Here is a 57,671-nt window from a genome sequence, read left to right as displayed (position 1 = left end):
GGAAGCTGATGAGTTAACCACTTTACTGACGGAAAGTAGTTTTGGCTTACCGAAAAGTGAACTCGGTCAATTTTCTATAGAAGAGATTTATTTGCGAGGACGGATTGACCGAATTGATCAACTCTCTTCTGAGCGACTAGGCGCTGTAGACTATAAATCGAGTGCACACAGCTTTAAGTTACAGGATGCTTATGATGGCTTGAGCCTACAGTTTTTAACTTATCTTGATGTTTTGAAAAAAGCTTTTCCGCAGCAAAAAATCTGGGGCGCACTCTATTTACAATTTAAAAACCAACCTCTTAATCTGAATGAGGTCAATCATTTATCAGAAATTGCGTTGCTTTTAAATCAAGCGATGCGCTATGAAGGGCTGTTGTTGACTGATGCTGTTGCTGATGTACAGAAAGTTGATAGTATTGCAATCAAGAAGAATAATCTGTATAGCCCTGAGGTTTTTGATGAACTTTTGCAGATGAATGAGCAGCATTATAAGAATGCGGGCAAGCGTCTAAAATCAGGTAAAATTGCCATTAATCCTACCATGAAACGATCTGAAGGAATAGATAAATCAGGGAATATTCAGGGATGTCGGTATTGTCCTCTTAAGTCAATCTGTCGTTTTGAAGCAAATGTGCATATGCAACAGCATACACGGGAAATAGGACAAAAATCAGCCGCCGAGATTTTAGCAGAACTGAAAGGGGAAGCCACAAAAGATGAGTGAAATACAGTTAACACCAGAGCAGTTTGAAGCTATCCATAGCTCTGGTAAAAATATTTTAGTTTCAGCAAGTGCTGGTTCAGGGAAGACTTTCGTGATGGCTCAGCGCATTGTTGAGAAAGTCAAACAAGGGGTTGAAATCGACCATCTTTTTATCTCGACCTTCACAAAAAAAGCTGCGAGCGAATTACGCATGCGTCTAGAAAAGGATTTGAAAAAAGCGCGAGCAGAAAGTAAGGATGTGCACTATCAAAGGTTGACAGGAGCTTTACAAAATCTTGCGAATGCAGATATTGGAACAATGGATAGTTTCACCCAAAAACTTGTAAAGACTCATTTTAATCGAGTAAACATTGATCCTAATTTTCGTATTCTTGCTGATCAAACGGAGAGCGATTTAATCAAACAGGAAGTTTTTGAGCGTCTGGTAGAAGAGTACCTTGCAGCAGATCACGAACAAAACATTCCCAAAGAAAAATTTGAGCGTTTGATCAAAAATTTTTCCAAAGATCGAAATATTTCGGGATTTCAAGAAGTCGTTTACAAGGTTTACAGGTTTATAACCGCCACAGAAAACCCCACAAAATGGTTAGAAGATCAGTTTTTAAAAGGTTTTGAGACATATCAGCAGCTGACAGATCTATCAGTAGATACTCATGGACTCATAAAAGAAAAGTTATTATCTTTTTTTGAACTTTTAGAAGCAGCATTGGATAATGGAGTGATAGCCAAAAAAGGGGTTGGTCGTGATAAAGCGAACATTATCTTAGATAATAAAAACGAACTCTTAGAAGCTTTAATCAATCAGGAGTTTACGACTTTTTCTGAGCTTTTTCTGACCTTGGATACTGACATTCGAGTTGGTACTTCAAAAGATGAAAATATTTCCGTCTTAAAAAAAGAGTTTTCTGCACTTAAACAAGAGTTGGTAGGTTCAAATAGTAAACCGGGGCTGATTAGAGAGTTCGTCAATAAAATCAAACATGCGGAACTTATACAAAGGTATCAACCTGAAGCTTTTGATGTAGCGAAAGATTTACAGCGCTTCATGCTTCATTTTTATCAAGCATATCTTGAACGTAAAAAGATTGAAAATGCTTTTGAATACTCTGATATTGCGCATTTTGCTATAGAAATACTGGAAAATAATCCGGATATTCGTGAGGAACTGCGTCTTTATTATGAGGAAATCATGATTGATGAGTACCAAGATACCAGTCATACGCAAGAGCGAATGTTGGAGCTTCTCTCAAACGGACACAATCTTTTTATGGTGGGTGATATTAAGCAATCCATTTATGGATTCCGCTTAGCTGATCCAAGCTTATTTTTAGAGAAGTATCAAAGTTATGATCAGGAAAACGACCCTAATCAACTGATTCGCTTGAAAGAGAATTTTCGTTCTCGTGGTGAGGTGCTCAACTTTACAAATGTTATTTTTGAGCATTTGATGGATCAGGATATTGGTGAAATGACCTATGGTCAAGCTGAAAAGCTAATCCAAGGAAATACCACAGATTACCCTACTCAAGCAGAGCAAGAATTTTATCCAGAGCTCTTGTTATACAATGAGACTAAAGAAGAGGAGTCTACTGAGGAGAATGGGGAAAATCTTTCTGATGGAGAAATCAGAGGAGCAGCTCAAAAAATACAGCATTTGATTCAAAAAGGGGTTCAACCCAAAGATATTGCGATATTGGTACGCTCAAAATCAAATAATAATAAAATTGAGGATATACTTTTAAGTTATGACATCCCCGTAGTTTTAGACGAAGGTCGTGTGGATTTTCTAAAATCAATTGAGGTTTTAGTCATGCTAGATGTTTTACGCGCCATTGACAATCCTCTATATGATTTATCTCTTGTGGCCACCCTGCGTTCTCCTCTTTTTAATTTCAATGAAGATGAATTGACAAAGATTAGCCTGCAGGGGGGAAGAGAAGTTCGCTTTTGGGATAAGTTAAAGCAAGCACTTACTCTAACAGGGCAAAATCCTGAATTAATCGACGGAGCCTTCTCCAAAAAGCTGAAGTCCTTCTATGATAAGTTTACAGAATGGCGTAAACTTGTCAACCAAATTTCAATTCACGAACTCCTTTGGCGAATATATACAGAAACCTACTATTTCGACTATGTGGGAGCCTTAAAAAATGGTGAAATGCGACAGGCAAACCTTCAAGCTCTATCAATAAGAGCTGAATCTTACGAAAGCAGTGGCTATAAAGGACTCTTTAAATTCATCAGATTGATTGATAAGTTTATGGAACAAAATAATGACTTGGCTTCTGTAAATATAAAATTACCTCAAAATGCGGTACGTGTGATGACTTTTCATAAGTCCAAAGGATTAGAGTTTGACTATGTTTTTCTGATGAATCTTCAGTCGCGCTTTAATAGTCGTTCGCTGCAAGAAAATGTAATTTTAAGTCGAAAAAATGGGTTGGGCATGAAATACGTGGCAGATTTGAAAAAAGAGCCAGAAGTCGTCACTGATTTCCCATATGCTCTCGTTCGGATGGAGACTTTCCCTTACATGGTAAATCAAGAGCTTGAACAGAAGGCGACACTTTCTGAGGAAATGCGCGTGCTTTATGTTGCCTTCACAAGAGCAAAGAAGAAATTGTATTTAGTCGGAAAAATAAAATCTACGGATAAAAAATCAGGGCTTGATCTTTATGATACAGCTGTACTAGAACAGAATATTCTCTCAGATAAATTCCGCAAGTCAACACGGGGTTTCCAACACTGGATACTTGCTCTGCAAGCAGCAACAAACCTCCCATTGAAGATGAATATTTATACAAAAGATGATATTGCCTCGCCATCTTCAAATCTTTTAGGCCATCCTGATTTTAAAAAATTGGTAGAAGAAGCAACGAATTTTGATCAAATCATGGCATTTTCGGAAGAGATAAAAGCGGCCCAAAAAATTATGACTTACCAGTATCCACATCAGGCAGCGACAGAGTTGTCTAGTATACAGACTCCTAGTCAAGTCAAAAAAAGGAGTTATGAAAAGCAGCTAGCAGTTGGAGAGGTACAACCGAGTAGTGAATTTATCCGATCTAAGCGTCTCGACTTCAGCGCCTTTGATGAGCATCAAGTGACAGCTGCTCAGATTGGTTCGGCAATACATACTTTCATGCAATATGTTGACTTTTCACATCCCGATTTATTTAGTTTTCAAAGCACTTTAGACGAGATGGGATTTGTTGAGGAGATAAAAAATCAGATTGATTTAGTCAAAATTTTGACGTTATTTGATACTGAACTTGGGAAATTTTTAACTGAGAATGTCGCAAATACAAAAAAGGAAGCACCATTTTCGATGTTAAGGACAGATGAATACGCTGAAGAACAATATATTGTTCGAGGAATTTGTGATGGTTTTGTGCAGCTGGAGAATCGGATTGTTCTTTTTGATTATAAAACAGATCGCTTTACAACTGCTCAGGCTATCCCAGAAATAAAAAATCGTTACCAAGGTCAAATGGAACTTTATGGAGAAGCTCTGCAAAAAGCTTACCAAGTCAAGGAAGTTGACAAATATTTAATATTATTAGGCGGACCAAAGCAAGTATTTGTGGAAAAATTGGACTGAAAAATTACTGACCAGAAGGTCAAAAACATCAAGGAGAAAATATGGTAGATTATCAGCTGCATTCCATTGTGGAAATGAAAAAGCCTCATGCTTGTACCATAAAGGCAACAGGTAAAAAGGCTAATGCTTGGGAAATTACTCGTCTTGGTGCGGACATTCGCATTCAGTGTACTAACTGCCATCACGAGGTAATGATGAGTCGTTACGACTTTAATCAGAAAATTAAAAAAGTGCTCAATTGAGCACTTTTTAGTTATAGAGAGATTTAAGATTAAATTTGAGGTATTGAATAAGTCCATTGTAAAGGACTTTAGTAAAGCGCCAAATATAGCGTCCCAAAACTATGACAAGCATACAACAGAAAATTGCCATGAGCCATTGCCACCAAGCGTACCCAGCAACACCTGTATTACTGATAAAAGTGATATTCGGATTGTGTGTGAAGGTCCCAATGATCATTAAAAGGGGTGAAATCAGCAGGGCAGCAAGCAAGCTATACAGCGCAGCAAGTAATAGTGCCACGGCAACGATAAGCCATACTCCAATAACAAAATTAAAGGCAAGTACGCCTATGCCTGCTAAAATATTGAGATGCTTCTTACGTTTTCTGGGGTTAATCCCTGCACATAGTGCTGCTAAATCTGTTTGATAAAGCGCTGCTAAAGCAATCAGAGTTTCCAGATTTGGCTCTGTTTTGCCCGCTTCCCAACGTGATATAGCTTGGCGGCTAAAATAAAGTTCTTTAGCAACTTGTTCTTGGGTTAAATTTTGTGCAAGTCGTGCAGCTTGTAAGTTTTCTCCGAGCATTTTGCTACCTCCTGAGTTTCTGTCTACATTATTAACTAAAATCCTAAGAATAGCAAGGCTTGTAGAGCAAAATAAGAGCAACATTTTGTAGCACATTGGATTTTAGAGAAAAAAGTGGGAAAAAGGTGTAAACTTGTAAAGTTCTAGTTTTAACAGGAGCGACTAGCCGTTTATTGTCTTTTTTGACGATTTACAGTATAATTAGAACTAATTAATCTTAATTTTGGAGAATATAAAACATGGCTTTAACAGCAGGTATCGTTGGTTTACCTAACGTAGGTAAATCAACTCTTTTTAATGCAATTACAAAAGCAGGCGCAGAAGCTGCAAACTATCCTTTTGCAACAATTGACCCAAATGTTGGGATGGTAGAAGTACCAGATGAACGTTTAAACAAGTTAACAGAGTTGATTAAACCTAAGAAAACTGTTCCGACAACTTTTGAATTCACAGATATTGCTGGGATTGTTAAAGGGGCCTCACGCGGAGAAGGTCTAGGAAATAAATTTCTTGCCAATATTCGGGAAGTAGATGCCATCATTCATGTGGTCCGTGCTTTCGATGATGAAAATGTAATGCGTGAAAATAATCGTGAAGGTGAATTTATTGATCCCATGGCAGATATTGAGACCATTAATTTGGAATTAATTTTAGCAGACTTGGAGTCAGTCAATAAACGTTATGCGCGCGTTGAAAAGATTGCCCGCACTAAAGATAAAGATGCAGTGGCGGAATTCAATGTTTTGCAAAAAATCAAACCTGTCCTTGAAGATGGAAAATCAGCTCGTACGATTGAATTTGACGAAGATGAAGCAAAGGTAGTCAAAAGTTTGTTCTTGTTGACCACGAAACCTGTGTTGTATGTGGCGAATGTTTCTGAAGATGAGGTGGGTGAACCAGACAATATCGAATATGTCAAACAAATTCGTGAATTTGCAGCTACTGAAAACGCTGAGGTTGCTATAATTTCTGCGCGTGTTGAAGAAGAAATCTCCGAGTTGGAAGATGACGAAAAAGCTGAATTTTTAGAAGCCATTGGGTTACAGGAGTCTGGTGTTGATATGTTGACGCGTGCTGCCTATCATTTACTAGGTCTTGCTACTTACTTCACAGCAGGAGAAAAAGAAGTTCGTGCTTGGACTTTTAAACGCGGCATGAAAGCGCCACAAATGGCTGGGATTATCCACTCGGACTTCGAAAAAGGCTTTATCCGCGCAGTGACCATGTCTTATGAGGATTTGATTAAATACGGCTCAGAAAAAGCCGTTCGTGAAGCTGGTCGCCTGCGTGAAGAGGGGAAAGATTATGTCGGCCAAGACGGAGACATCATGGAGTTTCGCTTTAACGTGTAAACCATTGTAAATTTAAATATTGCGCCATTTTGGTGCTTTTTTTAAATTCTAAAGTTGCTGACAGCTTCGTCAGTAAGAAAGTGCCAGTTTGCAAGGTAAGATATGTTATAATAAATGCAGTCGCTGATTTCTAGAAATCAGCCTTTTGGCATTTTGTCAGCTACTGCCCCTCCCCGTTTTTCATTTTGACAATGTGGTGCATGATGGCGATCGGAAACGGTCTGAGTAGGATAATTTCATCATTGAGGACACTTTGTGTGTTCGCTTTACAAGCTTGTTGACAGTTTGATTTTCCTGGATTTATCGGAAATTTTCTTGAAATATCGACTCATCAAGCGGTATATTAGACAAAAATTGGGACTGGAAAACGCCAATTATCAACCAAGTTTACAGATGCTCAGGCAAATGTTCATCTGGCAAAAAATTGACCATAGGGATCTGATTGAGGTTCAACCGCATCTTATCGTGCTACGGAGTAAAAGCCAAATCAAGAAATTTATAGAAGGATTTAAAAATGACAAAAATGATTGTAGGCCTGGGAAATCCAGGTGATAAGTACGACAAAACCAGACACAACATGGGTTTTATGGCGCTGGATTTGCTGGCCAAAGAGCTAAATGTTGAATTTCGTGAAGAAAAAACGTTTATGTCCTTGGTCGCATCGACTTTTATTAATGGTGAGAAAATGTTTCTCGTGAAACCTTTGACTTTTATGAATGAGTCAGGTCGAGCAGTAGCACCTCTTTTGAAATATTATAATCTTGACCCAGCAGATTTGACGGTGATTCATGATGATTTGGATTCGCCAGTCGGGCGTGTACGTTTACGGCAAAAAGGTTCGTCTGGTGGTCAAAATGGTATCAAATCGGTCATCACTCATGTCGGGACGCAAGCATTTAACCGAGTTAAAATCGGTATTGGGCGTCCGAAAAATGGGATGACGGTCGTTAATCATGTTCTCTCACGTTTTGACAATGCAGACAAAGAAATCGCTCAAGACGGTATTTTCAAGGCGGTAGACGCCATGAAATTCTATATTGAAAACGGTGATTTCCAACAAACGATGAATAAATTTAACTAGATGAATATTATTGAATTTTTTGACCAAAATTGGCAGTTACAAAAATGGCAGCAAGGCTTTTCCAAACGAGAGCGTACGCTACTGACAGGGTTGTCAGGAACCGCTAAAAGTTTGGTTATGGCCAATGCTTATGAAAATGTCCCTGACAAGTACATCATTATTACGGATAGTCAATTTCATGCCAATGAGCTGTATGATGAGTTATCAACGCTCCTTGGTGAGGAAAAAGTTTATCAATTTTTCTCAGATGATAATGTTTATGCGGAATTTGCCTTGGCTTCCAAAGATCGTGTGGCTTATCGCTTAGAAGCACTGAATTTCCTGTTGGATGAAGCGGCAACTGGCTTTTTAGTGGTACCGTTTTTGGCAACACGTAGTCTCTTGCCCCATCCAGATAATTTTTTGGAAAACTATCTTTTACTGACAACTGGTGACGAATATGACCTGAAAAATTTACTGACCATGCTGTCAGCAGCTGGTTACGAAAAAACGCAGCGCGTGATGACGCCGGGGGAATTCTCTATTAGAGGGGACATCGTGGACCTCTATCCTTTAGATGCCGCAAATCCTGTGCGCTTAGAATTTTTTGGTGACGAAGTAGATACTATTCGCACTTTTGATGTCGATAGCCAACGCTCACTTGACAGCTTAGAAACGCTTGAAATTTATCCTGCTAGCGATTTTATTTTATCGGATAAAGAGTTTGACAAGGGTGTAAAAGCTTTGCGCACACAATTAGATTTACTGACAGAGCCGTCAGCAAAATCCTACATGGAAGAAGTCATCTCAGCAGCAGAAAATCATTATTATCACAAGGATTTACGAAAATTTGCTGCTTATTTTTACGATAAGAACAATTCACTCTTAGATTATTTTCCAAAAAATGTTCAGATTTTCATTGATGATTTCCAAAAAGTCAATGATGCCAATAATAAATTAGAAATGGAATTGGCGGATTTTATCTTGTCTGAAAAGACTATGGGACGTGGTCTTGATGGACAAGTTTATCTTGTAGATACGATGGCTAAGGTACGTAATTACAAACCTGCCACTTTCTTTTCAAATTTTCAAAAGGGACTAGGGAACCTGCGCTTTGATCAGCTTTATAACTTCAAGCAGCATTCCATGCAGCAGTTTTTTGGACAGTTAGAACTCTTTTACACTGAAGTCGAGCGTTTTGTTAAGCAAGATTTCACAGTTGTCTTAGCCGTTTCTTCTGAAAAATTAAGAAAATCTCTTCTTGAACTGGATCTTAAGTTCTATGAAGTTGACAATGAAAATTTACAGGTTGGAAAGATCAATCTGATTGATTTACAGTTGGCTAACGGTTTTAATTTTCTTGATGAAAAACTTGTCGTCATGACCGAGCAGGAAATTTTTGGGAAGATGCGCAAGAAAAAAGCGCGCAGACTCAATATTACCAACGCAGAGCGACTAAAAGACTACAATGAATTGGCAGTCGGCGACTTTGTGGTCCATAAAAACCATGGGATTGGGAAATATCTTGGTTTACAGACCCTTGAAGTGGGTGGCATGCACCGTGATTATCTGACCATTCAATATCAAAATGGTGATACAATTTCTGTACCAGTCGATCACCTGGATTTGCTCAGCAAGTATTCCGCAGGTGAAGGCAAGACCCCAAAGATTAATAAGCTGAATGATGGACGCTGGCGTAAAACCATGTCAAGTGTTTCCAAGCAAGTGGAAGATATTTCCGATGATCTTATCAAACTTTACGCTGCTAGACAGGCTCAAAAAGGCTTTGCATTTTCGCCAGATGATAGCAACCAAGAGGAATTTGATAGTGCTTTTGCTTATGTGGAAACCGAGGATCAGTTGCGATCGGTCAATGAAATCAAACAGGATATGGAACAAGAGCGTCCAATGGACCGATTGTTAGTAGGTGATGTCGGATTTGGTAAAACTGAAGTGGCTATGCGTGCGGCTTTCAAAGCCATCAATGACGGTAAACAAGTCGCTATTCTTGTGCCAACGACCGTGCTTGCAGAACAACACTTTAACAACTTTTCTGAGCGCTTTATTAATTTTGGTGTCAATGTTGAGGTGCTCAGTCGTTTTCAAACGAAGGCGCAACAAGCGGAAATTTTAGCCAAGTTGAAAAAAGGTCGGGTAGATCTCATCATCGGCACACACCGCTTATTGTCAAAAGATGTTGAATTTTTTGACTTAGGTTTGATGATTATTGACGAAGAACAACGTTTTGGTGTCAAACATAAAGAGCGACTAAAGGAGTTGAAAACGCAGGTTGATGTATTAACACTCACTGCAACACCTATTCCTCGGACCTTACATATGTCCATGCTGGGAATTCGTGATTTGTCAGTCATTGAAACGCCACCTACTAACCGTTACCCCGTTCAGACTTACGTTATGGAAACGAACTATGGTGTGGTTCGAGATGCAGTTTTGCGAGAGATTTCACGCGGTGGACAGGTTTACTATGTTTACAATAGAGTTGACACTATTGAACAGAAAGTTTCCCAGTTGGAAGAGCTGATTCCAGAGGCTCGGATTGCTTCTATTCATGGGCAAATGACTGAAATTCAGCTGGAAAATACCTTGCTTTCGTTCATTGCTGGTGATTATGATGTACTCGTAGCTACTACCATTATTGAAACTGGAGTTGATATTCCAAATGCTAATACGCTTTTTATTGAAAATGCGGACATGATGGGCCTATCACAACTTTACCAATTGCGTGGGCGTGTGGGTCGTTCTAATCGAGTTGCCTATGCTTATTTCATGTATCGGCCTGAAAAAATATTATCTGAGGTATCCGAAAAGCGTTTGGAAGCGATAAAAGGTTTTACAGAGCTGGGTTCTGGTTTCAAAATAGCCATGCGTGACCTCTCGATTCGTGGGGCAGGAAATCTCTTGGGTGCTGAGCAATCTGGCTTTATCGATTCCGTCGGTTTTGACCTTTACTCACAACTGCTTGAAGAAGCTATTCATAGTAAATTAGGCACCCAAAAACAAAAAAGGACGACAAATGTAGAGATAAGTTTGGGATTGGATGCCTTTATTCCAGGTTACTATATCGCAGATGAACGGCAAAAAATCGAAATTTATAAACGTATTCGCCAGATTGATAGCCGTAGTATTTATGAAGAACTGCAAGATGAGTTGGTGGATCGCTTTGGTGAATATCCCGATGAGGTTGCCTATCTTCTCGAAATTGGTCTTTTGAAGCACTTTGCAGATAACGCGCTAGTGGAAAAAATTGAGAAAACGCGTTTTGAGGCAATTGTTACTATGGATCGTTCAGCACATACCATGTACGATCCACAAGAATATTTCCAAGCTTTAGCAAGCACTACAATGAAAGCTTCTGTGGGAGAAAAATATGGGAAAATGACCTTTCGCTTTAAGATTGACCAGCGTAGTACGGTCGTCCTAATGCGAGAGTTGATGAACTTTATTGAAAGTTTGTCGGCTCTGCGAGATACGCATGAAAAAAGTTAAAAACTTACTGACGGCTTGGTCAGTAAAAATTTAAAGCTCTGTCAGTGCTGACAGAGCTTTAATTATTATAAGTAAAGCCATTTTCAAACAAAATGAAATATGTTATAATCAAGCCATGAGATTAGATAAGTTTTTAAAAGTTTCGCGCCTGATTAAACGTCGTCCGGTCGCGAAAGAAGTTGCTGATAAAGGTCGTATTAAAGTGAATGGAAAATTGGCCAAGTCCTCTACGGATGTCAAATTTAATGACCTTATTGAGATTCGCTTTGGTAATAAGATAGTTGAGGTCCGAGTTGCAGAACTTAAAGAGTTCACACGCAAAGAGGATGCGGACAAGATGTATGAAATGATTAGCGAAACACGCATTCAGGCAGAAGAAGAATAAGACAGCGCCTTGGGAGGTTTTAATGGCTAAACACGTGATTCAATTGAATAATGAGTTTATTCAAAATAAAAATAGAAAAGCTGTAGCACCAGTACCTAAACGTAAACATTTAGGGCTGATTTTAGTCGTTGCTATTCTATTGTTTAGCTTGGCAAGCATGAGTTTGATCAAATCTTATGAAAATTTGCAAAAACAAGTTGTTTTAGAGCAAAGTGCCAAAAAACAATATGATACTCTGTCAAAAGAAGTCGCAACGAAAAAAGAAGAGATAAAAAAACTTCAAGATGCAAATTACTTGCAAAAATATGCTCGTAGTCAAGACTATTCTCAGAGTGACGAGAAAGTTTTTAACACAAACAATCCTCTAGTCGATGGAGACGGGACAAGCCAATGATTGGAAAAGTTGAGCATATCACAAGATTTGGACTGTTTGTGACTTTTTCTACTGACGACACTGTCAGTAAAAAAACAGGACTGATGCGCTGGTCAGCATTACCCAAAGGGCATCCCAAATACCAGATTGGGGACTTGGTTTCGTTTGAGATTTCTAAGGAGCATACTGACGGAAAAATTGACTTAACATACCTAGACGAGGATTTCAAAAGTATTTTTGGACAGTTTTTAGAAGAAACTGAACACCGATTAGAAAGCCTAAAAGCAGTAAATAAGGATTTAAGATGAGCCTGAAAGAGGACCTTCTTAAGTACAGGCGGTTAGTTAATCGTTATGAAAAAAGGGAAAGACATGGCTTAAGAGCCTGTCTTTTCACGTATTAAAAAAAACAGACAGCGCTTTGAAGGTTTCAAAAAGAGAAATAGTTATAAAATAAATTTTTCGATGGAGTTGAGCCAGCTAGGAGTATACACTCCTAGCCACTGTCTGCAGATTTACAGTCTGCTTATTAAGAGTTGAACAAGGTTTTAAAACATGCAAAAAATGAAAGATAAATTTAATATTGCAGTGATCTTAGTGATGGTGTTCATGCTAATTCCTAGCTTTTTTGTGTCCCTTCATTCGCAAAAATCAACCAATCATTCACTCAGTAAAACAAGTAATACGGTTGTTGCAGATAAAGTGACCCCTGAGGATTATTGGACAACAGTGCCCCAACGACCAGTTGCACTTAAAACTATCAAAGTCTATAGTGATGAGAACTTGTCGAAAACCGTTGGCGAGATCAGTGCCCGTACTCAATTAAACTTAACTGAGCTTAAAAATCAAGCCTTCAAAATGAAGGATGGAAGATATATTGCTGCTTCGAAGGCGCAGATTGTTTCGGATGTCCCACTTTCTCGGAAAAAGGTAACAACTCCTTTATATACCACCAAGCGTGTCAACGTATTTTACAGTCCGGTGACCACTTATGACCAAGAAGTTTTAACAACTATCTCAGGAAATCACCAGTTCGTTGCTGATAAGATTGCACAAACTTACTGGGGAAGTTATTATGAGATTGCTCTAAGTAATGGTCAAAAAGGTTGGGTCTCCTCAGACGATATTTCTTTAGTAAATCCCAAATTACAGGAGGTTCAAACCTTACTGCAAAAGAAATACAAGGATAAAAAGTACTCGATTTATGTAAAGGAACTCAATGACAATAGTTATACAGCTGGTGTAAATGAGGATGAGAAGATGTATTCGGCAAGTCTTTCTAAACTTCCGATTTTATACTGGACTCAAAAAAGATTAAACGAAGGATCAGCTTCTCTAGAGGATCAGTTGCTTTATCGCACTGCTGTCAATACTTTTTACGGGAGTTATAAGCCGGCTGGAACTGGAAACTTGCCTAAAACTGCGGACAATAAGAATTACAGTTTACAAGATGTGATTAATCGTACCGCAAAACTCTCTGACAATGTTGGGAGTAACTTACTGGCTTATTATGAAACAGATCAGTTCAGTACTAGTTTCCAGGATGCTATTACACAGATAGCGGGTACACCATGGAATCCTAAAGAAAGAGAAGCATCAGCGAAGATGGTAGGTAAAGTACTGGAAGCTCTCTATAATGAAGGAGGGGCATCATTTAATGCACTCTTTAACACCGCTTTTGATGATGTAAAGATTCGCGCAGGGGTTCCTAAAAACATTCCTGTTGCGCATAAGATAGGAGGGGCAGGTAGTGATAATCATGATGCGGCGATTATATTTACTGAGCAGCCTTACCTCTTGGTCATTGAAACAGATGGGGCTACGGATGAACAAATTCAAACAATTTCCCAAGAGATTTATGAGGTCATGAAATGACACCAGCAGAAAAGAAATTTTTGAAAATCGTTACTGAAGAACATTATTTTGATCAGCATCATAAAGTTCTGATAGCCTTATCTGGCGGTCAGGACTCAATGACGTTATTCAATTGGTTATATGCCTTTAGAGAAACCCTAGGTATTACCTTAGGAATTGCGCATATTAATCATGGTTTACGTGCAGAATCAATAAAAGAAGAGCGTGCGATTAGAGAATTAGGAAATGATAAACAAGTTCCTGTCTATGTTGACAAGTTTACAGGAGAGTTTACTGAAAAAAAAGCACGAGAATTTCGGTATCATTTCTTCGAAAAAATAATGAGTACAGATGGCTACACTGCTCTAGTAACAGCTCATCACCGGGGAGACATCGTAGAAACGGTATTAATGCGGCAAATAAGTGGAAGAGGACTACGAAGTTTACAAGGCATAGAGCCACGTCAACCTTTTGGCTTAGGAGAATTAATCCGACCGCTTCTTCGGTTTGAAAAAAAGGAACTTGACGCCCCCATTTTCTTTGAGGATGCAACAAACAAAGGGACGGATTATTTACGGAATCGGATTAGAAATCAACTCATTCCCGGCTTGACCCAAGAAAATCCTCAATTCTCTGAAGCAATACTCTCGATGACCGACGAAATTAGGATGTCTTTCTCCATTATCCATGATAAAATTGATGAATTAGATATTTTAAAGGATAAAATTTCTCTCTCTAAGTTTTTAGCTCAAACTGAGGCTTTGCAACACTTCATTTTACAGGAATATTTTACTCAATATCCAAGTATCCAAATAAACAAAAAGCAATTCCAGCTTCTCCTTCACATTATTAGAAGGCCCCAACAGTATAAAGGAGAGCTTAATAAGTCTTTCGAGTTCATTAAAACTAAGACGGTCTTTTATCTCCGACCCAAACTACAAACTCAACTAGAAAATCTCCTTGTGTTGTCAGAAAATCCTAAAGATTCCAGTTTCATGGAAGTCGCCCTCCCAATAGAGGGCGAAATTGAGATTCGAAAAAGAAGGCCAGGTGATGTGATTTTGATTAATGGCCATCATAAAAAATTGAGGAAATTTTTTATAGAATATCAGGTTCCACTAGAAAAACGTGAGATGCCTTTAATCTTTGTAGATAAGATGCTTTATGCAATAGTCGATGTGGCATGCTCTGATTTGAGTAAAGCTGCTAAAAATGATAAAATTAAAAGAATATTATGGGTTAAACCCAGTGTAAGAGAGGAAACACACCATGCTCGAAAAAAATCTTGATAAGACAATAGAAAAAGTACTGGTTTCAGAAAAAGAAATTATTGAAAAATCCAAAGAACTTGGTGCAATATTAACAAAGGAATACGAAGGAAAAAATCCTTTAGTATTAGGAATTCTACGAGGCTCAGTTCCTTTCTTAGCGGAACTTATCAAGCATATTGACTGTCACCTTGAAACAGATTTCATGACCGTGTCAAGTTACCATGGTGGGACAAAATCTTCTGGAGAAGTGAAGTTGATTTTAGATGTCGATACGGCTGTCAAAGATCGAGAAATTCTTATCGTTGAAGACATTATTGATACGGGCCGTACCCTTAAATATCTGAAAGAACTTTTGGAGCATCGTGGAGCAAATGTAAAAATTGTGACGCTTTTAGATAAACCTGAGGGGCGTATTGTAGAAATCAAACCAGATTATTCTGGCTTTACTATTCCTAATGAATTTGTGGTCGGCTTTGGTTTAGACTATGACGAAAATTATCGTAATCTCCCTTATGTCGGTGTTCTCAAACCAGAAGTTTACAAAAAATAAAGGAACAATAAATAGAGTAATAGAGTTTTTCTCAGACTAAAGTATGAAAAGGACTCTGACCAATACTTACTATTAGCATTCCACTAGGAAATGTGCTATAACTAGTTATGGACTGTTATTGATTTTTAAATAAGACAAAATTGATGACAAATAAATAAAAGATAAGGTAAATATGAATAACAACAAACAACCAAGACAAGGAAATTTTGTAAAAAATATCTTGATGTGGGTGATATTGGCAATTGTTGTTGTCGTCGGTTTTAATTTCTTCTTCGGTACAAATCATGCCAATGTGGATAAAATTAGCTATTCACAATTGATGACTAAACTTAGTGATGATGATATTAAAACAGTCACAATGCAGCCTTCAGATAGTCTGATCACTGTTACAGGTGAATATAAAAAACCTGTAAAGGTCGATAATGCGGCCAGTTTTCCCCTTTTAGGAAATTCTACAACAGAAGTTAAGCAATTCCAAGCTTACATTATCCCAACAGATAGTATCATCAAAGACTTGCAAGATACTGCCAAAAGCAATGACATTAAAGTCAATGTCATTCAAGCTTCTTCTAGCGGCATGTGGGTTCAAATTCTCTCTTATATCGTCCCAATGCTCCTATTTGTGGGTATTTTCTGGTTGATGATGGGTGGAATGAATCGTGGCGGAGGCGGCGGTGGAAATCCGATGTCCTTCGGTAAATCTCGTGCTAAACAACAAGATGGTAAAACATCAAAAGTTCGTTTTGCTGACGTTGCTGGTTCTGAAGAGGAAAAACAAGAGCTTGTAGAAGTTGTTGATTTCCTTAAAAATCCGAAAAAATATCATGATTTAGGAGCTCGTATCCCAGCAGGTGTTCTACTTGAAGGCCCTCCAGGTACAGGTAAAACATTGCTTGCTAAGGCTGTTGCCGGTGAAGCAGGAGTTCCTTTCTATAGTATCTCAGGTTCTGATTTCGTTGAAATGTTTGTCGGTGTCGGTGCCTCACGTGTCCGTGACTTATTTGAAAATGCGAAGAAAACTGCACCATCAATTATCTTCATCGATGAAATTGATGCCGTTGGTCGTCAACGTGGCGCAGGTCTTGGTGGTGGTAACGATGAACGTGAACAAACCCTTAACCAATTGCTCGTTGAAATGGATGGTTTCCAAGATGATGGGAACTCAGTAATCGTTATTGCTGCAACTAACCGTTCAGATGTACTTGACCCTGCGCTTTTACGTCCAGGTCGTTTTGACCGTAAAGTTTTGGTCGGAGCTCCAGATGTTAAAGGTCGTGAAGCAGTTCTTAAAGTTCATGCTAAAAACAAACCTTTAGCAAGTGATGTTGATTTGCACAATGTTGCTACACAAACTCCAGGCTATGTCGGAGCTGATTTGGAAAATGTTTTGAATGAAGCTGCACTTGTTGCCGCCCGTCAGAATAAGACCGAAATTAACGCTGCTGACATTGATGAAGGAATGGACCGTGCAATGGCTGGTCCAGCTAAGAAAGATCGTATTCAATCCATGCGCGAACGTGAAATCGTGGCTTACCACGAAGCAGGTCACGCTATTGTTGGACTCGTTCTTGAAAATGGTTCTACTGTCCGTAAAGTTACCGTTGTGCCACGTGGACGTATCGGTGGTTACATGCTTGCTCTTCCAGATGAAGAAATCATGCAACCAACAAACTTCCACCTCAAAGATCAACTTGCCAGCCTTATGGGTGGACGACTTGGTGAAGAAATTGTCTTTGGTGTAGCTACACCAGGGGCATCAAATGATATTGAAAAAGCTACTCAAATTGCTCGTTCAATGGTTACCGAATATGGGATGTCTAAGAAACTTGGTATGGTATCTTATGAAGGAGATCATCAAGTATTTATTGGCCGCGACTATGGTCAAACTAAGACTTACTCAGAAGCAACTGCTGTTATGATCGATGATGAAGTGCGTCGTATTCTTGGTGAAGCTTATGACCGTGCTAAAGAAGCAATTGAAACACATCGTGAGCAACATAAAGCAATTGCGGAAGCTTTGCTTAAATATGAAACACTTGATGCGAAACAAATCATGTCACTCTTTAAAACAGGTAAAATGCCTGATGAAGCAGCGGCAGCAGAAGTTCCAGAACCAAAAACATTTGAAGAATCTCTCAAAGATGCAAATGCGAATGTTGAAGATTTCTCAAATATTAACATCTATAATGGTGAAGAAGAAAAAACAGACTCTAAACCAGCGGAAGATGCGGAAGATAAGGAATAAACATAAAAACAGCCCAATAAGGCTGTTTTTTTATGTTTTAGAGTAAATGGTCTAGTTTATTCTTGACAAAAACTATTAATTTGATATAATTAAATAGTTGTCGTTTGAAACAACACTTTCCCTAGGATACACAAAAGTAGTTGCAAAAGTAAACATAGTTTATTCTTGACAAATGCTAAAAATAGTGTATAATAGAAAAGTACTGTTTGAGACAGCACAAAATATATGGTCCGTTGGTCAAGGGGTTAAGACACCGCCTTTTCACGGCGGTAACACGGGTTCGAATCCCGTACGGACTATATCTGGAGGATTACCCAAGTCCGGCTGAAGGGAACGGTCTTGAAAACCGTCAGGCGTGTAAAAGCGTGCGTGGGTTCGAATCCCACATCCTCCTTTATAATTATCGCGGGATGGAGCAGCTAGGTAGCTCGTCGGGCTCATAACCCGAAGGTCATAGGTTCAAATCCTATTCCCGCAATTTGTTTGGCTCGGTAGCTCAGTTGGTAGAGCAATGGATTGAAGCTCCATGTGTCGGCGGTTCGATTCCGTCTCGCGCCATTACATTTTACTACGCGGATGTAGTTTAATGGTAGAACCCCAGCCTTCCAAGCTGGCTACGCGAGTTCGATTCTCGTCATCCGCTTAACTTAATAATTTGGGAGTTTAGCTCAGTTGGTTAGAGCACTGTGTTGATAACGCAGGGGTCCCAGGTTCGAATCCTGGAATTCCCATATTTGGTATTTATTGCATAGGAGATATACCTGTTCTCATGTCGAACACAGAAGTCAAGCCCTATCGCGCCGGAAGTACTTGGGGGTTGCCCCCTGGGAGATAAGGTCGATGCCAAGTTGTATTGCGGATTAGCTCAGTTGGTAGTAGCGCATGACTGTTAATCATGATGTCGTCAGTTCGAGTCTGACATCCGCAGTTAGTAAGATCACCTAAGGGTGATTTTTTTATTGGCTTAACTTATTTCTATGAAATCTTGACACAGAAGAACGTGTCAAGATTTTTATTTACTTCAAAGTTGTTAGCGGTTACAATGTATTTATAGTAAGTATAATATAAGGAGCTTAAAATGACTGAAACCGTAAGCTTAAAAGTACGAGTGCAAAAACTTGGTACTGCATTATCTAACATGGTAATGCCCAATATTCCTATTTTAATTGCCTGGGGGGTGTTGACAATGTTCTTCATTCCTGATGGCTTTACCCCTAATAAAACATTTGCCGCTATGGTAAGTCCAATGCTAGCGTTTTTGATACCTCTCATGATAGGCTACACTGGGGGTAAAAATATATATGAACATCGTGGTGGAGTGGTTGGCGCAATAGCAACTTTTGGTTCAATTATAGCCACAGCGACTGTCTCTGTAGGAGGTCTCAATACTAAAGGAAACGTTCCAATGATTTTGGGAGCGATGATTTTAGGTCCTTTTGGTGCTTGGTTAATTAAGAAGTTTGATGAATATGTTCAACCCCATATTAAAGCGGGTCTGGAAATGTTAATTAATAATTTCTCAGCTGGATTAGTTGGTTTTGGACTTGCCCTTTTTGCTGTAAAAGTGGTTGGTCCACTTGTAGCGTGGCTAACCGATGTGATGGGACATGGGGTTGATTTTTTAATTGCTAATCACTTGATTCCTCTTGCTAATCTTTTTATTGAACCAGCCAAAATATTATTTTTAAATAACGCAATCAATCAAGGAATCTTATCACCTTTAGGCCTTCAACAGGTTTCTGAAAGTGGTAAATCGCTTCTATTTTTACTAGAAGCCAATCCTGGACCAGGGCTTGGAATTCTCATTGCTTTTATGCTTTTTGGGAAGGGTTCGGCTAAAGCAACGGCACCTGGAGCGATTTTAATTCAATTTGTCGGTGGGATTCATGAAATTTATTTTCCTTATGTCATGATGAAACCTGCACTCTTCTTTGCTGTGATGGCTGGTGGGGTATCGGGTACCTTGACAAATAACTTACTAGGTTCGGGTCTTGCTGCTCCTGCTTCACCTGGTTCAATTATTGCGATCACAGGGATGGCGTCTGGTAAATCAGCAGGTGGTTTTGGAAATGTAGTTTGTGTTTGGGCAGGAATCATTGTGGCTGCCTTGGTATCATTTGCAGTTGCTGCAGTCATCTTGAAGCGTGACAAGTCGTTGGTGGATGATTCTACTTTCGCTCAGGCGCAAGCAGAGGTTGCTGCTGACAAAGCGGTCAGCAAAGGTCAAGCGCAAGCAGCAGCTACAAAGAAAACGCCAGAAGACTTCTCGTCTGTAAAACATATCATCTTTGCTTGTGATGCAGGGATGGGTTCTAGTGCTATGGGGGCTTCAATCTTACGTAATAAGGCTAAGAAAGCAGGACTGTCCCAAGACGTTACGAATGTAGCGATTGCTAATCTAAAAGCTGGTCCCGACACCATTGTCGTAACTCAGGACGAACTAGCTCCTAGAGCTGCGACAATGGCTCCTGAGGCGATACGTTATTCCGTAGCTAATTTCTTGAACTCACCACGGTATGATGAGATTATCAGTAATCTTTCTGGCATTGATGAACGGCTCTCGGCACCAGAAGTTGCTGACCAAGCTGTCAGTGACGAAGAGATAGATTTAAATCAGATTGATGAAGTTGTTTTTGCTCATGACGGCGCACATGTGGGCTCAAGTACAATGGGCAAAGAAACACTTCAAGCAATTTTTAGGACGCATGAGGTTAAAATTCCAGTATCTGATGTTGAATTTTTGGGCTTGGGTGCTTTCAATGCTAGTAATATTATGGTGGTGTCCCTCCATGAGTTTACAGAGCAAGCTAAAACTAAAGCACCAAATGCACAACATCTATCAGTTGAAAGCTTAATTACGACGCCTGAATACTTAAAAATGGTCAATAGAATGAATAAATAGCAAAGGAAGATTGCTGACGGTCTTGTCAGCAAATTCTTTACGAATAAATGGAAAATAAAAGTAATATAAGACAGAGAGAAGAGTCATGTTTGTAACAAGTCGTGAGCAAAAATTAATTCAAAGTTTTTTAAGACGAGAGCGCCTCACGATTTCCGAGATGATGGAGCTCACCGGTACAAGTCGTCGAACGCTTTACCGTGATCTTGAAAAGTTGCAACAATCTTTACCTGAAGCTATCGAACTCAAAACCTCAGAAGAAGGTTATTACTTGGCAGGCGATCTAACGGAGCTGACAGGGGCTCACGAATTAGTGGAGTATTCGGTCATTGAGCGGCTTTATGGAGAGCTCCTCCTTTTGATTGAAAATAGGGCATCGATACTCTCACTAACCGAGCACTTTGGGGTTAGTCAACCAACTGTAACGAGTGATTTACGTCAAATTGAGCAAACGCTACTAGAAAGCGAATTAGTTTTGGAGCGTGAACATGGCCTAAGAATAAGAGGGAAAGAAGAAAACATTCGATCCGTATTGGTCTCCAGTCTCTTTAATTCTAGTACAATCCAAGAAATTATCAGCGGAACATTCACTAAAAATCGAGTTTTAGAACTTTTAGATTCAGAAAAATTTGTACAAGCTCAAAAGGGGTTTGAACAGCTCGAACTTCCAAGCGGGATGACAGATAAAATCCGTGTGTTGATGCAACTTTTTCTGACAGTGGTACTCTTACGAATTGAAGAAGGTTACTCATTAGAGTTAGAGAAGGTTCGACAACCCAGTAAACAAGCACTGAGCTTTGTCAATCAGTTACTGACCAAGCTGTCAGTGACTAATTTTAGAATATCAGAGATTCTTTATCTAGCATCCATATATGATGTTCTCTATTTTGGGTTTGGACGCGAAATTCTATTTATGGAGAAATTTGATACAGATTTTTCTTATAAGATTCGTCAGCTTATTGCACAAGTTTCTTCAACTCTAAACATCGAATTTAGTAAGGATGATCGATTGTACGGGCTTTTGTATGCTCATTTAAAAGGGACGGATGTTTTACCAGCTCTTTTTTCAGAAAAACAAAATGATTTTGTAAAGAAAATCGCCAATGATAACGCAAAAATTTTTCAAGCTGTAAAGAAAGAACTCACAGCAGTATTCAAGAAACGTTTTTCAGACGTTGAGTTCGCCTTTGTCACTTTACATTTTGTTGCTACGCTGGAACGGAGTGATTTAGTACTTCCCTTACGTGCCGCCTTAGTAACGAGCCGCGGGCGGATTTCCTGTGAGTTTCTTATGAGTAGCTTAAGAAAAAATTTCCCTTTCTTGAGGAAGATTGATTTAATTCAAAGTTCAAAATCTGTAGATAAAAACCAATATGATGTTATCTTTACGACAGAAAAAGAACTTGATTATCTTTATGTAAGTCGCGACTTAGATCAAAAAAATCTTGATGAGATTCGTCATAAACTTCGAATAATTCAGCAGAACACAGATCCTTCAAGTTCAGAAGAACCACAGAAAAGTTTCGTTAATCTGAATGAACTCTTTAAAGTAGGCAATAAACTTCTGGCAAGTTTTGAAGTAACAGCAATCAAAAATCGTGCAGATTTGACAGATGTTGTCAAACAAGTTGTCAACGATGTCAATGTAAAAGATTCCGGGTCACTTGTTTCATTGTTGAAAGATAGATTTGAAGAAACACATCTAGCCATTCCAGAAACTCAACTCGCTTTACTTCATGGTGTGCATTCCTCTGTAAATGCCCCGCTCTTTAAAATATATGATCTGAGTCAGAGTATCGAAGTCATTGCTATGAATCGTCAACCTTTGGAGGTCAAACGTATTCTTCTTCTTTTGGCGCCACCAGAAGTACCCGAAGACGTGGCTTATCTTCTCGGTAAAATTTCAAGTTCAATCATTGAAAACAAACTCTATACAAGTATCTATAATTCAGGAAATTATGATATCGTTAGTGAACTTTTAAGAAAGATTATTACCGACTCAATCAGAACCTATGGCGAATAACTTTACATTTACTGTAAAGACTGTAAACTAAGAAAGGAACTGAAAGCTCGAGTGTTAGTGAGCTTTTCAAAGATTAAAATGGAAATTCAAAAAAATCTAATCAAACTTAATCAAAACTTCCAAACAAAGGAAGAAGCTATTGAATTTTGTGGGGAGCTTTTAGTGGCTGGCGGACATGTGACACCTGATTATATCCCAGCTATGCTACAGCGTAATGAAGAACTTTCCGTGTACATGGGAAATTTCATCGCAATCCCTCATGGGACAGATGCTGCAAAAAAAGAAGTATTAAAAACAGGCATTGCTATTGTGCAGGTACCACGCGGAGTAAATTTTGGAACGGAGAAAGATCCGAAAGTGGCTACGGTACTTTTTGGAATAGCTGGGATCGGGAGTGAGCACTTAGAGCTTATTCAAAAAATCTCAATTTTCTGTGCGGATGTAGACAATGTGGTTAAAATTGCTGATGCTCAAACAGTCGAAGAAATCGCAAATTTTTTTGAAAATTAAGCGTCAAAAGATGAAAAAATGACACAAATTTCTGTGTCATTTCTTTTATTTATTTCCAAAATGTAAAAGCTTACAATTGTTATTATAAAGGGTTTTGAAGGATTTTTTAAAGACACAAAGCTTATAATAAGGAGATGTAAGAAAATGAAAAAAGCAGTACATTTTGGAGCAGGAAATATTGGACGTGGTTTTATCGGTGAAATTTTAAACAAAAATGGATTTGAAATTACTTTTGTTGATATGAACGCATCCGTCATTGATGCGCTTAATGAACGACATGCTTACGAAATTGGTTTAGCAAGCCCTGAGCATGAAAAAATTGAGATTACAAATGTTCAAGGGATTAATAATGGGCAAGACCCTCAACAAGTCGTAAAAGCTATCGCTGAAGCTGATCTTGTGACTACAGCGATTGGTCCAAATATCTTACCATATATTGCAGAACTTATCGCTCAGGGCATTCAAGGACGTAGAACTTCTGGTAAGCAAAGTCCTCTTGATTTCTTAGCTTGCGAAAATATGATTGGAGGCTCTGAATTTTTAGGTGAAAAGGTAGCTGAATATTTATCAGATGAAGATAAAACCTATGTGTCACAGTACATTGGATTTCCCAATGCTGCAGTTGATCGTATCGTTCCCGGCCAACACCATACCGATGTACTCTACGTGGAAGTAGAACCTTTTCGTGAGTGGGTCATTGATGAAAGTCAGTTAAAGAACACTAGCTTTAAACTTGAAGGAGTGCACTATGCCACAGATTTAGAACCTTTTATTGAGCGTAAACTCTTTTCAGTCAACTCTGGGCATGCAACTGTTGCCTACAATAGCGCATACAAAGGCTACCCTACGATTTTGGAAGGTTTACAGCATAAAGAAGTGCTTCAAGCCCTCAAAGACGTACAAGCAGAAACGAGAGCACTCCTTCTAGCAAAATGGGGGAGCTATTTTACACAGGAAAGTCTATTAGAGTACCATAAAGTGATTATCTCACGTTTTGCAAATCCGGAAATTGTGGATGAAGTTTCACGTGTAGGACGTACACCCATCCGTAAATTAGGCTACGATGAACGTTTTATCCGTCCTATCCGAGAACTAAAGGAGCGAGGTCTTAACTATACTGCACATCTTGATGTTGTAGGTAAGATTTTTGCTTATCAAGATGATCAAGATGTGCAAGCCGTAGAGCTTCAGAAAAAAATAGCAACTACTGATTTACTACAAGTTATCAAAGAGGTGACGGGGCTAAGTGATCCACAACTCCTCCACGAAATAGAAAACATCGTAAAAAAATACAAAAAATAAGATAGCGCTGGAGGTCATCTCCTCCAAGGAACGTTGAATACAAAAGGTAAATTAAACCGTTTCCACTTGAAAAAATTAGGATAAAGTGTTAATATAGAAGCATAGAAAAGCACTGGAATGTGCGAGCTCTTTCATTTTTTTGACCGACTATATTTGTATTGCATAGGGGTTCATGAGACATTCAATAGCGTAATACCTCGAACGAAAGTAGGGGAAGCTGACTTGAAGCGAGAACACCCACCTGGCGTTTTGGCGGGTTCAATACACGGAAGAGCATACGGCATTCAATCAGTGTTTTTTTGTTGTCTTGAAAACTTAAGAGATAGGCGTGTAAAGGACGACGAGGGTTATTGTCCTGATGTAAAGCATAGTGTCCTGAAATAGTTAAAGATTCAATCTCATTTTACGTTATCAGCACTATAGGGGCTTATCTAACAAAAATTCTTGCATTTTTAGTCGAAAAGGCGTAAAATAATAGAGTAAGTCTTGTGAAGACATTTCTTATTGTTATAGGCCTCCTTAGCTCAGTTGGTAGAGCAGTAGACTCTTAATCTATGGGTCGTTGGTTCGAGTCCAACAGGGGGCATCATCAAGACATAAAGTCCAGGTAACTGGGCTTTTATTTTATTTAAAAACTTAAAATTAGGCTTGGTAGATCTAAAAATAGAGGTCGTAATGATGGTTTTACCACTATTTACTGCTGTAATATTAATTTTCATTTCATTTTTCCCGATTATATGGGTTCAACTTTTTGGCTTAAAACCTTTTACAGAGAAAAGTTTTGTGGGAGAGCAAAATTCAATAGAGGAACTTGAGCAAATTATTATTGCTGTGCTCGAGTCTTGGAATCAGAAAAATTTAGTAGATGCTCAGCAGTATTATACGCCAGCACTCATGAAAAAACATGAGAGACATTTGACGACTCTAGGTTTTGATGGTAAAAAGGTGACTTTAAAGGTCCAAGATGTGGCGGGCCTGATTGCTTCACAAAAAAGAAAAGGAAAGATTTCTGTAAAGGTTACGGTTGTGGCAACTACAGTAACGGATTATCCAGAAGAGTGGTATTATTATCCTAGTGTAACGAGGACTAGAATGCTTGACCATATGATTAAAGGCCCAAGCAAGGCTCCGCCAATGAAAGTGATATATGTCCAACGGTGGAGTTTTATCCGTGATGACAATAAGTTAAAAGTACAAAAATTTAGTGGCATTTAATCCAATAATTGATGAAAATTTTCTGAAAAAAAGCTATAATAAGGTCAATGTTTTTAGCGAAACTAGCGCACAAAGGAGAACATATGAACTTAACGCAAAAATTTAACCCTAATCTGGATCGTATTGCTATATCATTGATTCGTCAGTTTGACCAACAAGTTTCATCTATTCCTGATATTATTAAGTTGACTTTGGGAGAACCTGATTTTTATACGCCTGAGCATGTTAAACAAGCAGGGATTGCGGCAATCGAAAACAATCAAAGTCATTATACTGGAATGGCTGGTTTACTAGAACTACGTCAGGCAGCTAGTGAATTTATGAATAAAAAATATGGTTTATCTTATGCAGCAGAAGATGAAATTTTAGTTACTGTTGGCGTAACGGAAGCCATTTCTAGTGTTTTATTGTCAATTTTGGTTGCTGGTGATGAAGTTTTGATTCCTGCGCCTGCATATCCTGGTTATGAGCCATTAATTACGCTTGCTGGCGGTTCTTTGGTTGAAATTGATACAAGAGCTAATGATTTTGTTCTCACGCCTGAGATGCTTGAACAAGCGATTGTCGAGCGTGAGGGAAAAGTTAAGGCTGTTATTTTGAATTACCCAGCAAATCCTACAGGGGTAACTTATAATCGGGAGCAAATTAAGGCTTTAGCTGAAGTTTTGAAAAAGCATGAAGTATTTGTGATTGCTGATGAAGTTTATTCTGAATTAAATTACACTGACCAACCGCATGTTTCAATTGCTGAATATGCACCTGAGCAAACCATCGTTCTTAATGGTTTATCAAAATCGCATGCGATGACTGGTTGGCGGATTGGATTAATCTTTGCAGCGCGTAAATTAGTGGCCCAGATTATTAAGACTCACCAATATTTGGTGACTTCGGCTTCAACTCAGTCACAGTTTGCAGCGATTGAAGCTTTGAAAAATGGTGCTGATGATGCTCTTCCGATGAAAAAAGAATATCTTAAACGTCGTGATTATATTATTGAAAAGATGTCAGCCCTTGGTTTTAAAATTATTGAACCAGATGGAGCTTTCTACATTTTTGCAAAAATTCCAGCTGATTTAGAACAAGATTCATTCAAATTTGCTGTGGATTTTGCAAAAGAAAAAGCGGTTGCTATTATTCCTGGGATCGCTTTTGGTCAGTACGGTGAAGGATTTGTCCGCTTATCTTATGCAACTTCAATGGTTGTGATTGAGCAAGCATTGGCTCGTTTGACGGATTATATCACTCAAAAACGCTCCTAAAAAAATTACTGACAGAGCTGTCAGTAAAATATTTTCAGAGAAAAATCACTGACAAAACCAAGAATTGTCAATGATTTTTTTGATATAATGAAGTGAAATTAGTAAAGGAGAAAAAGAATGCGCGATGCTGAAACCCGGGGATTAGTGCTTTACAGTCGGAATTATAAAGAAAAAGATAAATTAGTTAAAGTGTTCACCGAATCGTTTGGGAAGAGAATGTTCTTTGTTAAAAATTTTGGTAAGTCGCGCTATGCTAGTTCTTTACAGGCTTTTTCAACTGCTCAAATTACGGCGACAATAAATGATGAAGGCTTCTCATTTATTGATGATGTGAGTGAAGTAATCACTTACAAAAATATTGCTGCTGACATTTTTGTCAATGCGCATGCCTCTTATCTGATAAGCTTGGCTGATGCAGCCATTAGTGACAATCATTATGATCCGGCCCTTTATGCATTTCTTATCAGAAGTCTAGAGCTCTTAGATCAAGGTTTTGATATGGAAGTTATTACTAATATATTTGAGCTACAAATTCTTAATCGATTTGGAGTTTCTTTAAATTTTGCAGAATGTGCGTTTTGTCATACTACTAGAGGACCATTTGATTTTTCTTATAAATTTAGTGGCTGTCTTTGCTCCCGGCATTTTGATGAAGATTTACGGCGGAGCCATCTTGACCCGAATGTGATTTATTTGGTCAATCTTTTTCAAGAAATATCTTTAGATGAACTCAAAAAAATCTCGATAAAAGCAGATATGAAATTAAAAATTCGGCAATTCATTGATGGGATCTATGATGAATATGTGGGTATTCATCTCAAGGCGAAGAAATTTTTGGACTCCATGCAGCCAGGTTCGTGGGCGGATATTATGAAATGAACCTGTGGATAAGATCAAAAATCTTTTCCTAATAAAATTATCCACAGGGAAAACTTTTTAAGGGGATGAGCTTTAACAAAATTTACTATAAAAAAACACTGACAGCTCTGTCAGTGTTTTTTAATTTTATTAAACGTGGATTGGTAAGCCATCAGCCAATTCAGCAGTATCCATAATCGCTTCACCAAGTGTTGGGTGAGGTTGGATAGTCAATGAAATGTCTTTAGAAGTCAAGCCATTTTCAATCGCTAGTGATAAACCAGAAATTAAGTCAGATGCACCAGGACCAACAATTTGCGCTCCAATGATGGCTCCTTCCTTAGTTTCGGTAATCAACCGTAAGAAACCAGTGGTATCATTCATTGAGATCGCACGACCATTTGCAGCAAATGGGAACTTAGAAATCTTAACATCTTTGCGATCTTTCACTGTTTCAGGCGTTTCACCGACAGTTGCCAATTCAGTAGTCGTATAGGCTACAGCCGGTAAAGCCACGTGTAAATCGACATCATCTTCAGCGCCAGCAATTGCAGCTGCAGCAACTTTAGCTTGGAAAGAAGCTTTATGAGCAAGCATTGGACCAGGCACTACGTCACCAATTGCATAAATGTGGGGCACGTTTGTTGCATAAGATTCATTAACCTCAATCAACCCGCGGTCAGTCAACTTAACATCAGTATTGTTCAAACCGATCAAGTCAGTATTGGGGCGACGGCCAACAGAGACGAGTAAGTAATCACCAGTCACTGTTTGTTCTTTTCCGTCCACTTCAAACGTCAAAGTCACATCTTTATCAGTTTGAGTAGCAGATTTAGCCATTGCTGAAGTAAAGATTTCAGAACCAGCAGATTTCACGCGATTAGCGATGATATCAGACATTTCTTTATCAAACCCATTTAAAATGTGATCCAATCCTTCAACGATTGTAATCTTCGAACCGAGCATACGGTAAGCTCCACCAAGCTCAGACCCAATAACTCCTCCCCCAACAATAATCAAATGTTTAGGGACTTCTGGAAGTGACAAAGCACCAGTGGAGTCAATAATACGACCACCAAATGGGAAAGAAGGAATTTCGATAGGACGTGAACCAGTAGAGATAATCACATCATTAAATTGTAAAAGTTGGAAACCATCTTCTTGTTCAACATTAATTGTATTATTGTCAACAAATTCTGCTGTTCCTTGAATCACGTCAACTTTGTGTTTTTTAAGTAGCATTTTGACGCCACCTGTCAACTGGTTGACAACTTTATCTTGTTTCCATTTTTGAGCAGAAGCCCAATCAAGCTCTACTTTACTCATTGAAAGTCCGAAAGGATTTTTCTTTTCCGCAGCCTCCAAAGATTCTTGATAATGGTGACCAATATTAATCAATGCTTTTGATGGGATACAACCAATATTTAAACAAACCCCACCGACATTATCTTTTTCGATAATTGTAACTTTTTTACCAAGTTCAGCCGCACGAATGGCAGCAACATAACCACCAGGGCCAGAACCAATAACAACCAAATCAACTTCTGTTGCTTGTGCACCAACAACCATAATATATCCTCTTTCTTGTAAACATTAGTGTCAAATTGATTGACAATATTGTAAACTAGCTGACAAAACTTGTCAGCTGATGGAAAATGACGTTTTCGTTATTTTCCTATTAAATCTCCATCAACATAAACTCAGGATCAGCCAAAAGTGATTTCAAGTAGTTAAGTGAACTTTGTCCTAACATGCCATCAATCAAACGGTGGTCATAAGTTAGTGACAATTTCATATTTTGACCTACGACAATTTCACCTTCTCCATTGACAATTGGTTCTTTAACAATTGAGCCGAGTCCCAAAATCATGACATCAGAACCATTAATAATAGGTGTAAACCATGAGCCACGCGCAGAGCCAATATTTGAAATTGTTATAGTTGAACCTTGCATTTGTTGTGGTTTCAATGTGCCTTCACGTGTAGCAGTAGCTAACTCAGCGATTTCTTTGGCAATTTCAAGAATTGATTTATTTTCAGCTTCATGAATAACCGGCACATACAAACCAGTTGGAGCATTGACCGCAATCCCTACATTAACGTGTTCATGATAAACAATTTCTTGTTTTTCATAATCCACAGAAGCATTGATATCTGGGAATTTATGAGCAGTAGTGGCCAAAGCTTTAGCAACATAAGCAAGATAAGTTAATTTGATATCTTGTTTAGCGGCAATTTCTTTAAACATTGCACGATGTTTGACCAACTTAGAAACTTCAACTTGATCAAAGTTTGTTACTGGTGGAATGTGTGTGTGTTGAGCAGTCATGACTTTAGAAACAACTTTACGAGTAGGATTCATTGCTTCACGTCGATCACCAGCCCCTGCTTTAACGCTTGGCGCTTTTTCAGCAACAGGAGCTGCTGGTTTATCAGCCTTAGGTGCTGGAGCAGCTTCTGATGCTGTATTTGCTGCAGGAGCAACATTGCCAGATTCAAAGGCTTTAACATCAGCTAAAGTGGTATGACCATGACGACCCGTTGCAGGAACTTGTGTTAAATCAATCCCTGCTTTACGAGCGTAGTGACGGACAGAAGGCATCGCAAGGATGTGTCCAGTAGAAGTCGTTTTTGTCATTGACGAATCAGCAGGAGTGGGTTGAGGAGCTTCAGCTGTTTGTGGTTGAGCTGGAGTAGGAGTAGGATTAGTTGTTGTACTCTCACCATTTCCATTGTATTCAATCAAAGGAGCCCCAACTTCTACAGTTGTTCCAGCTTCAACAAAAAGTTTAGTGACTTTTCCAGAATATGGAGAAAGAATTTCTTGCATGAGTTTATCATTTTGAACCTCTGCAACAGGATCATCTTCTTTAATTTCGTCTCCAACTTTAACTAACCAGTTGGCGATATCTCCTTCATGCATTCCTTCACCAATATCAGGCATCGTGAAGATTTGAGCTTCTCCAGAAGGTGCATCAGTTGTAGCAGTATCAGAACCAGCTGTTTCTTGAGCAGCAGGAGCGGCTGCAGAAGAGCCTGAACCGTCACCATCAAACTCAACCAAAGGAGCATCAACTTCTACGGTTGTTCCCTCTTCAACAAATAGTTTAGTAACAGTCCCAGAGTAAGGAGAGAGAATTTCTTGCATAAGTTTATCATTTTGTACTTCAGCAATTGGGTCATCTTCTTTAACAACATCTCCAACTTTAACTAACCAGTTGGCAATGTCTCCTTCGTGCATTCCTTCGCCAATATCAGGCATTTTAAAAATCTCAGTCATAGTCAACCACCTCTTTAACTTTATTCACAATATCTTCAGCTTTAACTGCCCAGTCATTTTCTGCTTGTGCAAATGGGAAAATTGAGTCAGGGCCAGTAACACGTCCAATTGGTGCTTTAAGGTTCAAAACAAAACGTTCTGAAATTTCGGCCATGACATTCGCTGCGATACCGGCTGTACGTTGAGCTTCTTGAACAACGACCACACGCCCAGTTTTTTCAACTGTTTTACCAATTGAGGCAATATCAAGAGGAGCAACTGTTCTGAGGTCAAGGACTTCAGCTTTAATTCCATCTTTTTCGAGTTGTTCAGCTGCTTTAAGAGCAAGTGGAACTGTTCCACCATAAGCAATGATTGAAACATCAGAGCCTTCTTTAGCGACTGCAGCAGTATCAAGTGGCGTAGTATAGTAACCTTCAGGAACCTCACCTTTAAGAGAGCGATAAAGGTGAAGGTTTTCAAGGAAAATAACAGGGTCGTTATTTTCAATTGAAGCCAGCAACAATCCTTTAGCATCAGCTGGATTTGAAGGCATTACAACACGAATTCCGGGGATTTGTGAAAAGAACCCTTCAATTGAATCCGCGTGCATTTCAGGCGTTTTAGTCCCAATTCCATAAGGTGTACGCACGACAATATTATTTGAACGTGTGTTATTAAAACGATAACGTGTCCGGCTCATTTGTCCAGCAATTGAGTCGAAAACTTCAAAGATAAAGGTTCCGAATTGGATTTCCATAATGGGGTGGAAACCTTGTGTTGCAAGACCAATGGCCATCCCACCAATTCCTGATTCAGCAAGTGGCGTATTGAAAACCCGATCTTCTCCATATTTTGCTTGCAGACCATCAGTAGCACGGAAAACCCCACCATTTTGTCCAACGTCTTCACCAAAAATGAGTGCATCTTTATCTTTTTCGAGCGCCAAATCAAGCGCTTCTGTAATTGCTGCAATATAAGTTTTTACTGCCATTCTTATTTGCCCTCGCTTTCAAATTTTGCAATTTGTTCTGCCATTGCTTGGCTTGGCACTTCAAGTGTATTTTTAATGAAGCTAGAAATTTTTTGTTTTTCAACATTATTAGCTTTCTTAATATCAGCATCAATGCGAGCATCAAGTTCAGCAATATAAGCTTCCTCTTTATCCGTATCCCAAAGTCCTTTTTCAGTCAGGAAATTACGCATACGAACGAGAGGTTCTTTTTTCCACCAAGCTTCAATGTCTTCTTTAGTACGATAACGAAGTGGGTCATCACCGGCTGTTGAGTGTGGTTCTAAACGGTTTGTAATGGCTTCAATAACAACGGGACCATTTCCAGCTACTGCCCAAGCACGCGCTTCTTTAGAAGCAAGATACATGGCAATCGCGTCCATTCCATCCACTACGATCGAAGGAGCACCTGCGGCCCAACCTTTAGCAGCTAAATGAGGAGCAGCACTTTGGAGACTACGAGGCGTTGAAATGGCATAGCCGTTATTTTGGATAAAGGCAACAAGTGGGGCTTTGTAAGCTCCAGCAAAGTTAATTCCTTCATACGTATCACCTTGTGAAGAACCACCATCACCAGTGTAAACGAAAGCGACAGCATCTTTTTTACGTTTTTTTAGTCCGAGTGCGACACCAGCGGCTTCAACGTATTGAGCGCCAATAATAATTTGTGGGAACCAAGAGTTTACAGGTTTACCGTCGTCGGTAGTATACTCATTACCAAGTTGATGTCCACGAGACCAAAGAAGACCTTTCCAAATTGGCCAACCTTTTGCGTAAATCTGTGGCAAGTCACGGTAACCTGGGAAGAGCCAGTCTTCGTCAGTGAAAGCGAATGATGAGGCCATTTGAGAAGCTTCTTGACCAGCGTGAGGTCCAAAGAATCCCATACGTCCTTGTTTAGCTAATTTCATGGAACGAATGTCGACTTGACGCGCAAAAAGCATGCTTTTAAAGAGTTCAACGAGTTTTTCATCAGAAAGTCCTGCACGTTTAAGACCCTCTTCGTCAACAATTTTTCCTTCTTCATTAAGAATTTGAAGCATTGGAAATGTAGTGTCTTGCAGTTCTAGCTGCGCTTTGAAATCTAAGATTTGTTGTGAGTTTGACATAATAGATTTCCTTTCTATTTTTGTGTATCTATATCTAGAACTTAGCATTTTTAGCTGAAGTTTTCTAGGAGTACGCTTGTGAATATTACAATGCTCAGTTTAAATCACCTTTAAACATTTCAGCAAGTTCTGCATTGGTAATTGTGCCAAAATATTGACCTTCTTTGTTCTTTTCAAGGACATTCATAACGGCTTCCGGTGTGAATTCAACGCCCAGAAATTGATCTTGGATATCACGCCAATCTCTCACGCCTAAGAAGTCTCCTTGGAAATTGATATCGGTGATTTTACCATTTTCAACATTCACTTGGATATCAATCACTCCACCTGCATATTTGGCATGATTTTGAAAGGAGAATTTTGGCGACTCGCCATAATTCCAATCCCAAGTAGCAAATTGCTCATCACGCAATTTTTTGATTGAGGAAAGTTGGTCTTCACTAAGTACGAGTTCGCCATCTTTACCTTGATCAGTGAGGTAGTATTTCAAGGCATCGATAAAACTTTCTAAAGTTAAATCGTTCGGAGCAAAGTCTTTAATGTTACCCACTCGAGCACGTACGGATTTTGCCGCCTTACTCACGAATTTTTCATCGGAAACATTAAGGGAACGTATCATTGCCTCGACATCAGTGTCCCATAAAAGCGTACCATGATGCATGAGATAACCACCAGCGTAGCGCTGTGCATTTCCCGAAATTTTCTTACCGTCTACTTCAAGATCGTTTCGACCAGTGATTTCAGCATTGATGCCAACGGCATGAAGTGCTTCATACATCGGTTGAACAAATTTCTTGAAGTTTACTGTTCCTGAGTTTTCAACTGGAACAAAAAAAGTGAAGCAGATATTACCTTCATCGTGATAAACGGCTCCGCCGCCAGACACACGACGTACAACTTGAACGTCGTGGCTATCGATGTAGTCTTGATTCACTTCAGCAAATGTATTCTGGTTGCGTCCTACAATAACAGCACGTTTATTTTGCCAGAGAGCAAAGACAGGTTCAGTTGGTTTCAAATGTGTAAGTAACCAGCTGTCCATTGCGATGTTAGTATAGGCGTCTTGACCAAGATAGTTGATAAATTGCATGTTTATGCACCTTCCCCCAATCGTTGTGACTGTTTTGTCAAAGGTATTTGACAAATTTACACGCACAGTTTAATTATACCTATTGTGAAACCAAAAGTAAAGGAAAATGGTTTGCGCTTACATCAGTTGTTACTATCAGCTCCCATACTTAAAGATTGTGAAATTATTAGCATTAGGAAAATTTATAAAAAAATGCCCTTGTGTGCAAGAAGGCATTCTTTATTTCTATTTTTATTTCTGGCATTGCTTACGAATACGTCGCGCTTTTTCGGGATAATCCGTAATAATAGCAGCAACATTTTTTGTAAGTAACTTTTTTATGTCTCGTTCAGCGTTGACTGTCCAGACACGTAAAGGTTTACGGGAAGATTCAAAATGCTTAGATAAAGCGTAACTTTTTTTAGGGTGGAGAGCAGTTATGAAGTCAGCTTCTAATCCTCGCTCAATTTCATTTTGATTATTATAGGTGAGGTAGGCTAAATCTACTGTGGGTTCAAGTTCATGAAGAAGTTCCAGACTTCGAAAGTTAAAAGAGCTATAAAGGTATGTAAAAGAGAGTTCTCGCTGAACCATTTCCTCAGAGAGAATGGTCTCGATATCGGGATAGTGGATATGATCCGTTTTAACTTCAATATTTAAGCAGCCGGTAAAGTTGTTAGCTTCCAAGAAGTCAAGGACTTCACCTAAAGTAGGAATTTTTTCGTGTGTATAGACTTTTTTGATGAGCAGTGAACGGAAGCGCTGGATAAAAGTTAGAAGGGGACTAGAAGCTTGGAGCTTAAAGTTGCATCCAGCGTCGAGCGTCTTGAGTTGTGACAAGGTCAGATCATGAACAAATCCCTTGGCATTGGTCGTACGATTAACTGTTTCATCGTGTATTACGATAAGTTCATTATCCTTGCTGAGATGTACATCTAGCTCAATACCGTCAGCTTTTTCTCGGAGCGCTTGTTGAAAGCTTGCAAGAGTGTTCTCGGGTCGGCACCAACGGGCGCCGCGATGGGCAAAAATTTTAGTTTCCATGGGGTAAAGTATTTTCCTGATATTCACGTTTTATTTCATGCACGAAATCGTGCATGATTTTACTGCGAGTGGATCCAATACGTCGAGCTTCTGCAGTATTGAGAAGATCCTCTAGTAGAAAGAGCTTTTCGTAGAAATGATTGAGGGTGGTGCTTTTAGAATTCTTATGATAAGCTGTTTTAGACGCATAGCTAGTTGGTTTAAGCTGTGGATTGTAGAACTCCCGATTATGAGCCCAGCCATATTCTAGCGTGCGAACGATGCCCCATGCGCCCATAGCATCAAGACGGTCAGCATCTTGAACAATTTTCCCATTCAAAGAAAGATTATTCTTTTTTATGATGTTGTTAGAGTAGCTCATCTTGTCAATGATATCAAAAATTTCACTGATGGTTTCGTCAGTAAAAATTTGGCTCAAAAAAGTCGTGACTTTTGCTTTTTGAGTAGGCACGTCAATTGTCAATTTATCATCGTAAGTGTCATGGAGATAGCAGGTGGCAAGTACCAGCTCGCGATTTGCTGATGGCTCTGTCAGTAAAATTTTTTCAGCCAGCGCTACCACGCGCTCGATGTGGTCAAAGCCGTGACCGTCATTGTTCTGCGCGTGAATGTCTTTGGCGAAATTGGCGATTTTTTGTAGAGGTGTCATGATTCAATTATACTTTAAAATGGCAAAAATTGGCTGGAAAAGCTGATTTTTAACTGTTGAAAATTAATGATGGACAAAATAGTCAGAATATTTTATGATCATTCATAAGCTCTACTTTTATGTATAAAAGTTCATAGTGATAAAAGAGTATTGAAATCATAGGAGGAGAGATATGAAAAAATTATATTTGTTACTTATCGTTGTTGCCCTCATTTGTTTAGCTGCAACGTTAGTTCTCTTTAAAGTAATGCCAACAGGAAGTTATGTTCCTTTTATTCCATGGCTAGTTTACATCATCTTTCTCTTTATTTTTCAATATCAAAAGAAAAAAGTAAAACAATAAAATAGAGTAGCTTTAGCTACTCTATTTTATTTAAAATAATTAATTCCCATGGCAGATTTGACTTCGTCAAGTGTTTGTGCAGCCACGCTTTCAGCTTTTAGGGAACCCGCTTTGAGCATGTCGTAAACGTAGTCCATGTTTTTCGCGAACTCGATGCGGCGCTCGCGAATTGGCGACAGCTCACGGTCGAGGACTTCCAGCAGGTAGCGCTTGGTTTTGACATCGCCCAGGCCGCCGGCTTGATAGTGCGCCTTCATTTCAGCAATCGTCGCCGCATCTTCAGGTTTACCGAAAACGTCAAGGTAATGGAAAACCATGTTGCCCTCGATTTTTCCGGGATCTTCAACTTTGATGTGGTCGGGGTCCGTATACATGGACATGACCTTTTTCTTGAGCGTATCCATGTCGTCTGCTAGGAAAATACCGTTGCCCAATGATTTGGACATTTTAGCGTTACCATCAAGTCCTGGCAGGCGTCCAGCTGCTTCATTTTCAGGGTAAATACCTTCTGGTTCAACCAGTGCGTCGGTGTTATAGGCATTGTTGAAGGAGCGTACGATTTCGCGAGTTTGCTCAATCATTGGTTTTTGGTCATTACCAACTGGGACATGTGTGGCTTTGAAAGCTGTAATGTCTGCCGCCTGTGACACGGGGTAAACCAAAAAACCAGCAGGAATTGATTCGCCAAAAGCTTTTTGAGCAATCTCGGTTTTAACTGTTGGATTACGTTCAAGGCGTGCTAGAGAAACTAAATTCATGTAGTACATTGAAAGTTCAGCTAGTTCAGGGATTTGGCTTTGGATGAAAATGGTTGATTTTTCAGGATCTAGACCAGCCGCTAAATAATCTAGTGCAACATCCCCTACAGACTGGCGGATAAGCTCAGGTTCTTTAGCATGGTCAGTTAGCGCTTGTTGGTCTGCTAAAAAGACAAACATATTGTATTTATCTTCGTTTTGCATTTTAACCCGATTTTGAAGTGAGCCTACGTAATGGCCAATATGAAGTTTTCCTGTTGGGCGATCGCCTGTTAAAATGGTTGGTTTTGTCATGAGATTCTCCTTTTGTTTTCTGTTTATAGAGAGGCATAGCATATTGTAAACTTGGTTTACAAACTTCAGTAAATCAAACAAAAAACGCCCGTAGAGCAAGCAAATGCTCTACGGGCGCTAATGCGCGGTGCCACCGTAATTTTGAAATCAAAGATTTCCTTAAAACTTGTCAATAAACAAGTTGCTTTGTAACGGGAGCTACCGTGATTTTTATTGTTTTAAATCAGTATGGAAAGAACCAAGAGGTTCTAAATTGTTGCTTAAGCATCAAACAAGCCCATTCACCTTGTGAGAAACATCGGTTTACACAGCCACCGACTTCCTAGAGATTCTACCTCAAAGCTACTTTCTTGTTTATTGTTATAAATTTTACACTTTTTGTGTGAAACTGTCAACATTTAAAAATAAAACGGATTTCTTGATTCCCCAAAAATAAAGCGCTATACTCGAAAAGTAAACGTCGTTTTACTATTGTAAATTAAGAAATAAACGAAGCGTCTTCGCTTTTGACTTGTAAAGGAGAAAATCATGGCAAATATATCAGTAGCATCAGCTCATTGGGAAGATAGTCTGGAAGAAGGTTTTGGGACAATTTCCGCAGAATCTTCCCAACTCTTCACGGAAGCACCTTATAATTTTAAAGCTCGAGCAGAAAGCCAAGTGCATATTACAACACCTGAAGAATTACTTGGAGCGGCTCATGCGGCTTGTTTTTCTCAAGCTCTGGCTCTCTTTTTGGGAGAAAAGAAGTTAGTCGCTAAATCAATTGATACTACAGCTGAGGTCACTTTTGATGTAGTAGATGGTGCACCAACGGTAGCGAAGATTCATTTAAAGAACGTAAGCGATATCCCGGGACTTTCACAAGCTGATTTTGCAGAAATTGCGGAGTATACAAAAAACAATTGTCCTGTATCACGGGCTCTTGCAGGTGTGCAAGAAATTAGCTTAGAAGCTCATCTAGCCTAACAGAGCGTAAAAAGTAGAGTTTTTTCCTGCTTTTTTTTAAGCGTTTATAAATAAGCGTACACAAAAGGAGGAGCAACAATGACCCTTAAAATGAGCACACAACTGTATGTAGAGAATGTTGCTCTAGAGCGGCGTTTTTTCAGCGCTATTGGCTTTACTGAGATTGCTTTTCAGGAGGTAGAAGGAAGTGAGACCGTAACCTTTGCGCCAGATAATAAAGGAAATGCGCTCTTACAGATTTGGGATATCCAATTTATCCGAGCTGTAAGCCCTGAGGTGGCAGAAAATAAGCCCTCTTTGCTGTTTACGGTAGATGACATCGGGGAGTGGCACGATCGTGTGGAGGTGCTCGGAGGCTTTACGAGTGAACTTGAGACGATTGGAGATAAGCAAACATTTAACTTTCAGACTCCTAATGGTTGCTTTTTTGCTTTTATGGAGAACTAGAAAAGAACGCCTGAGGGCGTTTTTTTAACTGATATTTAAAGATGTTCTTTTAGAGCACTCTTTTCGTCAATTTCTGATATAATCTGTTTAAAGAAAAAAAGAAAACGATATCATTTTAGAAAGAGGTGTTGTGATGAAAAAGCCCGCTTTACTTTCACCTGTCGCCATTTATTTATTAGGCATAAATTCTATTATTGGATCAGGGATTTTCTTGCTTTCAGGTAAGATTTATCAGGAAGCTGGACTGATGAGTTTAGGGGCCATTCTATTGGCGGGTTTGTCTGTCTCAGTGATTGCCTTTGCTTATGCTAACATGAGTAAAATTTATTCTAAAAATGGCGGAGCGTTTGTCTATGTCAAGGAAACCTTTGGTCGTTTTCCGGGGTTTGTCGTTGGCATGGTGACCTGGATTTTGGGAACGGTCACATTGGCAACAGAAGTTTCGGCTCTTTTGACTGCACTGAAAATGATTTTACCGCACTTTAATGGACTTTTGTTTGGTTTAGGGCTTATTCTGCTTCTCGGTCTTCTCTCTTATTTTGGCAGCGCCTTGATTGCAGGATTGGATAATTTGACATCTTTTGTCAAAATTGCACTGGTAATGATTTTTATCTTCAGCTGCGTTTGGATAGTAAAAGGGAGCCATTTTAGCGCTGAAAATTTACTGACAGCCTCGTCAGTAAAAAATTCGGGTTTACACGGTTTTCTGTCAGCTTATGGTACCGTATTTTTCTTCTTTACAGGCTTTTCGTTTTTACCAGTTAATGCGGAGAAAATGAAAAATCCCGCCAAAAATTTGCCAAAAATGTTGACCCTGGTCATGTTGACTTGCCTGTCAGTTTATTTGATCATTCAAGCCATTACCATTGGTGTTCTAGGTCCTTCCTTAGTAAATACACTAGTGCCGGCAGCGACCGCTTTCAGTAAAATTGTAGGAATGATTGGGATTCCTTTATTTGTGGTCGGGATTTGCTTATCCATTTTAGGCGTTATTGTGGCGACGACTTTCAATACCCCAACCATCCTAGCCAGCCTTGCGCAGGCTCATGAGGATGTGCCCATGTTTGTCGCCAAAACTAACCGATTTGGTACACCAACTTGGGCGATTATCTTGTCGACTCTTTCGGCTATGGCCCTTTTTCTGACAGGAAACTATGTTTTTTTGAGTGGGTTGACCGTTTTTATGAGTTTTGTGCAATATTTATCAACTGGCCTAGCCAATCTCAAGAAAAAGTTTATCTGGGTTGGGCTTGGAAGTAGCTTATTCTCACTGGTCTTATTAACTAGTTTTACCCTCTCTGTTTTAGTTTTAGGCAGTGGTATTTTGCTGGCGCTAGTACTAATTTACTTCATTGTCAAGCTAGACGATACGGCAAGAGAAGCGTGGCTGAAAACCAAAGAAAATAAGGCGAAGGGTGCTGATGTCAATACGGTAAAACGTTTGTAAACTTTACTGACAGCCTCGTCAGTAAGGTTATGGGTGAGGCAGGATAGAAAGGATTAAAGATGACAAAAAAAGAATATGCTTTTTGGTCGGTCAGTTCCCTTTTTCTAGTTGTTGGTGCTGGAATTTTCTTCTTAGCGGCCTATCCAGCTAGAAATTGGGGCTTAGTAACTTTAGTTATCGGCCTTGTTTTATCCTTGTTGATTAAAGATAAAAAATCCCCGCCCAAACCTCTTCCACAAAAACTTTATCAAAGGCATGCTTTTTGGGCCGGGATAATTATTGCTCTGCTCTTAATTTGGGCGGTTTACTGGTTTGTTTTTGGTAATGAAGCGACCTATAATTATGTTATTTTGATTCTTGTAGCTGAGGTGGTGATTTTTAATTATTTTGGTACAAAATACGACTGGCGAAGTAAAAAGTGAGGGATAAAAAGTCACTGACGGACTTGTCAGCAAAAAAACTCGGTTTTCCGAGTTTTTTATTTGTTCATATTTTCAAAATGATTAACTAATTTACCAGATACGTCAGAGTCGACCATCTTGTGGACTTGACGTAAGGCTTGGGCGATTTCTTCAGCACCAGAATTACCGTGTGCTTTTACTACAGGAGCCTTTAATCCAACAAATGCTGCTCCTCCACCGCTACCAGCTAAATCTTTAAGGCTGGCAAGGGCAGGCGCCACCAAAGCTCCCCCAATTTTTGTTTTCAAACTTCCGTTTTTAATCGTCGATTTAATGAGTTTAAAGACACCACTCATTGTACCTTCTATTGACTTCAAAATGGCGTTTCCCGTGAAACCATCAGCAACAACGACATCTGCGCCGCCTTCTAAGATATCACGTGATTCGATATTACCAATAAAGTTAATTTCGTTCATTGCAGAGAGAAGCGCATGTGCTTCTTTAACGGCAGGTGAACCTTTTGACTCTTCGGCACCGTTAGAAATAAGGGCAACGCGAGGTTGCGTAATACCACGAACGTTTTCAGCATAATAGGCTCCCAAAATGGCGAAATCTACCAAGTGTTGAGCGGTATTTTCGGTGTTAGCTCCAAGATCTAGCATGTCAAAGCCACGTCCATCAAGTGTGGGGAGAGTAGACATCAAAGCAGGGCGCGAAACTTGTTTGATGCGTTTGACAAGCATCAAACCAGCGGTTAAAAGTGCCCCTGTTGATCCAGCTGATAAAACAGCATCAGCTTCGCCTTTTTTGACTGCTGTTACGGCTCGGACGAGAGAGCTATCTTTTTTCGATTTGATAACAGCGACGGGGTCATCGTGGAAATCAATGACCTCGGTCGTTTCGATAATTTCCACATTTTGTTCATCTTCTAAGTATTCCTTTATTTTAGCTTTATCGCCGTAAAGTTGAAAAGTCACATTCGTCAGTTCTTTTTTCGCCAAATTGACTCCTTTGACGATATTTTCGGGAGCGAAATCTCCTCCCATTGCATCAATTGCAATTTTCATATAAAATTCTCCAAATCAAATAAGTTATCATTAAAATTATAACAGAAAAAGTGACGCAGGCGTCACTTTTGGTGATTTCATCTTTCGGTATGCCAAGAGAGGATTAAACCTCTCTTAGAATTTTTTCAATCTCGAGAAGAACAGCATCTTCATCGTTGCTCAGGATAACTTTGTCAGCAATCGCTAAGATTTCCGGAGCTGCATTACTTACGGCATAAGCAGCACCAGCATATTCTAACATTTCAAAATCATTCATTTGATCACCAAATACTGCGAGGTTTTCTGGTAACCAATTGAAATGGGCTAAAAGATGCGCGAGGCCAGAAGCTTTAGAAATACCCGTGGGTACAATATCAATACTCGTAAATCCTGTGGTTGTAGCACGAATGAAAGGCAGGCGGTTGGTTACCCATTGCTCACAGTCACGCACATGTTTATCTGGAAAATCTGTCGTGATTTTCAAAAGCTTGTCATCAATATCTGCCAAGTCGTGATAAAGTTGGCAATTAGGATAATAGAGTTTGGCATGTTTCAAGTAATCTTCGGAAATTCCTTCAGGGTAGTAAGCTCCCTTAAGCCCTGAAATTAAATAATCTTGTTTAGGACTATAGGGCATTTCTTGCAGTGCGTCAATAAGTTCTTGAGTTTGCGCAATGCTTAAATCCTTCGCAAAAAGAATTTTTCCTTGATAAGCTACGACTCCGCCATTTTCAGCCACAAAAGCCATGTGATCTTTATATTCTGAAAATACTTGGGTTAACCCAAGTAAGGAACGTCCTGAAGAAGCAGCGAAAATAAGTCCCTTGGCTTGAATCTGTGGAATGAGCTCAGCAAGTTTTTTATGGTTGTAAGAATGGTCATTACGTAAAAACGTTCCATCCATATCGGTTGCAAAAAGTTTTAAATTATTTTTCATAAGGAATTAAATTCTCCTTCTTTCAAGGATTTATAGTGAATAGATTTATACTTTCTAAAAAGGTCATGCGCCGAGCGTTGAAATCTCCCAGCAAAGCAATCCAAGCGGTCTCTATTTGCTGATTTGTAACGAGTTTTAGTGTTGACGTACAAATCATTTTAGAAAACTCGTCTAAAGAATATGGACCAATCGCATTAAGATTTTTCCAAAATTCAGGAGTAGCAACTTTTGGAAAGTTAATGTCAAGCAAAGCAAAAGCAGCAATAGATTTTTTTACATCTGTGTCTAATATCACCCCACCCAAATCAAAAATGATATTTTTAATCACTATTCAACCTCCAAAATTCGTTTCGCCACTAAAACGTAAATAATCAAAAATATTTTTTGCGTAGTGGAAAGGAATAAATTTGCCAGTATTAATAAGTTTTAGAAGCTCGGGTTCACTTACCCATTTGGCAGCCTGTACTTCGGAGTTTTGAAGTTTTAAGTTATTAATCTCAATATCACGTTGAATTAAAAAAATTTCAGACCAACCTTCGTAAAAACGAACAGTCATTCGACTAGGAGTTTCAGAAAAATCATAAACAATCCCAGTTTCTTCAAAAAGCTCACGTCCTGCTCCCTCAGCCAAGCTTTCACCAGCTAAAAGTCCACCCGCAGCGGTAAAATCCCAAAAATTAGGCCAACTCGACTTAGATGCTTGGCGTTGTTGTATCAAGACCTTATCGCCTTTTAGATTAAAAATGATTACACGAACAACATAACGATATTGTCCATTTTTTAGAGGGGTTCCCCGGACACCCAACTCTCCGTTCTTAAGTTTTCGAGAATTATAGATATCGAATTGCTCCATGTGAAATATACGCTTTCTATCCTTGCAAACTATTACTGATAGCGCTATCAGTGAATGAAAAGGAATTCTGTCAGTAAAAATTACTGACAGAACTATAAATTTTAATTATTTTCCCAAAGTGCTTTGACTTTTTCTTGTACTTCAGTATTTTCTAAGAAATCATCATAGGTTTCACCAATACGGTCAATGACCCCAGATTTGCCAAGAACAACAATGTGATTAGCAATAGTATTGATAAATTCACGGTCATGAGAAGCAAAGAGAATAGAGCCTTTGAAAGCTTTCAAACCATCATTAAGTGCAGAAATAGATTCCAAATCCAAGTGATTGGTTGGATCATCCAACACCAGCACATTAGCACGTTGAAGCATCATTTTAGAAAGCATCACGCGCACTTTTTCTCCCCCTGAAAGAACATTCACTGATTTCAGAGATTCTTCCCCTTTGAAGAGCATACGTCCGAGGAAACCGCGAAGATAAGTATTATCATCTTCCTCTTTCGTCAAGACAAACTGGCGAAGCCAATCCAAGATAGAATCCGTAGTATCAAAGTCTTTGCTGTTATCTTTTGGTAAGTATGAACGAGAAGTCGTCACGCCCCATTTAATCTCGCCAGTCACCGTCCAATTGTCTTCAGTATCATCCATAAGTGCACGAATCAGGGTCGTTTGTTGAATATCATTTTGCCCGATGAAGACGGTCTTATCGCCTGGGTTCAAGATAAAGGAAATGTTTTCTAAAATCATTTCGCCATCGATGGCAATCGAAAGATTTTCTACACGAAGTAAATCATTACCAATTTCGCGTTCTTGTTCAAAACCAACAAAAGGATATTTGCGTGATGAAGGAACGAATTCTTCAACTTCAATTTTATCAAGCATTTTCTTACGTGAAGTTGCTTGTTTTGATTTAGACGCATTCGCAGAGAAACGCGCGATAAAGTCTTTCAACTCAGCAATTTTTTCTTCGGCTTTACGATTAGCATCCCCTTGCAAGCGCAGAGCAAGTTCAGAAGATTCTTTCCAGAAATCATAGTTCCCTGGGTAAAGTTTGATTTTACCATAGTCAAGGTCAGCCATATAAGTACAAACGTTGTTCAAGAAGTGACGGTCATGGGAAACAACGATAACCGTATTTTCAAAATTAATCAAAAACTCTTCCAGCCAAGCAATCGCTTGAATATCCAGCCCATTGGTTGGTTCGTCAAGAAGAAGAACATCAGGTTTACCAAAGAGGGCTTTAGCAAGAAGGACTTTAACGTGTTCGCCAGAAGTCAAATTGGCCATTAAATCTGTATGTTGTTCAGTTTTAATGCCGAGGTTTTGCAAAAGACGAGCAGCATCGGCTTCGGCTTCATAACCACCCATTTCGCCAAATTCTGCCTCAAGTTCGGCAGCTTTCATGAAGTCATCATCTGTCGCATCAGGGTTCATGTAAATGGCATTTTTTTCTTGATTAATGGCGAAAAGTTTTTCATTCCCCATCATCACGACATCAAGTGGTGTTTGGTCTTCGTAATCGTAATGATTTTGACGAAGAACAGACATGCGTTCGTTTGGCCCCATTGAGATGTGACCTGTTGTTGGTTGAATTTCACCGTCCAAGATTTTCAAGAAAGTTGATTTACCAGCACCATTGGCACCGATTAAACCGTAACAGTTTCCCGGTGTAAACTTGATGTTTACTTCGTCAAAAAGCTTGCGGTCAGAGAATTGTAATGAAATATCAGATACTGTAAGCATGTATTTTCCTTTTTTTATTGATGAGAAATTTTCTCAAATATTTTTCGATAAAGTAGTTTGACTACTTTTGTGCTCAAAAATAAGCATTCTGCCCCTATTCTATCATAAAAAAGACACTTTATAAAGCTCACTTTTCTAGAAAAAATCCCTCAAGATAAACAGCGCTTGCTAGACATGGTTCTCAATAATTGTTAAGTAAGGTTGTATGAGGGGAAGGCGCAAGTTCAGTTTCGCTTTAGTGCTATTTTAGTAAAACTTAAGCGAAGCTGCTTATAATATATTTATTCCAATTAAATTTTTCATAAAGTTTACTCCTAAATAAAAAATGAGCGACAACCAATCGCTCATTTTTTATTTTGAAGTATTTTGTTTTTCAAAGTAACGCATGGCTATAATCATTGCTTTGCGGAAAATTTTGGGATGTCTACGTGCCACATTAACCATAAATTTATCGCCGAAAGCGTGTAAATAACGTAAACTTGGCTTAAGTTCAGTTGCTGCTTTATAGAAGACCTCCGCTAAATCCGAAGCCTTCACACTCCGCTGCATAAAACGATCAAGCCCCGCTGAAACAGTGTCAACCAAAGGTTGGTAAGCTGAATTTTCCCTCATGTTACTGTGTGAATTTTTAAGAGCAATCGTTCCCCAGCTGGATTGAGTCCCCCCGGGTTGCACACAAACCGAACGAATACCAAACTGGGCAACCTCAAGGTCTAAGACATCACTCCATTGTTGAAGTGCTGCTTTTGTTGCATGGTAGTAGGCTCCAAGGGGCATGTAGACATCACCCCCTATAGAAGAAATATTCACGATCCGCCCGTAATTTTGAGCCCGCATTGTTGGCAAGACCAGTTGCGTTAATTCAACTGCACCAAAAAAATTAGTTTCAAATTGATTGCGTATCTTCGTCATTGAGATTTCTTCAGCAGGACCATATTCGCCATAACCAGCATTGTTGATTAGAACATCAATGTGTCCAGCCTCTTTTAAAATGTGCGTCACAAAAGCATGATTGGAGTCTGTATTTGTAACATCAAGATGGAGCGCCACAATTCGATCGGCATCACGTGGTATTTTTTCCACCCGACGCGCTCCTGCAAAGACTTTCCAACCTTTATTTGCAAAAAGTTTGGCGGCTTCTAGCCCCATTCCGTTTGATGCTCCTGTAATTGCTACGACTTTTTCATTCATTGTATGTTGTCCTTTCCGTGAACGTTTTTATTTTAAGGTAGTTTTATAGAGCGCTGCCGTCTTAATACGCGCGTGCATAGCAGCTAGAAAGTCACTAAGGCGCCTGTCTCGAGTCTTCTGCTGTTTCGCTGAGTAGATATATCGTGCCCAGTCTCGTTGATAACCGGGTGATAGACTTTCAAAGAAGGCCAATTCAGCTGACCGAGCTGTCAATAGTTTTGAAAGCTCAGGCACTCGGTGTTGGTAATCGGCGATACGTTGACTTGGCGTAGGCATTTTTCTGGTTTTTTGCTGGGCTATATTCTTGAGAGCAATGACAGTATAGCTCTCATCGAGCGCCACCATGCGATTAAACTTGAAGGAAGTCCCCTCTATTTTCCCAGTATCCCGGTTGGCATGGAGGAGGTCAAAAAGCTGGTCTCGGTGAATAAAAGTTTCAAATTTTTTGTTTCCTTTTTTAGGATAAGCGACGACATAGAGGCCTTCTGGTCTAATCTTATCATGCAAACTTCTGAAACTTTCTTTTAGCTTTTGCGCATTCTCAACAAAGTCAATAACCAAATGATAGTTTCCTTTGCTGACCGAGCTGTCAGTAAGATCAAAGTGCTCTAAATCAGCTAAATAGCTTGAATCAGGACGGTGGAGCAGGAGTTTACTCTCAAATGAGTTGAGTTTTAATTTTTCAACCAGTGTTTTAACCATTGGGAACCTCCCATTTTTAAAATAATTATACCATTTCAAACCTCTAAATTGAAAAAAAACTTCCGTGGAGTAGACGGAAGTTTTAGGAGTAATTTATGAAAAAGTTTATTTAGGAGTATGAAAAATATTATATGTTATATAGCTGAAATGAAACTTAAATAAAAAGAAAAATATTTTCTTTAAATCGTAAGGGCAGAAAATGGTACTAAAAGTCCAACAGAAATATGAGTTTCCTAATTCTTTGTATTCTATTTAATAGATTATGCGCCGTTTATTTGGACTTCTTACTAAAAATAACGTAAAATGTTAAGGAGGAGGGCGCTTACAATGATGAAAAATTACAAAAAAATCCTAGTTGCCGTTGATGGTTCCGAACAAGCTGAAGCGGCTGTAAAGGAAGCTGTCGTCATTTCCAAACTGAGCGATGCTCAACTGTTTATTCTGTTTGCTACTGATAAAATGAATCTCTATGCAGCAGCAGCACCGATGCCTGCAGTTTCTGCACCTGCTGTGCCCGTGGTGCCCGCTGTACCAATTGTGGAAGAAGACCTTGATGAAGAAGCAAACGATATTCTAGATCGGGCAACTGCCTTGATTGGTAATGAAGCAAAATACGAAGAAGTTCGAGTAGATGGTTCAGCGAAAAAAGAAATCGTTGATTTTGCCAAAGAGCATGAGATTGACTTAATTGTTATGGGCTCATCAGGAAAAGGTGCTCTTGACCGGATGTTGCTTGGTTCTACGGCTGTATCAGTAGTTAAACACTCCCCATGCAGTGTGATGATTATCAAATAACTTCAAAAAATAAAAAAGTCGACGCGCTCGACTTTTTTTGATTGAATTCAATCTTAATTCTTGACAAGAAAACTCTTTTCGTTTACAATTGTAAACATAAAGAACAGAAAGTTGGTAGAAAAAATGAAAGTAACATTTAAAACCCTTGATGGACGTACAGGAACAAAAGAATTTAGCAGCGTTGACGAATTTGTCACTTTGCAAAATCGCGAAATCCCAGCCATTGATGATGCGGCAAAAGTTGTAGAACTCATTGTAGAGGGAAAAACAGAAACTTTTGAAGGAAATATTGCAGATTTGTATTTCAAACTGAGCAAGTAAGACACACTAACAATCAATCCTAAGTTCAGTAGAAGGAGAGCAAAGTGACCGATTATTTATTTAAACCTGGCGACAATAAGTTAGCTCCGCTTTTACTTTTACATAGCACGGGCGGTGATGAGCAACAACTTTTGCCTCTAGCAGAACTTGTAGCGCCTGGACATCCCATTTTGTCCATCGCAGGTCGTGTAAACCCTGATGGACCTCGCCGCTATTTCAAACTCAGAGGGACTGGGGGATTTACACCTGGTAATTTTGACTTGAACTCCTTGGCGAAAGAAAGTCAATGGTTGTCTCAAACAATTATTGAGCTTAGTCAAAAACATGAGCTCGATCTTTCAAGAATGATTGCCTTGGGTTATTCTAACGGGGCCAATATTCTTCTTGATATGCTCTTATCCGACTTGATTGCCTTTGATAATAGCATCGCCTTCCATGCTATGCGTCTCAAAGAACACCCTACCCTACGGGAAAAAAAATCGCGCTCCCTCTTTTTAACTTACGCTAAAAATGATGAAATTGTCCCCTTAGATAATTTTAATTCACTAAAGACAGAATTAGAAAGTGCGGACTGTCGTCTGACAGTATTTGAAAGTACTTTGGGTCATCAGCTGAGCGAAGAAGAAGTTTGGGCAGCAAAGCAGTGGCTGACAGACTTGTCAGCAGCTACAAATAAAAAGTAATAATGATAAAGCAACTGATGAAGCCATCAGCAGCTTCTGCTAATAGATCAGAAATGGAGAAAGCACATGACTGAAATAATTTATCCATCCATCCCTAATTCTTACATTTTAGGGGGAGTGCACCACGTTACCGCCATTACCTCAAGTGCACAAAAAATCTATGATTTTTTCACTAATATTTTAGGACTCCGTCTCGCCAAATTAACGGTTAACCAAGATGATTATGAAACTTATCATCTGTATTTTACAGAGGAAGACGGCAAAGGGGCGGATATGACTTTCTTTGATTTTAAAGGGATTCCTCAAGGAAAGCATGGTATGAATAATATTGAGCGTGCTTCTTTTCGAGTACCGAGTGACGCTTCACTTGACTACTGGGAAGAACGCTTCACAAAGGCGCATGTCTCACATGGTAAAATCCAAGAAAAGTTTGGTCAACAAACACTTGAATTTGAAGATTTTGATGGACAACGCTATCAACTGATCTCAGATCAATCTAATACAGGGGCACCTTCTAAGGGGCGCTCTTGGCAGCTTTCTAACGTTCCTGCAGAGCATGGCATCACTGGTCTTGGACCAGTCTTTGTGAAAGTAGAAAATCCTGAAGGCCTTCGATTAGTCTTGGAGTCGGTATTTGGTTTTCGTTATGCTGGTACAGAGGGTTCTCTCTCTCTTTATGAAGTGGCGCAAGGGGGAAATGGAGCAGCGCTAATCCTAGAAGAAGCTGCACAAGAAGATGTTTACGCCTATCAAGGTTATGGAACCATTCATCATCTAGCCCTTGGCACAACTGATCCTGATAGTTTAAATTATTGGATTGAACGAATTAATGCCTTTCGTTTGCCGAACTCTGGCCTAGTAGACCGCTTCTATTTTTCAAGTGAATATGTCCGTGTCGCACCCGGTGTATTGTTTGAAATTGCTACTTATACACCAGGTATTGGGGCATTAGAAATGGCTAAATCCGGTTTAGGTCAAGTGGATAGTTATGAAGAAGCACTGATCACATCAGGTTTTTGGATAGATGAATCCAAAGAAGAATCTGGAAAACAACTCAGCCTTCCTCCTCATCTCTTCCCAGGAGATGAAGCAACTAAAGCGCGGACTGCTGCGGCTCTTCGTCCTCTAGATACCTCAGACACCATGCGAGATCGCTCAATGGATGACTTATGGACACTGGAGCGTGTTGAACAACGTAAAGCTGGCTCCCCTATTGAAGCACTCGAATAGAAAGGATTTCTCATGAAATCTTATAGAGCTAAAGAGTTGGACGAGCAACTCATTTATAAACTCCTTTCTGGTAGCATTGTTCCACGACCTATCGCTTGGTTAACGACCCAAAATGAGGAGGGTCTTGTGAATGTTGCTCCTTTTAGTTTTTTTAATGTTGCCTCCGCAAACCCTCCGCTACTCTCTGTGGCATTCACGGGAGAGAAGGACAGTTACCTTAATCTACGAACTACAAAAGAAGCTGTGGTTCATCTGATAAACAGTGATAATGTTGTACTGATGAATCAAACAGCCGCAAAGTTAGCTGCAAATGAGAGTGAGGCAGAAAAGTTTGCTCTGGACTTAGAACCCTCCCAAATAGTCAACGTCCCAAGTTTAGTAAAGAGTAGGGTGAGGTTTGAAACACAGCTTTATCAAGATATCTCTTTGGGCCAAGAGGGTCATCTGGTTTTACTAGAAGTTGTCTCTCTATCATTTACCGATGATGTTATAGACACGGAAAAATTTTATATCGATATAGAGGCATTAGGACCTATTGCACGACTTGCAGGAAATGATTATGCTAAAATTGGCAAAAGCTTCAAAATTGAACGACCTCATTAAAACACACTGTAGCAGTGTGTTTTAATATAGGATAAAAAAAGCAGCTACCGTACTGCTTTTAAATTTTTTCAAAACGTTCCACATAAAGCAAACAAAAAGTCATTACAGCCGCTAGAATTAACAGAATAACTTTTGCGGGAAACCATGATTGAAAAAGGACGTGCGCATAACCAAAACCAATCGGTCCGACTGCAGCAAGGAAATATCCCCCAGTCTGAACCATACCAGAAAGCTGGGCAGCTTGATGAGCAGAAGTTGTTTTCAAAGATAAACTAGTCATGAGGTAGGGAAAGAGCGCACCAACAGTCAAACCTAACAAAGCATTAATAACCAACCAATAGATAAAGTTATTCAACGGGATTAACAGTAGAATCAGTGAAACTATGCCGAGTCCACTGATACCACCCATGAGATAGCGGCGTTGCTTAAGTTCTAAGCGTGTGAGCGCAATGGGAAGAAAAAGTGAGAAGGGCATTCCAATCAAAGTGTAGACGCCTGCCAGTATTCCTGTTAGTCCAGCTGAAATTCCCGCATCTTGTGCCATAGTAGGCAACCAGGTGACACCAGTATAAAAGAGAAAAGACTGTAGACCGCCAAAGACGAGAAGAAACCACGCTAATTTGTTTTTCCAGAGTTTCTCACGGGAGGCATTACTTATCTCTTGGGAAAGTTGAAGTTTATGATTATTTTTGTTATTGGGAAGCCAAACGACTAAAGTGACGACGAGCAAAGCTGTTAGTACCAATATTAATATTTTCCAAGATGAGGCCATTACAATGGGGACTGCAAGTGCAGAAAAAATAGCCATGGCAACTGTCATAGCAGTCGTATATAGAGTGGTATAACGACCAATTTGATGAGGTTGATTAACCAAAATCAGTGCAGGCAGTAAGACATTTAACATCGCAATAGCGGCCCCAATAATAATGGTTCCTAAATAAAGGGTTGGGACGTTAAAGATTCGGATGAAAGAGCCTATAACCATAGCGAGTAAGGCCATGGTGAATAAACGTTCGATTCCTGAATATTGGGCGAGTTTGGGCGCTAAGGAAGAAAAAAGAGCAAACATTAATAGCGGAACGGTTGTTAAAATACCAAGGGAATCGACCGATACGTGTAACGCCTGCGCAATTTGATTAAGCACAGGAGTTAGGGTAGTAAAGGGCACACGGATAGCAAACCCTAGCAGGATAAGTCCCCAGATAAAGAAGGGGGATGGTTTTGAGGTGGGCATAGGAACTCACTTTCTTTAAGAGTTTTTATCAGAAACCTGGAAATTATAGGTTTCTAAACGATGTTATTTCATAGATTGATTTATCAATTATAACAAAAAAAGCCCTGTTATCGTCTCTTTTTACGATACAGGGAAAATTTTTAAAGTAAAGTGATTACTTTTTCAGCAACTGCTTTAGCAGACTGAGGGTTTTGACCAGTTACCAAGCGTTCTGAGACTTGGACGACCGAGGTAAAAGGTGCTTCAGCTTGATAATTAGCTCCCGCCTTGATTAAGGCATCTTCTGTCAAAAAGGGTACTTCCGCTGTCGTTTGATTGGCAGCTTCTTCAGCATTACTAAAGCCGGTAAGGGTTTTGCCCTCAATGAGGAGCCGATGGTTTTGCCCTTTAACTGGTAGCAGGCCTACTACTCCGTGACAGACCGCGCTTACGATACCGCCTTTAGTATAAATATGACTAGCAATATCGGCAATGGCTCGTGATTCTGGGAAATCCCACATGGTCCCGTGACCACCAGTATAATAAATGATGGTGTAGTCATCAGGATTGATTTCTTCCGGTTTTAGGGTTTGGCTGAGCGCTTTATTTTGAAAGGAAGCATTCGTATAATACTTGTTGTCCACTTCATCAAGATTCGTTAGACTGCTTGGATCTAATGGGACATACCCTCCGTTGGGACTCACAAAATCTGCTTCGATATTATTTTTAAGCATAACATCGTAGAAGTGGGTAAGTTCGCTTAACCACAGACCAGTGAGACGATTGATTTTATCATACTTGGGGGTGTTCGTTACAACAATGAGTGCTTTAGTCATTTTATCTCTTTTCTGTTTTTTATTTACTAAGCTATTTATAATAGCTCGCCCTCGCTTTAATGCAATGGATTATAGCGCAAAATATTTTTAGATACAACTATTTGGATTTAAAAAAACTACACTAAACAGTGTAGTTTTTATTTCTTTATTAAAAACTTATTTAACTTCTTTAAAGATTACGTGTTTGCGCAATTTTGGAGAGTATTTTTTAAGTTCAAGTTTGTCAGGTGTGTTACGTTTGTTCTTTTGTGTAAGGTAAAGACGTTCGCCTGATTCTTTATGTTCGAGAATAACGTGTGTACGTACTCCAGCTGCCATAGTATATTACTTCCTTTCTAAAATTACTTTGTTTCGCGGACTTTGCGGCCTTTGTAGTAGCCTTTAAGTGAAACGCGGTGTGAGTGACGGTAGTCACCAGTAGTTTCGTCAAAAGTAACAGTTGGAGCTGTCAATTTGTAGTGTGTACGACGACGGTTTTTCTTTGCTGATGAAGTGTGACGTGCAGGTACTGCCATGATTTTTTTCCTCCGTAGATTTTATCGATTTTTGCAAGCGTGCAAAAACGTACTTTACTAGTATAGCATAAATTTTAGGAAATGCAAGTTTTGTAAAGTAAAAATACTTGACAAAATAGTCTTAAAAAAAGCTGACACATGGGTGAGAGGCTTTGACAAAAACCTTTGACAGCATAAGTTCACTTAATAGCTTTGCTTTTTTGATAGAATAGAAGTAAGGAAAATCAGGAAAAACCCTTAAAGTTTAAGCTCAGCTTCGAAAGAATCAAAGCGGCGTGTGGAGAAATTAAGTAGAAAAAATTCTCCCATAATGCAGGGCATTGTTCAAGGACAAAAAATTTAAGGAGAAAAAAGATGAAAAACTGGAAAAAGTTAATCTTTGTTTTTATCATCGCACTGGCTGCACTCGTAGCCTCATTTGTTTTTGGGGAGCCACTTATAGCTCGTCTGATTGTGACCATAGCGGGAGGGCTCTTGGCCCTCAGTATGTTCATTGAGATGATAAAAACATTACGAAGTGGTTCTTACGGGGTTGATTTGTTAGCAATCACTGCAATCATTGCAACCTTGACTTTTGGGGAATATTGGGCTGCTTTAATTATCATTTTAATGCTTGTAGGTGGGGAAAGCCTCGAGGATTATGCAGCAGGTCGTGCGAATCGGGCTCTGACAGCATTGTTGGATAAATCACCAACAATTGCCCATGTCCAAAAAAAAGGGCATATTGAGGATGTTCCACTTGAAGAGGTAGCGATTGGGAGTAAACTTCTGATTAAACCCATGGAAGTTATTCCGATTGATGGAAAATTGCTGTCTGAGGCTGTTGTGCTTAATGAAGCGTCAGTCACTGGAGAAACGAAGCCTAATGAATTGCTGCAAGGAAATGAGGTAATGTCTGGAGCGGTAAATGGCAATTCTACTATCGAAATTGAAACGCTCGTCTTGGCTTCAGATTCGCAATTTCAAAAGATTGTCCAGCTTGTTAAAGCGGCAGAAGAAACACCCGCACAGTTTGTCCGCTTGGCCGATCGTTACGCGGTTCCTTTTACGATTATTGCCTACCTTATTGCTGCGATCGCCTACTTCATCTCCGGTGACCCTGTACGGATCGCTGAGGTCCTTGTGGTGGCTAGTCCATGCCCTTTAATTTTAGCGGCTCCTATAGCCTTCGTATCAGGGATGAGTCGTACGAGTCAAAATGGAGCATTAGTCAAAAATGGTACTGTTATAGAGAAATTGGCCAAAGCGAAAGGAATATTTCTTGATAAGACCGGTACCATCACAGAGGGAAAAATAGAAGTGGACACCTTGGAGCCAGTAGGGGAGGTGAGTATCACTGAACTTTTACAGTTGGTTTACAGTCTGGAACGTTCTAGTGGTCATATCTTAGCGAAAGCTGTATCAGATTACGCACAGCAAAAAGGTATGGCTGTTTTGCCGATGGACTCTTTAAGTGAAGTAGCGGGTTTAGGTGTAGTGGGGACGATAGACAATCAGGAGATAAAGATAGGCCGAAAAAGCTTTGTCAACGCACCTGAGGGATTAAATTATGAAACGGCCTTTTATGTAAGTCGTGCTGGTAAGTACATTGGAGCGATAACTTTTACTGACACGTTGCGTCCAGAAGCTAAAGAGACCATTAAAAAACTGCGTCAATTAGGCCTTTCTCGTATCGCGATGCTTACGGGGGATAATGAAACGGTTGCTAAAAAAATTGCTTCTGATGTAGGCATCAGCGAGATACACGCTGGGCTCATGCCAGATGAAAAGTTAACCTTTATTAAAGAAGCTGAGGAAAGACCTATAATTATGGTAGGGGATGGGGTGAATGATGCCCCAGCACTTGCAACAGCTGACGTAGGCATCTCTATTGGTGTTGGCTCAGGAACCGTAGCGAGTGAAGCGGCAGATATCGTGTTACTGCAAAACGACCTATCTAAGGTGACGCAATCAATTCAAATCAGTAGAGACACAATGAAGATAGCTAAGCAAGCAGTAATGATTGGGATTGTGATTTGTATTATCTTGATGTTTATTGCAGCAGCAGGGGTTATACCTGCGGTAATAGGTGCTCTGTTCCAAGAAGTGATTGATGTTATTTCTATCCTCTATGCTTTACGAGCTTTGCGAGGTTGAAAAAAATGAACTTACGGCTCTGTAAGTTCATTTTTTTAATAGTTTTATTAGTTGTTCCAGCTCTTCTAGGGTAGTAAAGTCGATGGACAGTGTTCCTTGATAATTTTTATTGGCTTTGATTTTGACTTTATTTCCTAGAGCTTGGTGTAAGAGTTGTTCAGTTTCATTAATGAAAATATTGGCGGACGCTTTCCGAGCAGGAGGAGGCGAGGAGTGTCTCCTTTCTCCATAAATCAGCCTTTCCAGTTCTCGGACATTGAGGTGCTCAGCAATAGCTTTTTCTGCAAGGAGACGTTGTTTTTGTAAGTTCTTTTCTGCAAGCAGGGTCCTCCCATGTGCAGGTGAAAGCTCTCCTTTTTCGACATAATCAAGTAAAGGAGCAGGTAAGCTGAGGAGGCGGATGAGGTTCGAAACATAGGAACGTGATTTCCCGAGAGTTTTAGCTATTTCTTCATGTGTCAGCCCTAACCTTTCAGAAAGTTGTGTCAAACTACGTGCCTCTTCAACAGGGTTGAGATTTTCACGTTGCAAATTTTCTAATATTGACAGGGTCATCATTTCTTGATCCGTGTATTCTCTGATAAGAGCAGGTATATATGTTTTGCCTGCTAATTTTGAAGCCTGAAAACGACGCTCGCCAGCCAATAATTCATAACCTAAGAGGTCCGATTTACGAACGATGATAGGTTGGAGTACTCCATTTTCTTTTATAGACTGTGCGAGCTCTTCTAGCTTATCCGTGTCAAAGACTAGGCGGGGCTGGTAAGGGTTCTTTACAATCAGATGGAGTGGAAGTTGTACAATTTCTTCAGTCATAATATCTTAATAAGGAGGAGACGAGCTATAGCAACTTTACTCTTTGGTACTCGATTTACCACCTGTACCTCCTTTCTGTTCATCAATCCATTGTTTTCTGTTGTGGAGGGCACGTTCATATTTTCCCATATCATCTGGGTGGAAGTAATTGGCTTTTTTTATTTTATCAGGTAAATACTGTTGATCCACCCAATGCCCAGGGTAATTATGGGCGTACATGTAACTGACAGAGCGCCCTAAATCTTTCGCTCCAGCATAATGACCATCTTGGAGATGAGAAGGTACGGGAAGATTCCCGTATTTCCCCAAGTCAGCCAAGGCTTCATCCATGGCGGTGTAGGCTGCATTTGATTTGGGAGAAAGAGCTAAGTCAATGATAATATTAGCAAGTGGAATACGTGCTTCAGGAAACCCTAATTTCTCTGCTGCTTGAAGTCCCAGTACCGTATGAACTGCAGCATCTGGATTAGCTAAACCAATATCTTCGTACGCCATGACGGTCAGTCGTCGCGCCAAGCTTTGAAGATCGCCACCTTCAATCAGACGTGCTGCGTAGTGTAAACTGGCGTTGACATCAGAACCACGAATTGATTTTTGTAACGCTGAAAGTAAGTCGTAATGTGCATCTCCATCTTTATCAAATGTCGCCGCTTTACGTTGAAGAGAATTTTCCATATCATCAAGTGTGACATGATGGTTTTCACTTGATAAAACAGCTAATTCTAGTGCATTAAAAGTGGAACGCAAATCGCCGTTGGTTGAATGGACTAGAAAATAGAGTGCATCCTCATCAAGTGTTACTGAAAAGTCAAATCCTCGTTCTTTATCGTGTAAACTTAAGTTTACAGCTTCTTCTAAATCTTGTGGTTCTAGCGGTTTTAACTCAAATATTTGCACGCGGGAACGGATGGCAGGAACCACTGAAAAGTAGGGGTTCTCAGTCGTCGCACCAATTAGGATAATTTGTCCATTTTCTAAAAGTGGTAACAAAAAATCTTGCTTAGGCTTATCAAGGCGATGGATTTCATCAAGGAGCAAGACGAGTTGACCCGAAAATTCAGCTTCTGCTGCAATTTCTTGAAGTCTTTTTTTAGTGTCTGTCGTGGCATTAAAAGTGCGAAAAGCGGCATTCATGGTACCAGCTATAGCTGAAGCAATAGATGTCTTGCCTATCCCTGGTGGACCGTAAAGAATCATGCTTGATAAAAGCTGAGTTTCCACCATACGACGGATGATCTTTCCTTTCCCAACTAAATGTTTTTGACCGATAATCTCATCAATATTTCGCGGTCTCATCCGCCGCGCCAGATTTTGTGTCATCTTAATCTCCTGTCGCTGTGTTTACAGTTGTGTAAACTTGGGTTACTTGGCTTATTTATTGAGAGGAAAGCCTAAAATATAGTCATCTATATAACGGCCATGGATAAAAAATTCATTGCGTAAGCGTCCTTCTTCAATGA

At 39.5% G+C, this 57,671-nt stretch carries 54 protein-coding genes, 8 tRNA genes and 1 rRNA gene (2 of these 63 cut by a window edge); 40 read left to right on the top strand and 23 right to left on the bottom strand.

Annotated features, from left to right (window positions below; all coding sequences use genetic code 11):
• The 3 genes in view from rexB to JKP71_RS08295 are tightly spaced (at most 41 nt apart) and all read left to right on the top strand, a layout consistent with a single transcriptional unit that may run on beyond the window.
• Nucleotides 1-724 carry the end of an ATP-dependent nuclease subunit B gene (gene rexB / locus JKP71_RS08305; protein ID WP_200407668.1) on the top strand. 2,579 nt of this gene lie to the left of the window's left edge, so the window shows 724 of its 3,303 coding nt (coding positions 2,580-3,303); its start codon lies off the left edge, out of view; the stop codon is at nucleotides 722-724.
• A complete protein-coding gene (addA, locus tag JKP71_RS08300; protein WP_200407667.1) occupies nucleotides 717-4,322 on the top strand; it encodes a helicase-exonuclease AddAB subunit AddA in 3,606 nt (1,201 codons plus the stop codon). Before rexB ends, addA begins: the two co-directional genes overlap by 8 nt.
• A 41-nt stretch (nucleotides 4,323-4,363) precedes the next feature.
• Nucleotides 4,364-4,564 (top strand): DUF951 domain-containing protein, encoded by a 201-nt coding sequence (locus tag JKP71_RS08295; RefSeq protein ID WP_200407666.1) that lies wholly within the window; start codon nucleotides 4,364-4,366, stop codon nucleotides 4,562-4,564.
• Between the two features lie 7 nt (nucleotides 4,565-4,571).
• On the opposite strand, the gene JKP71_RS08290 is transcribed toward JKP71_RS08295, so the two are convergent.
• Nucleotides 4,572-5,129 carry a helix-turn-helix domain-containing protein gene (locus JKP71_RS08290; protein WP_200407665.1) on the bottom strand — a complete coding sequence of 186 codons (558 nt, stop codon included), beginning with the start codon at nucleotides 5,127-5,129 and terminating at the stop codon, nucleotides 4,572-4,574.
• Between the two features lie 239 nt (nucleotides 5,130-5,368).
• On the opposite strand from JKP71_RS08290, the gene ychF reads away from it, so the two are divergent.
• The 26 genes from ychF to recO all read left to right on the top strand — a co-directional run bounded on the left by ychF (nucleotide 5,369) and on the right by recO (nucleotide 27,812).
• Nucleotides 5,369-6,481: a redox-regulated ATPase YchF gene (gene ychF / locus JKP71_RS08285; RefSeq protein ID WP_075526137.1), complete on the top strand. Its 1,113-nt coding sequence runs from the start codon at nucleotides 5,369-5,371 to the stop codon at nucleotides 6,479-6,481.
• Nucleotides 6,482-6,995: 514 nt separating this feature from the next.
• Nucleotides 6,996-7,562: an aminoacyl-tRNA hydrolase gene (pth, locus tag JKP71_RS08280; RefSeq protein WP_075526136.1), complete on the top strand. Its 567-nt coding sequence runs from the start codon at nucleotides 6,996-6,998 to the stop codon at nucleotides 7,560-7,562.
• A complete protein-coding gene (gene mfd, locus JKP71_RS08275; protein WP_200407664.1) occupies nucleotides 7,563-11,048 on the top strand; it encodes a transcription-repair coupling factor in 3,486 nt (1,161 codons plus the stop codon).
• 115 nt (nucleotides 11,049-11,163) lie between these two features.
• Nucleotides 11,164-11,433, top strand: a complete 270-nt coding sequence (locus tag JKP71_RS08270) for an RNA-binding S4 domain-containing protein (protein WP_075526134.1) — start codon at nucleotides 11,164-11,166, stop codon at nucleotides 11,431-11,433.
• A gap of 22 nt (nucleotides 11,434-11,455) precedes the next feature.
• The gene (locus JKP71_RS08265; RefSeq protein ID WP_200407663.1) at nucleotides 11,456-11,827 is read left to right on the top strand and encodes a septum formation initiator family protein; all 372 of its coding nucleotides are present in this window, start codon (nucleotides 11,456-11,458) and stop codon (nucleotides 11,825-11,827) included.
• Nucleotides 11,824-12,114 carry a S1 domain-containing protein gene (locus tag JKP71_RS08260; RefSeq protein WP_075526132.1) on the top strand — a complete coding sequence of 97 codons (291 nt, stop codon included), beginning with the start codon at nucleotides 11,824-11,826 and terminating at the stop codon, nucleotides 12,112-12,114. The genes JKP71_RS08265 and JKP71_RS08260 overlap by 4 nt, the downstream gene beginning before the upstream one ends.
• Nucleotides 12,115-12,360: 246 nt before the next feature.
• Complete coding sequence (locus JKP71_RS08255) at nucleotides 12,361-13,680, top strand: serine hydrolase (protein WP_200407662.1); 1,320 nt, start codon at nucleotides 12,361-12,363, stop codon at nucleotides 13,678-13,680.
• On the top strand, nucleotides 13,677-14,948 hold the full coding sequence (tilS, locus tag JKP71_RS08250; protein WP_200407661.1) for a tRNA lysidine(34) synthetase TilS: 1,272 nt from the start codon (nucleotides 13,677-13,679) through the stop codon (nucleotides 14,946-14,948). Before JKP71_RS08255 ends, tilS begins: the two co-directional genes overlap by 4 nt.
• Nucleotides 14,929-15,480 carry a hypoxanthine phosphoribosyltransferase gene (gene hpt / locus JKP71_RS08245; RefSeq protein WP_200407660.1) on the top strand — a complete coding sequence of 184 codons (552 nt, stop codon included), beginning with the start codon at nucleotides 14,929-14,931 and terminating at the stop codon, nucleotides 15,478-15,480. Before tilS ends, hpt begins: the two co-directional genes overlap by 20 nt.
• 172 nt (nucleotides 15,481-15,652) lie before the next feature.
• A complete protein-coding gene (ftsH, locus tag JKP71_RS08240; RefSeq protein ID WP_075526128.1) occupies nucleotides 15,653-17,725 on the top strand; it encodes an ATP-dependent zinc metalloprotease FtsH in 2,073 nt (690 codons plus the stop codon).
• A gap of 227 nt (nucleotides 17,726-17,952) precedes the next feature.
• A tRNA-Glu gene (locus tag JKP71_RS08235) sits at nucleotides 17,953-18,024 on the top strand.
• A 5-nt stretch (nucleotides 18,025-18,029) separates the two neighbouring features.
• A tRNA-Ser gene (locus JKP71_RS08230) sits at nucleotides 18,030-18,119 on the top strand.
• 10 nt (nucleotides 18,120-18,129) lie between these two features.
• Nucleotides 18,130-18,203: transfer RNA gene (locus JKP71_RS08225), tRNA-Met, on the top strand.
• Nucleotides 18,204-18,210: 7 nt separating this feature from the next.
• Nucleotides 18,211-18,283, top strand: a tRNA-Phe gene (locus tag JKP71_RS08220).
• Nucleotides 18,284-18,297: 14 nt separating this feature from the next.
• Nucleotides 18,298-18,368 (top strand) — tRNA-Gly (locus JKP71_RS08215).
• A gap of 14 nt (nucleotides 18,369-18,382) precedes the next feature.
• A tRNA-Ile gene (locus tag JKP71_RS08210) sits at nucleotides 18,383-18,456 on the top strand.
• Nucleotides 18,457-18,458: 2 nt separating this feature from the next.
• Nucleotides 18,459-18,574: ribosomal RNA gene (gene rrf / locus JKP71_RS08205) — 5S ribosomal RNA — on the top strand.
• 5 nt (nucleotides 18,575-18,579) lie between these two features.
• Nucleotides 18,580-18,653 (top strand) — tRNA-Asn (locus JKP71_RS08200).
• A gap of 150 nt (nucleotides 18,654-18,803) precedes the next feature.
• The gene (locus tag JKP71_RS08195) at nucleotides 18,804-20,627 is read left to right on the top strand and encodes a PTS mannitol transporter subunit IIBC (protein ID WP_200407659.1); all 1,824 of its coding nucleotides are present in this window, start codon (nucleotides 18,804-18,806) and stop codon (nucleotides 20,625-20,627) included.
• A gap of 85 nt (nucleotides 20,628-20,712) precedes the next feature.
• Nucleotides 20,713-22,647: a BglG family transcription antiterminator gene (locus JKP71_RS08190; RefSeq protein WP_200407658.1), complete on the top strand. Its 1,935-nt coding sequence runs from the start codon at nucleotides 20,713-20,715 to the stop codon at nucleotides 22,645-22,647.
• A gap of 78 nt (nucleotides 22,648-22,725) precedes the next feature.
• On the top strand, nucleotides 22,726-23,157 hold the full coding sequence (locus JKP71_RS08185; protein ID WP_200407657.1) for a PTS mannitol transporter subunit IIA: 432 nt from the start codon (nucleotides 22,726-22,728) through the stop codon (nucleotides 23,155-23,157).
• A gap of 144 nt (nucleotides 23,158-23,301) precedes the next feature.
• The gene (locus JKP71_RS08180) at nucleotides 23,302-24,459 is read left to right on the top strand and encodes a mannitol-1-phosphate 5-dehydrogenase (RefSeq protein ID WP_200407656.1); all 1,158 of its coding nucleotides are present in this window, start codon (nucleotides 23,302-23,304) and stop codon (nucleotides 24,457-24,459) included.
• A 513-nt stretch (nucleotides 24,460-24,972) separates the two neighbouring features.
• Nucleotides 24,973-25,045 (top strand) — tRNA-Lys (locus tag JKP71_RS08170).
• Between the two features lie 89 nt (nucleotides 25,046-25,134).
• Entirely contained in the window at nucleotides 25,135-25,674 is a 540-nt protein-coding gene (locus tag JKP71_RS08165; protein ID WP_200407655.1) for a hypothetical protein, read from the top strand.
• A gap of 83 nt (nucleotides 25,675-25,757) precedes the next feature.
• Nucleotides 25,758-26,933 (top strand): pyridoxal phosphate-dependent aminotransferase, encoded by a 1,176-nt coding sequence (locus JKP71_RS08160; RefSeq protein WP_200407654.1) that lies wholly within the window; start codon nucleotides 25,758-25,760, stop codon nucleotides 26,931-26,933.
• A gap of 117 nt (nucleotides 26,934-27,050) precedes the next feature.
• Nucleotides 27,051-27,812 carry a DNA repair protein RecO gene (gene recO, locus JKP71_RS08155; protein WP_200407653.1) on the top strand — a complete coding sequence of 254 codons (762 nt, stop codon included), beginning with the start codon at nucleotides 27,051-27,053 and terminating at the stop codon, nucleotides 27,810-27,812.
• A gap of 129 nt (nucleotides 27,813-27,941) precedes the next feature.
• On the opposite strand, the gene lpdA is transcribed toward recO, so the two are convergent.
• The 7 genes from lpdA to JKP71_RS08120 form a co-directional block, all read right to left on the bottom strand.
• Nucleotides 27,942-29,360 (bottom strand): dihydrolipoyl dehydrogenase, encoded by a 1,419-nt coding sequence (gene lpdA / locus JKP71_RS08150; protein WP_200407652.1) that lies wholly within the window; start codon nucleotides 29,358-29,360, stop codon nucleotides 27,942-27,944.
• A gap of 109 nt (nucleotides 29,361-29,469) precedes the next feature.
• Entirely contained in the window at nucleotides 29,470-31,071 is a 1,602-nt protein-coding gene (locus tag JKP71_RS08145) for a 2-oxo acid dehydrogenase subunit E2 (protein ID WP_200407651.1), read from the bottom strand.
• Complete coding sequence (locus tag JKP71_RS08140; RefSeq protein ID WP_200407650.1) at nucleotides 31,064-32,044, bottom strand: alpha-ketoacid dehydrogenase subunit beta; 981 nt, start codon at nucleotides 32,042-32,044, stop codon at nucleotides 31,064-31,066. Before JKP71_RS08140 ends, JKP71_RS08145 begins: the two co-directional genes overlap by 8 nt.
• Nucleotides 32,045-32,046: 2 nt before the next feature.
• Nucleotides 32,047-33,171, bottom strand: coding sequence for a thiamine pyrophosphate-dependent dehydrogenase E1 component subunit alpha (locus JKP71_RS08135; protein WP_200407649.1), 1,125 nt, complete (start codon nucleotides 33,169-33,171; stop codon nucleotides 32,047-32,049).
• Between the two features lie 94 nt (nucleotides 33,172-33,265).
• Nucleotides 33,266-34,261: a lipoate--protein ligase gene (gene lplA / locus JKP71_RS08130; RefSeq protein ID WP_075526117.1), complete on the bottom strand. Its 996-nt coding sequence runs from the start codon at nucleotides 34,259-34,261 to the stop codon at nucleotides 33,266-33,268.
• 231 nt (nucleotides 34,262-34,492) lie between these two features.
• Complete coding sequence (locus JKP71_RS08125) at nucleotides 34,493-35,284, bottom strand: glycerophosphodiester phosphodiesterase (protein WP_200407648.1); 792 nt, start codon at nucleotides 35,282-35,284, stop codon at nucleotides 34,493-34,495.
• The gene (locus JKP71_RS08120; RefSeq protein ID WP_200407647.1) at nucleotides 35,274-35,933 is read right to left on the bottom strand and encodes an HD domain-containing protein; all 660 of its coding nucleotides are present in this window, start codon (nucleotides 35,931-35,933) and stop codon (nucleotides 35,274-35,276) included. Before JKP71_RS08120 ends, JKP71_RS08125 begins: the two co-directional genes overlap by 11 nt.
• A 172-nt stretch (nucleotides 35,934-36,105) precedes the next feature.
• Here JKP71_RS08120 and JKP71_RS08115 point away from each other — a divergent pair, with 172 nt between their 5' ends.
• Nucleotides 36,106-36,276: a hypothetical protein gene (locus JKP71_RS08115; RefSeq protein WP_200407646.1), complete on the top strand. Its 171-nt coding sequence runs from the start codon at nucleotides 36,106-36,108 to the stop codon at nucleotides 36,274-36,276.
• Between the two features lie 26 nt (nucleotides 36,277-36,302).
• Here JKP71_RS08115 and trpS read toward each other — a convergent pair whose 3' ends face one another.
• Entirely contained in the window at nucleotides 36,303-37,328 is a 1,026-nt protein-coding gene (trpS, locus tag JKP71_RS08110; RefSeq protein ID WP_200407645.1) for a tryptophan--tRNA ligase, read from the bottom strand.
• A 528-nt stretch (nucleotides 37,329-37,856) separates the two neighbouring features.
• Here trpS and JKP71_RS08105 point away from each other — a divergent pair.
• The 4 genes from JKP71_RS08105 to JKP71_RS08090 all read left to right on the top strand — a co-directional run bounded on the left by JKP71_RS08105 (nucleotide 37,857) and on the right by JKP71_RS08090 (nucleotide 40,613).
• Nucleotides 37,857-38,297, top strand: a complete 441-nt coding sequence (locus JKP71_RS08105) for an OsmC family peroxiredoxin (RefSeq protein WP_200407644.1) — start codon at nucleotides 37,857-37,859, stop codon at nucleotides 38,295-38,297.
• Between the two features lie 78 nt (nucleotides 38,298-38,375).
• The gene (locus JKP71_RS08100) at nucleotides 38,376-38,744 is read left to right on the top strand and encodes a VOC family protein (protein WP_234446123.1); all 369 of its coding nucleotides are present in this window, start codon (nucleotides 38,376-38,378) and stop codon (nucleotides 38,742-38,744) included.
• A 133-nt stretch (nucleotides 38,745-38,877) separates the two neighbouring features.
• Nucleotides 38,878-40,191, top strand: coding sequence for an APC family permease (locus tag JKP71_RS08095; protein WP_200407643.1), 1,314 nt, complete (start codon nucleotides 38,878-38,880; stop codon nucleotides 40,189-40,191).
• Nucleotides 40,192-40,250: 59 nt separating this feature from the next.
• Complete coding sequence (locus JKP71_RS08090; protein ID WP_200407642.1) at nucleotides 40,251-40,613, top strand: hypothetical protein; 363 nt, start codon at nucleotides 40,251-40,253, stop codon at nucleotides 40,611-40,613.
• A gap of 56 nt (nucleotides 40,614-40,669) precedes the next feature.
• On the opposite strand, the gene plsX is transcribed toward JKP71_RS08090, so the two are convergent.
• The 7 genes from plsX to JKP71_RS08055 form a co-directional block, all read right to left on the bottom strand.
• A complete protein-coding gene (gene plsX, locus JKP71_RS08085) occupies nucleotides 40,670-41,659 on the bottom strand; it encodes a phosphate acyltransferase PlsX (RefSeq protein WP_200407641.1) in 990 nt (329 codons plus the stop codon).
• Between the two features lie 103 nt (nucleotides 41,660-41,762).
• Nucleotides 41,763-42,575, bottom strand: coding sequence for a Cof-type HAD-IIB family hydrolase (locus JKP71_RS08080; RefSeq protein ID WP_200407640.1), 813 nt, complete (start codon nucleotides 42,573-42,575; stop codon nucleotides 41,763-41,765).
• 22 nt (nucleotides 42,576-42,597) lie between these two features.
• Complete coding sequence (locus JKP71_RS08075) at nucleotides 42,598-42,903, bottom strand: HAD family hydrolase (protein ID WP_200407639.1); 306 nt, start codon at nucleotides 42,901-42,903, stop codon at nucleotides 42,598-42,600.
• Between the two features lie 3 nt (nucleotides 42,904-42,906).
• Complete coding sequence (locus tag JKP71_RS08070) at nucleotides 42,907-43,428, bottom strand: NUDIX hydrolase (protein ID WP_200407638.1); 522 nt, start codon at nucleotides 43,426-43,428, stop codon at nucleotides 42,907-42,909.
• 101 nt (nucleotides 43,429-43,529) lie between these two features.
• The gene (locus JKP71_RS08065; protein ID WP_200407637.1) at nucleotides 43,530-45,170 is read right to left on the bottom strand and encodes an ABC-F family ATP-binding cassette domain-containing protein; all 1,641 of its coding nucleotides are present in this window, start codon (nucleotides 45,168-45,170) and stop codon (nucleotides 43,530-43,532) included.
• Nucleotides 45,171-45,521: 351 nt separating this feature from the next.
• Entirely contained in the window at nucleotides 45,522-46,361 is an 840-nt protein-coding gene (locus JKP71_RS08060) for an SDR family NAD(P)-dependent oxidoreductase (protein WP_200407636.1), read from the bottom strand.
• Nucleotides 46,362-46,388: 27 nt separating this feature from the next.
• Nucleotides 46,389-47,063: a YdeI/OmpD-associated family protein gene (locus JKP71_RS08055; protein WP_200407635.1), complete on the bottom strand. Its 675-nt coding sequence runs from the start codon at nucleotides 47,061-47,063 to the stop codon at nucleotides 46,389-46,391.
• 327 nt (nucleotides 47,064-47,390) lie between these two features.
• Here JKP71_RS08055 and JKP71_RS08050 point away from each other — a divergent pair, with 327 nt between their 5' ends.
• From JKP71_RS08050 to JKP71_RS08030, 5 genes are all read left to right on the top strand, one after another.
• A complete protein-coding gene (locus JKP71_RS08050; RefSeq protein ID WP_075526105.1) occupies nucleotides 47,391-47,858 on the top strand; it encodes a universal stress protein in 468 nt (155 codons plus the stop codon).
• A gap of 123 nt (nucleotides 47,859-47,981) precedes the next feature.
• Entirely contained in the window at nucleotides 47,982-48,179 is a 198-nt protein-coding gene (locus tag JKP71_RS08045; RefSeq protein ID WP_075526147.1) for a DUF4649 family protein, read from the top strand.
• A 44-nt stretch (nucleotides 48,180-48,223) separates the two neighbouring features.
• Complete coding sequence (locus JKP71_RS08040; RefSeq protein ID WP_200407634.1) at nucleotides 48,224-48,862, top strand: alpha/beta hydrolase; 639 nt, start codon at nucleotides 48,224-48,226, stop codon at nucleotides 48,860-48,862.
• A gap of 66 nt (nucleotides 48,863-48,928) precedes the next feature.
• Entirely contained in the window at nucleotides 48,929-50,092 is a 1,164-nt protein-coding gene (locus JKP71_RS08035; RefSeq protein WP_200407633.1) for a VOC family protein, read from the top strand.
• A 12-nt stretch (nucleotides 50,093-50,104) separates the two neighbouring features.
• A complete protein-coding gene (locus JKP71_RS08030; protein WP_200407632.1) occupies nucleotides 50,105-50,695 on the top strand; it encodes a flavin reductase family protein in 591 nt (196 codons plus the stop codon).
• Between the two features lie 58 nt (nucleotides 50,696-50,753).
• On the opposite strand, the gene JKP71_RS08025 is transcribed toward JKP71_RS08030, so the two are convergent.
• From JKP71_RS08025 to rpmF, 4 genes are all read right to left on the bottom strand, one after another.
• Nucleotides 50,754-51,929 carry an MFS transporter gene (locus tag JKP71_RS08025; protein ID WP_200407631.1) on the bottom strand — a complete coding sequence of 392 codons (1,176 nt, stop codon included), beginning with the start codon at nucleotides 51,927-51,929 and terminating at the stop codon, nucleotides 50,754-50,756.
• Between the two features lie 140 nt (nucleotides 51,930-52,069).
• Nucleotides 52,070-52,744 carry a type 1 glutamine amidotransferase domain-containing protein gene (locus JKP71_RS08020; RefSeq protein ID WP_200407630.1) on the bottom strand — a complete coding sequence of 225 codons (675 nt, stop codon included), beginning with the start codon at nucleotides 52,742-52,744 and terminating at the stop codon, nucleotides 52,070-52,072.
• A gap of 156 nt (nucleotides 52,745-52,900) precedes the next feature.
• Nucleotides 52,901-53,062, bottom strand: a complete 162-nt coding sequence (gene rpmG / locus JKP71_RS08015; protein WP_075526099.1) for a 50S ribosomal protein L33 — start codon at nucleotides 53,060-53,062, stop codon at nucleotides 52,901-52,903.
• Nucleotides 53,063-53,085: 23 nt separating this feature from the next.
• A complete protein-coding gene (gene rpmF / locus JKP71_RS08010) occupies nucleotides 53,086-53,259 on the bottom strand; it encodes a 50S ribosomal protein L32 (protein WP_075526098.1) in 174 nt (57 codons plus the stop codon).
• Nucleotides 53,260-53,613: 354 nt separating this feature from the next.
• On the opposite strand from rpmF, the gene JKP71_RS08005 reads away from it, so the two are divergent.
• On the top strand, nucleotides 53,614-55,395 hold the full coding sequence (locus JKP71_RS08005) for a heavy metal translocating P-type ATPase (protein WP_200407629.1): 1,782 nt from the start codon (nucleotides 53,614-53,616) through the stop codon (nucleotides 55,393-55,395).
• Nucleotides 55,396-55,422: 27 nt separating this feature from the next.
• On the opposite strand, the gene JKP71_RS08000 is transcribed toward JKP71_RS08005, so the two are convergent.
• The 3 genes in view from JKP71_RS08000 to JKP71_RS07990 are tightly spaced (at most 51 nt apart) and all read right to left on the bottom strand, a layout consistent with a single transcriptional unit that may run on beyond the window.
• Nucleotides 55,423-56,211, bottom strand: a complete 789-nt coding sequence (locus tag JKP71_RS08000; RefSeq protein ID WP_075526095.1) for a ParB/RepB/Spo0J family partition protein — start codon at nucleotides 56,209-56,211, stop codon at nucleotides 55,423-55,425.
• Nucleotides 56,212-56,247: 36 nt separating this feature from the next.
• Nucleotides 56,248-57,531: a replication-associated recombination protein A gene (locus JKP71_RS07995; RefSeq protein ID WP_075526094.1), complete on the bottom strand. Its 1,284-nt coding sequence runs from the start codon at nucleotides 57,529-57,531 to the stop codon at nucleotides 56,248-56,250.
• Nucleotides 57,532-57,582: 51 nt separating this feature from the next.
• Nucleotides 57,583-57,671 carry the end of a GNAT family N-acetyltransferase gene (locus JKP71_RS07990; protein ID WP_200407628.1) on the bottom strand. The gene runs 391 nt beyond the window's last position, so only the last 89 of its 480 coding nucleotides appear in the window; the start codon falls outside the window, past its right edge — the gene reads right to left on this strand; the stop codon is at nucleotides 57,583-57,585.

The organism is Lactococcus taiwanensis (assembly GCF_014905395.1).
Lineage (GTDB): Bacteria > Bacillota > Bacilli > Lactobacillales > Streptococcaceae > Lactococcus > Lactococcus taiwanensis.
Note: the sequence above shows the minus strand (reverse complement) of the source record. Positions and strands in the feature narration are given on the sequence as shown.

Bases quoted from the DNA above. Each gene is read 5' to 3' on its own strand.
- addA (WP_200407667.1), top strand. From the start codon at position 717: ATGAGTGAAATACAGTTAACACCAGAGCAGTTTGAAGCTATCCATAGC.
- JKP71_RS08295 (WP_200407666.1), top strand. From the start codon at position 4,364: ATGGTAGATTATCAGCTGCATTCCATTGTGGAAATGAAAAAGCCTCAT.
- JKP71_RS08290 (WP_200407665.1), bottom strand. From the start codon at position 5,129: ATGCTCGGAGAAAACTTACAAGCTGCACGACTTGCACAAAATTTAACC.
- ychF (WP_075526137.1), top strand. From the start codon at position 5,369: ATGGCTTTAACAGCAGGTATCGTTGGTTTACCTAACGTAGGTAAATCA.
- pth (WP_075526136.1), top strand. From the start codon at position 6,996: ATGACAAAAATGATTGTAGGCCTGGGAAATCCAGGTGATAAGTACGAC.
- mfd (WP_200407664.1), top strand. From the start codon at position 7,563: ATGAATATTATTGAATTTTTTGACCAAAATTGGCAGTTACAAAAATGG.
- JKP71_RS08270 (WP_075526134.1), top strand. From the start codon at position 11,164: ATGAGATTAGATAAGTTTTTAAAAGTTTCGCGCCTGATTAAACGTCGT.
- JKP71_RS08265 (WP_200407663.1), top strand. From the start codon at position 11,456: ATGGCTAAACACGTGATTCAATTGAATAATGAGTTTATTCAAAATAAA.
- JKP71_RS08260 (WP_075526132.1), top strand. From the start codon at position 11,824: ATGATTGGAAAAGTTGAGCATATCACAAGATTTGGACTGTTTGTGACT.
- JKP71_RS08255 (WP_200407662.1), top strand. From the start codon at position 12,361: ATGCAAAAAATGAAAGATAAATTTAATATTGCAGTGATCTTAGTGATG.
- tilS (WP_200407661.1), top strand. From the start codon at position 13,677: ATGACACCAGCAGAAAAGAAATTTTTGAAAATCGTTACTGAAGAACAT.
- hpt (WP_200407660.1), top strand. From the start codon at position 14,929: ATGCTCGAAAAAAATCTTGATAAGACAATAGAAAAAGTACTGGTTTCA.
- ftsH (WP_075526128.1), top strand. From the start codon at position 15,653: ATGAATAACAACAAACAACCAAGACAAGGAAATTTTGTAAAAAATATC.
- JKP71_RS08195 (WP_200407659.1), top strand. From the start codon at position 18,804: ATGACTGAAACCGTAAGCTTAAAAGTACGAGTGCAAAAACTTGGTACT.
- JKP71_RS08190 (WP_200407658.1), top strand. From the start codon at position 20,713: ATGTTTGTAACAAGTCGTGAGCAAAAATTAATTCAAAGTTTTTTAAGA.
- JKP71_RS08185 (WP_200407657.1), top strand. From the start codon at position 22,726: ATGGAAATTCAAAAAAATCTAATCAAACTTAATCAAAACTTCCAAACA.
- JKP71_RS08180 (WP_200407656.1), top strand. From the start codon at position 23,302: ATGAAAAAAGCAGTACATTTTGGAGCAGGAAATATTGGACGTGGTTTT.
- JKP71_RS08165 (WP_200407655.1), top strand. From the start codon at position 25,135: ATGATGGTTTTACCACTATTTACTGCTGTAATATTAATTTTCATTTCA.
- JKP71_RS08160 (WP_200407654.1), top strand. From the start codon at position 25,758: ATGAACTTAACGCAAAAATTTAACCCTAATCTGGATCGTATTGCTATA.
- recO (WP_200407653.1), top strand. From the start codon at position 27,051: ATGCGCGATGCTGAAACCCGGGGATTAGTGCTTTACAGTCGGAATTAT.
- lpdA (WP_200407652.1), bottom strand. From the start codon at position 29,360: ATGGTTGTTGGTGCACAAGCAACAGAAGTTGATTTGGTTGTTATTGGT.
- JKP71_RS08145 (WP_200407651.1), bottom strand. From the start codon at position 31,071: ATGACTGAGATTTTTAAAATGCCTGATATTGGCGAAGGAATGCACGAA.
- JKP71_RS08140 (WP_200407650.1), bottom strand. From the start codon at position 32,044: ATGGCAGTAAAAACTTATATTGCAGCAATTACAGAAGCGCTTGATTTG.
- JKP71_RS08135 (WP_200407649.1), bottom strand. From the start codon at position 33,171: ATGTCAAACTCACAACAAATCTTAGATTTCAAAGCGCAGCTAGAACTG.
- lplA (WP_075526117.1), bottom strand. From the start codon at position 34,261: ATGCAATTTATCAACTATCTTGGTCAAGACGCCTATACTAACATCGCA.
- JKP71_RS08125 (WP_200407648.1), bottom strand. From the start codon at position 35,284: ATGGAAACTAAAATTTTTGCCCATCGCGGCGCCCGTTGGTGCCGACCC.
- JKP71_RS08120 (WP_200407647.1), bottom strand. From the start codon at position 35,933: ATGACACCTCTACAAAAAATCGCCAATTTCGCCAAAGACATTCACGCG.
- JKP71_RS08115 (WP_200407646.1), top strand. From the start codon at position 36,106: ATGAAAAAATTATATTTGTTACTTATCGTTGTTGCCCTCATTTGTTTA.
- trpS (WP_200407645.1), bottom strand. From the start codon at position 37,328: ATGACAAAACCAACCATTTTAACAGGCGATCGCCCAACAGGAAAACTT.
- JKP71_RS08105 (WP_200407644.1), top strand. From the start codon at position 37,857: ATGGCAAATATATCAGTAGCATCAGCTCATTGGGAAGATAGTCTGGAA.
- JKP71_RS08100 (WP_234446123.1), top strand. From the start codon at position 38,376: ATGACCCTTAAAATGAGCACACAACTGTATGTAGAGAATGTTGCTCTA.
- JKP71_RS08095 (WP_200407643.1), top strand. From the start codon at position 38,878: ATGAAAAAGCCCGCTTTACTTTCACCTGTCGCCATTTATTTATTAGGC.
- JKP71_RS08090 (WP_200407642.1), top strand. From the start codon at position 40,251: ATGACAAAAAAAGAATATGCTTTTTGGTCGGTCAGTTCCCTTTTTCTA.
- plsX (WP_200407641.1), bottom strand. From the start codon at position 41,659: ATGAAAATTGCAATTGATGCAATGGGAGGAGATTTCGCTCCCGAAAAT.
- JKP71_RS08080 (WP_200407640.1), bottom strand. From the start codon at position 42,575: ATGAAAAATAATTTAAAACTTTTTGCAACCGATATGGATGGAACGTTT.
- JKP71_RS08070 (WP_200407638.1), bottom strand. From the start codon at position 43,428: ATGGAGCAATTCGATATCTATAATTCTCGAAAACTTAAGAACGGAGAG.
- JKP71_RS08065 (WP_200407637.1), bottom strand. From the start codon at position 45,170: ATGCTTACAGTATCTGATATTTCATTACAATTCTCTGACCGCAAGCTT.
- JKP71_RS08060 (WP_200407636.1), bottom strand. From the start codon at position 46,361: ATGAATGAAAAAGTCGTAGCAATTACAGGAGCATCAAACGGAATGGGG.
- JKP71_RS08055 (WP_200407635.1), bottom strand. From the start codon at position 47,063: ATGGTTAAAACACTGGTTGAAAAATTAAAACTCAACTCATTTGAGAGT.
- JKP71_RS08050 (WP_075526105.1), top strand. From the start codon at position 47,391: ATGATGAAAAATTACAAAAAAATCCTAGTTGCCGTTGATGGTTCCGAA.
- JKP71_RS08045 (WP_075526147.1), top strand. From the start codon at position 47,982: ATGAAAGTAACATTTAAAACCCTTGATGGACGTACAGGAACAAAAGAA.
- JKP71_RS08035 (WP_200407633.1), top strand. From the start codon at position 48,929: ATGACTGAAATAATTTATCCATCCATCCCTAATTCTTACATTTTAGGG.
- JKP71_RS08030 (WP_200407632.1), top strand. From the start codon at position 50,105: ATGAAATCTTATAGAGCTAAAGAGTTGGACGAGCAACTCATTTATAAA.
- JKP71_RS08025 (WP_200407631.1), bottom strand. From the start codon at position 51,929: ATGCCCACCTCAAAACCATCCCCCTTCTTTATCTGGGGACTTATCCTG.
- JKP71_RS08020 (WP_200407630.1), bottom strand. From the start codon at position 52,744: ATGACTAAAGCACTCATTGTTGTAACGAACACCCCCAAGTATGATAAA.
- rpmG (WP_075526099.1), bottom strand. From the start codon at position 53,062: ATGGCAGCTGGAGTACGTACACACGTTATTCTCGAACATAAAGAATCA.
- rpmF (WP_075526098.1), bottom strand. From the start codon at position 53,259: ATGGCAGTACCTGCACGTCACACTTCATCAGCAAAGAAAAACCGTCGT.
- JKP71_RS08005 (WP_200407629.1), top strand. From the start codon at position 53,614: ATGAAAAACTGGAAAAAGTTAATCTTTGTTTTTATCATCGCACTGGCT.
- JKP71_RS08000 (WP_075526095.1), bottom strand. From the start codon at position 56,211: ATGACTGAAGAAATTGTACAACTTCCACTCCATCTGATTGTAAAGAAC.
- JKP71_RS07995 (WP_075526094.1), bottom strand. From the start codon at position 57,531: ATGACACAAAATCTGGCGCGGCGGATGAGACCGCGAAATATTGATGAG.